We start from the raw sequence: 56,154 nt of genomic DNA, 5'->3' as shown, positions 1-56,154 counted from the left end.
CCTGTTCGCCGGCCCGTCCCGGACCGGCCTGCTGCACGCGGACCCGCACCCGGGCAACTTCCGGCTGCTGAAGGACGACGGCCCGGTGTCCGGCTGGCGGCTGGGCGTGCTGGACTTCGGCACGGTGGACCGGCTGCCGGGCGGCCTGCCCGCGCCGATCGGGGCCTCGCTGCGGATGGCGCTGGACGGGGACGCGGCGGGCGTCCTGAAGATGCTGCGCGAGGAGGGCTTCGTGAAGCCCTCGATCCGGCTGGACGCGGACGCGGTGCTGGACTACCTGCTGCCGATCATCGAGCCGGCCGCGGTGGAGAACTTCCACTTCACCCGGGCGTGGATGCGTGCCCAGGCGGCCCGGATCGCCGATCCGCGCTCGCCCGCCTACAACCTGGGCAAGCAGCTCAACCTGCCGCCCGCCTACCTGCTGATCCACCGGGTGACGCTGAGCACCATCGGTGTGCTTTGCCAGCTGGGCGCCAAGGCGCCGTTCCGCGCGGAGATGCTGGAGTGGCTGCCCGAGTTCGCCGACCGGGCGGTCCGGCCGCGACGGCCGCAGCGACCGGAGAAGACGGAAAAGCCGCTGGTTCCGGAGAAGCCGAAGGCCCGCAAGAGCACCGGCTCCCCCCGCGTCCCGAAGAGCTGACGGAACGCGCCGGCCCCGCCGCCGGCCCCAACGGCCGCAGGCCGCTCCCCACCTTCGGGGAGCGGCCTGCGGCACGACGGGGGTCAAGCGAAAGGGCCCGAGGGCCCGCTGGCACTACATCAGCGCCACGGCGAGGGCCTTGCGGGCCCGCAGCGAGGCCCGCTCGGCCCGCTGCCTGAGCTTGTGGGCCCGGACGACCCGGCTGACGAGCCGTTGGTTCTCGGCCTCGTGGAGCCTGTCTTGCATATGGGCTCGGGCCAGGGATTCGTGGAGGAGTTGCATTTCGAGGATCCTGTTCTGGGTCTGACGTTCGGTGGCCTGCTCGGCGCGGGCGGTGGGATCGACGGCGGCGGGGTTCATGTCGTGGTCCTGCTCGGGGTGCGTGCTCGGGAACGGGGTACGGGCTGCGGCGTCGGCCTTGGCGGCGGCGATCCGCACGGATCGGCGGAGGGCGCTGTCCAGCGGGGGCTGCTCTCCCCGGCGGACGACCCTGGCCTGGTCGGCGGGGTTCACGCCATGACCTCGGTCTTGCGCGGGCGGCCACGCGGCCGCTTGCGGGCCACGACGACACCCTGGACGAACAGCTCGCCGCCCCAGACGCCCCACGGCTCACGCCGCTCGAGGGCGCCGGTCAGGCAGGAGTCCTTCACCGGGCAGGTCCCACAGAGGGACTTCGCGTACTCGACGTCGGCGGGCGTCTCGGCGAAGAAGACCTCGGGGTCGAAGGCGCGGCAGGGGATGGGGAGACCGAGCGCTTCGGCCTGCTCGATCGAGGTGATCTGCATGGAAAGAACCTCCGGGGGGTCGGCCTGGTCGGCCTTGGTGATCTGGCTTGTCGGCGGTACGGACGGGGTGGGCGGTGTGATGACCGTGGACACTGTGGCGTCTTCCTCGTCTTCTCAGTGGTTCCGGCCCAGTCGACTGGTGGTGCTGGGCCGGAGGCCCCGGAGGGCCTGGGTGGTCTTGCGTACCGGACAAAACAGAAGGGCCGCGGATCCCGGTGGTGACGGGTTCCGCGGCCCTGGAGGTGCCGACCTGAGGCTGACTCAGGTTCGTTCTCTCCAGGGTTCAGGCCCGCGGAAGGCCCGCATCCGGATGGCCTTGGCGCCGTTGAAGGCGGCCATGGCCTGGTTGATCTGCTGCTCGTTCTGCTTCTGGGGGTTTCCGGCACCGATGACCTGCGCATAGCCGCCATGCAGGGCGGCGGCTACGGCTGCCTTCGGTGCCTGGGTCGGTCGCTCATCGCGCGGGGAGCGCGACGTGCCGACCGGCGCCCAGTCACGGGACAGACCGGTCTCGACGACGGCGCCTTCGATGCTCCTGCTGCCCGTGAGGCACAGATCAGTGTGTCCGAGACCACTGACAGCGGAGATGACGGAGACACCGGTGGTGTCGAGACCCAGACCGGTTCCACCGAGCTCGGCGAGCGCCCGCAGACGGGCGGCACGCAGGGAGGCAGCGACAACGGTCTGGCCAGTCATTTTGGTGATCATGATGTTTCCCACTGTGCTCGCCTCCTCTCGGCGTCTCGCGGAGCCAGGTTTCCCCGGCTCCGAATGTTCGGATGTCTGTCTCGGTAAAGCAGTGAAGCAGTGAAGCTGTGGGTGCAGGGGAACCGGCACAGGTGTCACCCCGTGCGATCGCGTCCCCTTGACCGCCCCGGCAGGCTATTGCGCTCCCGGTACGCCGCGCAAACTATTTTTCGCGGTGAGTTCCACGGCGCGCTCCGCAGCCGGTTTCGAAGTCCCCCGAGCAGTCCCCTGGACTGCGCCCGTGCCGGCTCACGCCGGATCGACCGAACCGTCGTCCTCGACGCCGTCCGGATCCTCCTCGGGCTCCTCCCCCGCACACAACGAGAGCACGGCGGCCCCGTACTTGTCCAGCTTCATCGCGCCGACCCCCGAGATCGAGGCCAGTTCCCCGCGGCTGGCGGGCACGTCCTCGGCGATCGCCATCAGCGTCGCGTCGGTGAACACCACGTAGGCCGGGGCGCCCTGCTCCTTGGCCTGCCGGGCCCGCCACTCGCGCAGCCGCTCGTAGAGCCCCTCGTCCATCGTGGACGGGCAGCTCTCGCAGCGGCGCAGCTTGCGTTCGACGGCCTCGGTGAGCACCCGGTCGCAGACCCGGCACGTGACCGGTCCGCGGACCCGCCGGGCGGCGGAGCGCTCGCCGGGCTCGACGCCCCCGCGACCGCCACGCGCGCCGGTCCGCGCGCCGGGTGCGGAGGAGCCCGGCCGCAACCCGTCGAGGAAGCGGCTGGGCTTGCGGCTGGCCCGGCCGCCCGGGGAGCGGGAGAGGGCCCAGGAGAGGCTGAGGTGCTTGCGGGCGCGGGTGACGCCGACGTAGAGCAGACGGCGTTCCTCCTCGACCTGCTCGTCGGTCTTGGCATAGATGATCGGCAGGGTGCCCTCGGTGAGGCCGACGAGGAAGACGGCGTCCCACTCGAGGCCCTTGGCGGCGTGCAGGGAGGCGAGGGTGACGCCCTCGACGGCGGGGGCGTGCTGGGCGGCGGCGCGGGCGTCGAGTTCGGTGACGTAGGCGGCGAGGTCGGTGCCCTGGCCGGCGGCGGTGCGGGTGCGCTCGAACTCCTCGGCGAGGCGGACGAGGGCGGCGAGGGACTCCCAGCGGTCGCGGACGGCGCCGGAGCCGGCCGGGGGCTCGGGGGTGAAGCCGCGGGTCGCGAGGACGGCGCGGACCTGTCCGGCGAGGTCGGGGGCGCCGTCGGTGAGCGGGTCGGAGGCGGCGCGGGCGGCGCCGCGCAGCAGGACTCCGGCGTCGCGGACCTCGGGGCGCTCGAAGAACCGTTCGGCGCCCTTGAGCTGGTAGGGGACGCCGAGGTCGGCGAGGGCCTGCTCGTAGACCTCGGACTGGCCGTTGGTGCGGAAGAGGACGGCGATCTCGCTGGCGCGCACGCCGGTGGCCAGGAGGTCCTTGATCCGGCGGGCGGTGGTCTCGGCCTCGGTGGGTTCGTCCTCGTACTCGGTGTAGACGGGTTCGGGGCCGGCTTCGCGCTGGGAGACGAGTTCGAGGCGGTGGCGGGCGGCTTCGCCGCGGGCCTGGGCGAGCAGTCCGTTGGCGAGGTGGACCACCTGCGGGGTGGAGCGGTAGTCGCGGACGAGTTTGACGACCGTGGCCTCGGGGTGGCGGCCGCGGAAGTTCAGCAGGTAGTCGGGGGTGGCGCCGGTGAAGGAGTAGATGGTCTGGCTGGCGTCGCCGACGACGCAGAGGCTGGCGCCGCCGTCGGGGCCGGTCCACTGGTCGAGCAGGCGCTGCTGGAGCGGGGAGACGTCCTGGTACTCGTCGACGGTGAAGTGCCGGTACTGGGAGCGGACCTGGTCGGCGATGTCCGGGCGGTCCTCCAGGATGGCGGCGGTGAGGAGCAGGACGTCCTCGAAGTCGATGTTGCCGCGGCGGCTCTTGGTCTCCTCGTAGACGCGGTAGACCTGGGCGGTCTCGGCCGGGTCGCGGGGGGCTTCGCGGCCGGACTTGGCGACGGCGACGGGGTAGTCCTCGGGGCTGATCTGGGTGACCTTGGCCCATTCGATCTCGGCGGTGAGGTCGCGCAGTTCGGTGCGCTGGACGCGCAGGCCGCAGCGGCCGGCGGCCTCGGCGACGAGCTGGACCTTGCGCTCGAGGAGCTGGGGGACCGGGCCGCCGACGGCGCGGGGCCAGAAGTACTGGAGCTGGCGCAGGGCGGCGGCGTGGAAGGTGCGGGCCTGGACGCCCTCGGCGCCGAGCTGGCGCAGGCGGCCGCGCATCTCGCCGGCGGCGCGGGCGGTGAAGGTGACGGCGAGGACCTGCTGGGGGTGGTAGACGCCGCTGCGCACGCCGTACGCGATGCGGTGCGTGATGGCGCGGGTCTTGCCCGTGCCGGCGCCGGCGAGGACGCAGACCGGGCCCTGCAGGGCGGTGGCGACGGCGCGCTGCTCGGGGTCGAGCCCGGCGAGCACGGCGTCGGGGCCCGTCGCGGCGCCGGGGTCGGCCCAGGGGGAGCCGTGGGGGGCGTCGTACGGGCTGCCGCTCAAGAGGTCTTCCTGCATGCGTTCCATCTTCTCAGCCCGGTGGGACAACGGGGGCGGGGTTGTCCACAGGCCAGGTGTGATCGCAGGATGATCACTCCGCAGTGCGGTCGATGGCGGTCCGGAATGCCCGTCGTCCGGTGAACGTTCCCTCCGGAGACCGTACGCACCTCTCTTTCGAAGGAGCCCCCTCGATGTCCGGCACCGTGACGATGTACAGCACGACCTGGTGTGGGTACTGCAACCGACTCAAGAGCCAGCTGGACCGTGAAGGCATCGGCTACACCGAGATCAACATCGAGGAGGACCCGGCCTCGGCGTCCTTCGTCGAGTCCGTGAACAACGGCAACCAGACGGTGCCGACGGTGCTGGTGACGCCGGTGGGCGGCGGCGAGCGGGTCGTGATGACCAACCCGAGCCTGTTGCAGGTCAAGAAGGCCCTGGCGGCCTGATCCGGCCGGGTCGCCCGGGCCGGCGCGCGTCACGTCGCGTCGGCCCGGGCGGGGTCGACGGGCGCGGCGGGCGCGGGCAGGGTGGTGCGCGCGCCGAGGTCGCCGACGCCGTAGACGAGCCGGCTGCGGTCGGCCGAGTAGCGGGTCTCGATGACCCGGACGGGCCCGCGCCGGTCGTAGGTGACGCGGGTCTGCACCACGAGCGGCACGCCGGGGCCGCCCTGGAACCACTGGGCCTCCTCGGGGCCGGGCATCCGGGCGACGAGGTGGTCGACGGCACCGATCTCGGTGCGTCCGAGGGTGGCGAGCACAGCCTCGTCGCCGCCCTCGACGGGGTCGGGTTCCATCAGCGGGGTGCCGGCGGCCAGGCCGGCCCGGTAGTGGCTCTCCTCGATGGAGTACGGCTCGCGGTCGAGCAGCCGCAGCTGGCGGCGGACCACGATGGCCTCGCCGGGGCGCAGTCCGAGCCGTTCGGCGATGTCGACCCGGGCCCGGACGATCATCATCTCGAAGTCGGTGCTGAGTTCGCGCCCGGCTTCGGCGGCCTCGCCGAGGTAGACGTCGGAGGGCCCGGCCAGGCAGTCGCGCGGCGCGGGGGCCGGCGTGGGTCCGTAGGCGTGGTGGTCCAGGACCGGGTGTTCGCGCAGGTAGGTGCCCTTGCCCTGGAGCCGGACCAGCCGGCCCTCGTTGACCAGGACGTCGACGGCGAGGCGGACGGTGTTGCGGGCGACGCCGTACTGGCGCTCCAGTTCGCTCTCGACCGGCAGGGCGGCCTCGGCGGTGAACTCGCCCTCGGCGATCCGACGGCGCAGGTCGGCGGCGAGGCGCTGGTATTTGGGGGATTGGGCGGTGCCCCGGGGGATTGTCACCCGAGTGAATGTAGCGAGCGCGGTGACACGGTTTCAGCCGTTTCCGGCAATGTCGTCCGTGCGGGTTGACGACGGGGATCCGCAGGCGCCTTCCGGTAGCAGACCTGGCCCGTCCGGATACGAACATCCGGTTGTGAGGAATCCGGAAAGGGATCGGAAAGAAAAAAGGGGGCGCGCGGCATTGGCCGCACGCCCCCTTTTCGTACGGAATTACCAGCGCGCCGCCGACGGCAGCGGCTCGCCGTACCAGAGCTCGACCAGGTGCCGCGCGATCGAGATTCCGGACGGTGGCAGGATCTCGCCCGCCTCCATCCCGGCCCGCAGCTCCTCGCGGGAGAACCAGCGCGCCTCGGCCAGCTCCTCGCCGTCCACGGTGATCTCGGTGCCGCCCGGCAGCGCCTTGCCCGTGAAGCCGAGCATCAGGCTGGACGGGAACGGCCACGGCTGGCTGGCGACGTAGTGCACCTCGCCGACCTGCACACCCGCCTCCTCGTGCACCTCGCGGGCCACCGCCTGCTCGATGGACTCCCCCGGCTCGACGAAGCCGGCCAGGGTCGACCAGCGGCCCTCCGGCCACAGCGCCTGACGGCCGAGCAGGCAGCGGTCCTCCTCGTCGGTGATCACCATGATCACCGCCGGGTCGGTGCGCGGGTAGTGCTCGGCCGCGCAGGAGGTGCAGCGCCGCACGTGCCCGGCGCCGGCCTTCTCGGTCGGGTGCCCGCAGCGCGAGCAGAAGCTGTGCAGCCGGTGCCAGTGCTCCAGCGCGACGGCGTGCACCAGCAGCCCGGCGTCGCGGTCGGACAGCAGCCCGCCGACCTCGCGCAGCCCGGCCGGACGGGCGTCGCCGTCCAGGCGCCCGGGCAGGCTCTCGCCGGCCAGCGCGAAGTACGAGACGCCGTCCCGGTCGGTGCCGAGGAAGTACCGGTCGCCGCCCTGCGGCGCCTCGAAGGAGGGCAGCAGCACCAGTTCGGTGCCCTGCGCGGTGTCGACGACGAACGCCTCGCCGCCGGCGATCGGCAGCACCCGGGTGTTCGGGTGGCTCCAGGCCGCCGCCAGCCAGGGCTCGTCGAACCGGTGCTCGGCCGCCCGGTCCACCCCGGCCCGGGCCAGTACCAGGTGCAGCGGGCGCTCGGTCTCAGGCACGGTGCTCACGTCGTTCCATCCCCACGTGGTGAATCATCCGAATGAGTGATCTGACAGCCTCGGTACGCGGCCCCTCGCTCACGCGCCGGGCCGGAAGCTCTCGGCCAGGTCGCCCCACAGGTACGCGGCCGTCTCCACACCCTTGGCCAGCAGGTCGAGTTCGACCTTCTCGTTGACCGAGTGCCAGCCGTCCGAGGGCACCGAGATGCCGAGGAACAGCACCGGCGCGCCCAGCACGTCCTGCAGGTCGGCGGCGGGGCCGGAACCGCCCTCGCGGGTGAAGAGGATCTTCTGCCCGAAGGCCCGCCCCATCGCGCGGACGGTGGACTGCAGCGCCGGGTGGTCCAGCGGGGTCAGGCAGGGCCGGGTCGCGCCCGGGAAGACCAGCTCGTACCGGACGCCCTCGGGCACCCGCTCGGCCACCCAGGCCCGCACCGCCTCGCGGACCTTCTCCACCTCCTGCCCGGCGACCAGCCGGAAGGACAGCTTGAGGTGCGCCGACGCGGGGACGATGGTCTTGCCGCCGGGGCCGGTGTAGCCGCCCCAGATCCCGTTGACCTCGGCGGTCGGGCGGGCCCAGATCCGCTCCAGGGTGGAGTAGCCGGCCTCGCCGCGGGTGCCGGACGACTTGGCGACCTCCAGCCACTGCTCCTCGTCGAACGGCAGCTCGGCGAACAGCTCGCGCTCGCGGTCGGTCAGCTCGATCACGCCGTCGTAGAAGCCCGGGACCGCCACCTTGCGGTCGGCGTCGTGCAGGGCGGCGGCCAGCTCGGCCGCGACCTGGGCGGGGTTGGGGACGGCGCCGCCGAAGGAACCGGAGTGGATGTCGGTGTCCGGCCCGTACAGGTCGATCTGGGCGTCGGCGAGGCCGCGCATGCCGGTGCAGACGGTCGGCGTGGACGCGGACCACATGCCGGTGTCGGAGATGACGACCACGTCGGCGGCCAGCCGGTCGGCCTCGCGGCGGACCAGGTCGGCGAAGTTCGGCGAACCGGACTCCTCTTCACCCTCGATCAGCAGCTTGAGGTTGACGGCCGGCGCGGTGCGGCCGGTCGCGGCCAGGTGGGCCCGCACGCCCAGGGTGTGGAAGAACACCTGGCCCTTGTCGTCGGCGGCGCCGCGCGCGTACAGCCGGTCGCCGACCACGGTCGGGGTGAACGGCTCGGTGTCCCAGCCGTCCTCCTGGGCGGCGGGCTGCACGTCGTGGTGCCCGTAGACCAGGACGGTCGGCGCGGACGCGTCCCCGGAGGGCCACTCGGCGAACACCGCCGGCAGGCCGTCGGTCTCCCACACCTCGGCGACCGGGAAGCCGGTGTCGCGCAGCTTGCCGACCAGCCACTCGGCGGAGCGCCGCACGTCGCCGGCCCGGGCCGGGTCGGCGGAGACCGACGGGATGGCCAGCCACGCGGAGAGGTCTTCGAGGAAGGCGGCCTGGTGCCGGTCGATGTAGGAGCGGACGACGCTGTCCGGGGTACTCGTCATACCGACGACTGTAGTTCGCCCGTGCGGGTGCCCGCCCCGGCCCTCCGGCTCAGGGGCGTTCCCGGGGCTGTAACCTCCGTCACCCCCGCCGCGCACGGGCGCGGACGGGGGTGACGGAGGGGGTGCGGGCCTCAGCCCGAGCGGCGCAGCATCGTGATCCGCGAGCGGGTGAGCACCGCCGCCAGGCCGGCCGCGAGCAGCGGGAGCACCACGACGGTGGCTCCGATGGTCAGCCAGGGGAAGACCACGGTCGCGCCGTTGGCGATCTCCTCCGGGCTCATGCCGGGGTAGCTGCGCGCCGCTCCCTCGACCTTGCGCAGTGCCACGCCCGGCACGATGCCGCAGACCACGCCGAGCAGGGCGCCCATGGCGGCGATCACGCCGCACTGGAAGCCGGACAGCGAGCGGCGGATGCGCGGCTCGGCGCCGACCGCCGCGAGGGTGGTCAGGTCGCGCTGGGAGTCGGCGGCGGCCAGTCCCGTGGCGATGCCGGCGGCGCCCAGGGCGACCAGGCCGGCGAAGACGCTCAGGCCGAGAGTGACGAGATCGGCCTGGGACTGGTAGCCGCGCTCGACGGTGAGGACGTCGCGGTCGCTGATCTTGGCGAGCGCGCCGTCGGCCTTCTGCTGGGCGCCGTCGGAGGGCACGGTGCCGGGCAGCCAGACCGAGCCGGCCACCGAGGTGGTGAACCCGAGCGCGGCCGCGGTGTCCGGGCTGATCACGGCCTGCCCGGGGGCGGGCAGCGTGGCGTCCGCGAGGACCGCGTCGACGGCGATCTCGTGCCGGACGGGCTTCTTGTCGGCGCTGCCGCCCGCGGTGTACGAGCTGAAGGAGACCGGTTCGGTGTACTGCAGCGCGACCTTGCCGTCCTTGAGGTACCGGGCGTCGAAGACCACGGCCTTGCCGGCCGCGAGGGCCTGGCCGGCGGCCGGGTCGGTGACGCCGTAGAGGTTGTGCAGCAGGGTGGCGTCGCCGGCCGACAGCGGGCTGTAGGGGCTGCCGCGGCGGTTGTTGGTCTGGCAGCGCTTGTCGGTCTGCAGGATCCGCTCGACCTCGCCGGGACCGAACGCGCGGTCCGTGTCGGTGACGGGGCAGCGCATCTCCTTGGGCACCTCGACGCTGATGTAGCCGCACCCCCCGTCGTCGGAGCAGCTCTCCTTGTAGTGCACGCTCTGGACGTCGGCGCGCGGGCCGAGGTCGGGGATGCCGCGTTCGACGGCCTCGCGCATCTGCGGCAGCAGCTTGGTGTCGGCAGCGGACAGCCAGCCGGTGCCGAGCAGGACGGCACCGGCGGGACCGTGGGCGACGTACTCGCGCCGGTACTGCTCCTCGAAGCTGGCGGTGTAGACGCTGACGGCGACGGAGCCGGCTACGGCGGCCATGACGGCGGCGACGGCGGGCGCGGTGCGGCCGCGGTGGCGCACCGAGTCGCGCAGGGCGAGCCGGGGGCCGAGCGAGAGCCAGCGGCCGAGCCGGCCGAAGAGGCCGACCAGGTAGGGCGTGAGCGCGACCATGCCGAGTTCGGCGATGGCCGAGCCGCCGAGGACGGCGAGGCTGCGGTTGCCGCTGGTGGCACCGAACAGGGCGAGGGCGGCACCGCCGCCGAGCATCACCAGGCCGAGCACGGCGAGCTTGCGGCTCGGCGGCTTGAGCGAGTCCCGGCCGGTGAGCGCGGATACGACGTCCTGGCGGGAGGCCTGGACGGCGGGCACGACGGCCGCGAGCAGACCGGTGACCAGGCCGACCAGGAGCACGCCGAACAGGTCGAGCGGCTGGACGGCGAAGTGGCCGAAGCGCCGACCGGAGGACTCCTCGGCCTGGGTGCGCAGCAGCGCGGCCAGGCCGACGCCGAGACCGAGGCCGACCACAGCGCCGGTGACGCCGAGGACGATGCCCCCGCCGAGGACGACGGCGCGGACGTTGGCGCGCTCACCACCGGCGGCGGCGAGCAGGCCCAGCTGCCGCCGGGAGCGCCGGGCCCCGACGGCGAAGGCGGGGCCCGCGAGGAGGACGATCTCCAGCAGGGCCATGCCGACGACGGTGGCGAGGATGACGACGCCGGTCTGGTTGAAGTACGCGGTGTCGCCGACCTGGTGCCGGTCCTGTTCGACGTAGTACGGGACGTCGGCGCGGGCCGGCGGGTCGATCAGGACGGCGCGGGAGGTGAGGTTGAAGCCGTACTCGTTGAGTTCGGTGACCTTGTGCCAGTCGAGGCCGGCGCCGCCGGGGAGCTTGACCAGCCAGCGGGTGGGCTCACCGGTGCCGCCGGCCGGGCCGCGGGTGGCGCCGGGGGTCTTGGCGAGCTGGTCGATGACGGCGCCGGGGCGGGCGATGAGTTCGGTGCCGTTCAGTTCGCCGGGGTACTCGTAGACGCCGGTGATCGTGAAGGGGGTGCCCTCCAGCCCGCGGACGGCGGTCCGGTCGCCGAGCTTGAGTCCGGAGCGCCTGAGGAAGTCCGGGGTGACGGCGGCCTCGCGGTCGCCCGTGGGGGCGCGGCCCTTGACGCGGTTCATCCGGCCGTTCCAGACCGGGTCGGTCAGGTCGGCCTCGCTGACGCGGGTGCTGAGCAGGCCCTCGGTGCTGCTCGCCGCGGTGTACGGGCCCTGCCGTTCGGGCACGAGGGTGGCGCCGGCCGGGAGCAGTTGCCGGGCCAGGTCGGCGGGTGCGGTGTCCAGGGCGCGCTGCTGCGCGGGGGTGACCTGGGGAGCGCCGCCGTCCTTGGCGGTGTCCTTGGGGTTCTGGATGGTGAACCCCGTGTCCGGGTCGGGCGCCTGCTGGACGGAGGAGCCGCGTTCGACCATCTCCAGTGCGCCGGCGGCCTGGCCCATGACCCGTACCGCGTGTTCGACGGGCGTGAGATCGGCGCTGCGGAAGACCACGTCGGCGCCGGTGACACCGAGGACGGGCAGGGCGACCATGGCGATGACCAGGGCGCTGCGGCCCTTGGCGCGCAGGGCGTCACGGCGGGCGATGCGCAGGGCGACCCGCCAGGCGCTGAGCTTCACTCGTCCACCTTCATGCTGTTGGTGGCGGCGCTGACCAGGAGGCTGGCGGCGTCCTGGCTGACGGACTCGTCGACCATCCGGCCGTCGCGCAGGAAGACGACGCGGTCGGCCCAAGCGGCGTGCCGGGCCTCGTGGGTGACCATCATGGCGGCGGCGCCGGCGTCGCAGCGGGCGCGCAGGACGGCGAGGACGGCCTCGCCGGTGGTGGAGTCGAGCGCGCCGGTGGGTTCGTCGGCGAGGACCAGGCGGCGGTCGCCGATCAGGGCGCGGGCGATGGCCACCCGCTGCTGCTGGCCGCCGGACATGTCGTCGGGGAAGCGGTCGGCGAGTTCGGGGATGCCGAGTTCCTCCAGGGCGGCGAGGGCCTCGCGGCGGGCCGCACGGGCCGACAGGCCGTCGAGTTCGCGCGGCAGCGAGATGTTCTCGGCGGCGGTGAGGGCCGGTATCAGGTTGTAGTCCTGGAACACGTAGCCGACGGAGCGGCGGCGGACCTGGGCGAGCCGCTTGCGGTTGAGGTCGCCGAGGGCGACGCCCTCGACCAGGACCCGGCCGGTGCTCGGGCTGTCGAGGCCGCCGGCCAGCGTCAGCAGGGTCGACTTGCCGGAGCCGGAGGGGCCCATGACGGCGACGAACTCGCCGGGGTGGACCTTGAGGTCGACGCCGCGCAGGGCCTGGACCTCGGCCGCGCCGTGGCCGTGGACGCGGGTGACGTCCTCCAGGTGCAGCACCGGCGCCTGCCGGGACTCTTGGGTGTGGGACACGATTCCCCCCTAGTACTGGGTGTGGGCTCGGGGTCGGGGCCCGGGCCGGTGGTTCGGTGCCGGGGCGCTCAGGTGCGCAGGCGGCGGCCGCGTTTGGCGGGTGCGGCACCGCCGTCGCGGGCGGCCTCGGCGGTACGGGTCTGCAGGAGTTCGGCCTGCTGGGCGAGCCGGGTCTCGCAGTGGTCGAGCCAGCGGATCTCGGCTTCGGTCTGGAAGATCAGCTGGTCCAGGACGAGCAGCCAGGCGAGGTCGTTGCTCGCCGAGGGCACCGCGCCCGGCCGGCCCCCCTCACCGGGCCGAGGGGCGCCGGCGAGGGCGCGGCCCTTGAGCCGGGTGTAGTCCTGCAGCGCCTTGATGCTGTGCCGGCGCTGCCCCTGGACGACGGCGGAGACGTCCACCCCCGGGACGGTGACGGCCATGGCGAGCTTGATCGCCAGTTCGTCGCGCGGCGGGTTGGTCCGGGGTACCGGGGTGTCGAACCAGGCGCGCAGCTCGGTGCGGCCGGCCTCGGTGACGGCGTAGAACTGGTGGCCCTCCCCGTCCTCCCCGGCGGGCTCGACCAGGCCGTCGCGTTCCAGCCGGGACAGCGTGGTGTAGACCTGCCCGACGTTGAGTGGCCAGGTGGCGCCGGTGCGCGCCTCGAACTCGGTGCGCAGTTGGTAGCCGTAGCGAGGGCCCTGGTCGAGCAGGGCGAGCAGACCGTGACGGATGGACATACTCAGTATGTATACCCGGTATGCCCTGCCGTCTCAACCCGCACCCCCTCCCCCGGCGACCGGGTACCGTCGTGCGGTGTGAGCCAGTTGCGCATCGCCACCTTCAACCTGTTGCACGGTCAGCCGCTCGCCCCGGACGGCGCGCCGCGGCCCTATCCGGCCGACGCCGGCGAGCCGTTGGCCGCGGCGGTGGCCGCGCTGGACGCCGACGTCCTGGCGCTCCAGGAGGTGGACCGGTGCCAGGCGCGCTCCGGCGGCACCGACCAGGCGGCGGTGGCGGCCGCGGCGATGGGCACGAAGGACTGGCGCTTCGCCGCCGCGCTGCACGGCCGCCCGGCACCGGTGGCGGGCTGGCTGCCGGATCCGTCCGGGCCCGACGGCCTGCGGGTGTACGGGCCGGGCGAGGTCGGCGACGACGCCCCGCCCTCGTACGGGACGGCCCTGCTGACCCGGCTCCCGGTGCGGCACTGGCGGGCCCGGCGCTTCGCCCCGGCGCCGTTCGGGCTGCCGCTGCGGGTGGCCGGGCGGCGCGGACTGACCCCGGTGCCGGACGAGCCGCGGGCCGCGCTGGCGGCGGTGCTGGAGGGCGATCGCGGGCCGTTCACCGTGGTCGCGGCGCACCTGTCCTTCGTGCCGGGCTGGAACATGGCGCAGCTGGCGGGCATCCGGCGGTGGATCGCCGACCTGCCGCAGCCGTACCTGGTGCTGGGCGACTTCAACCTGGTGGGCGCGGTGCCGCGCACGGTGCTCGGCGGGGCGACGGCGCTGGAGCGCACCGCGCCCAGGGCGCGGGTGCGGGAGCTGCGGGCGAGCCGGCGGGCCCGGCCGCTCCTGGCCGAGCCGCGCCGGCGGCGGGTGCGCGAGCCGCGGCCCCGCCTGCAGGGCTGGTACGACCTGGCGCGCACGCCGACGTACCCCTCGCACCGGCCGGCGGTGCAGTTCGACCACGTGCTGGCGATCGGCGTGCCGCGCACGGCGGTGGGCCCGGCCGCGGCGCCGCGCGCGGCGGTGTCGGACCACCGGCCACTGCTGGTCGAGGTGTCGCTCTAGGGCGTGTCAGACAAGCCCTGGGGTTCTCGCTCCAGCGTTCTCTGGGGCAGCTGCCGGGTCAGGACCCCGGCCTGCTGCGGGACGTGGATGCCGGCCGCCGGGGCCGGGTCGTACTGCAGGAGCAGCATGGCCGCGTCGTCACCGAGCTGGCGTCCGACGTGCCGCACCACGTCCTCGTGCAGGCGCTGCAGGACGTCGGCGGGACGGCCGTCGGCGCAGCGCGGGAACCGTTCGGCGAGCGGGTAGAAGGCGCCCGCACGGTCGCGGGCCTCGATCACCCCGTCGGTGAACAGCAGCACCCGGTCGTCGCCCTGCAGCGACACCCGGTGGACCGGTGGGCGGACGTCGGCCGGGTCGAGGACGCCCAGCGGCGGCACGGTCTCGGCGAGTTCGAGCGGGCGGACCTCGCCGCCGCGCAGCAGCAGCGGCGCGGGGTGCCCGCAGTTGACGATCTCGGCGGCACCGTCGGGCCCGACGCCGATCAGCACCAGGGTGACGAACTCCTCCTCCACCCCCGGGTGGTCGTTCTCGTGCAGGGCGCGGTCGAGGCTGACGGCCAGCCAGCCGGCCACCCGGTCCAGCGCGGGCTCCTGGTGGGCGGCCTCGCGGAAGGCGCCGAGCACGGCGGCGGCCGTCTCGACCGCACCGAGGCCCTTGCCGCGCACGTCGCCGACCACGGCCCGTACGCCGTGCCGGGTGTTGACCACCTCGTAGAGGTCGCCGCCGATGCGGGCGTGCGCGGCGGCGGCCTCGTAGTGGACGGCGGCCCGGACGGTGCCGACCCGCTCGGGGACGGGCCGCAGCAGGACCCGGCGGGCGATCGAGGCGACCAGCTGGGCGTCGGCCAGCGCCCGTTCCTGGCGCAGCCTCAGGGTGGCGCTGACCCAGCCGATCATGGCGACGAGCAGGATGGCGATGACGCTGGCGGCGTGCACGGACGAGCCGAGCGTGTCGCTGCGGAAGGCCATCAGGAAGGCCGCCGCCTCGGCGCACAGGCCGATGACGAACGGGTACCAGGTGCGGCGGCTGACCACGGCGGCCAGCGCGGGCACGGCGGTGAGGGCGGGTTCGACCGTCACCCCGGTGCCGCTGAGGTAGTCGAGGACGACGATCAGCGCCATGCCGATGAACGGCAGCGCCAGCGCCGTCCTCGGCCAGGTGCCGGTCGTGTTCGGAGCGGGACCCGGGGTCGGCCCGGTGAACCGCTCTCTGATCCATCCGGTCGCGCTCAACTTCGGTTCTCCAGCAGAAGGCGCCGATGCCGGGGGCACCTGCGGTAATGACTGAGGGTTAGGGAATACGGGCCTCGCTGGCGGCCGGAGCACGGGGGTTGACCGGTTACCGACCCCACAATAGGCACGAAACGTGCACGACGCACAGGTTTCGGGCACTGGCGTGATGACTTGGATGCTCTGCGTGACTCATTAGTCACTGTTCCCGATCAGAAGCCGTTCCAACTCTTTTCGGTCGGGAAGTCCTGCCGGACGGACGATCCGCCCGCTGCGGACGTACAGGAACGAAGCCGTGACCTGCTCGGGATCGACGCCCATCTGCTCGGCCCAGGCCAGCCGGTAGACCGCGAGCTGCAGCGGGTCCGCGGTCTCCTCGCGATGGGTCTTCCAGTCCACCACTTCGTAGCGTGACACACCACCTGATTCTGACACCACGTCACCGTCACGGTAGACCGCGTCGATCCGGCCGCGCACCACCCGCCCCGCCAGCACCAGTTGGAACGGCGCCTCGACCCGGTAGGGCTTGCGCTGCGCGTACGGGGTGCGCAGGAACGCCTCCTTGAGCCGCTCCAGGTCCTGCTCGTCCTCGATGCCGTCGTCGTCCGCGCCGGGCAGCGCGCCGGGCTCGATCAGCAGCAGCGGCTCGATCCGGCCCTGCACCCAGGCGTGGAAGCGGGTGCCGCGCCGGGCGGCGGGCTGCGGGGGGCGCGGCATCGGGCGGGCCAGGTCGCGCGCGAAGCCGTCCGGGTCGGCGGCCAAGCGAAGCAGTTGGGTGGCGGACAGCGCGGCGGGCAGCGGCACCTCGCGCGCGGTGCGCCGGGAGCGCTCCAACTCGCCCAGCAGCGCGGTCAGATCGCGGTCCCAGGAGGCCAGCTGGCGCTGGTCCTCGGCGGCCATCGGCTCCGGTTCGGGGGCGGGCGCACCGGCCAGGCGGGCTCGCACCACCCCGGCGACCCGGCGGCGGGCGTGCTGCGCGGCCGGGTCCAGCGGCAGGGGCCAGGGCCGGTCGACGGAGGTGGTCAGCGCCGGGTTCTCGGCGCCCTTCTCCGGCTGCTCGGCCCAGTGCTCGACCTCGCCCGCGCCGGGCTGCTCGCAGTGCTCGCGCAGCTCCTCCAGGAAGGCGGACGGACCGCGGACGGTCTTCTGGCTCGGCCCCCACCAGTGACCGGAGGCCAGCAGCAGCGAGCGGGGGCGGGTAAACGCGACGTAGCCGAGGCGCAGTTCCTCGGTGGCGGAGTGCTCGGCCAGCTCCTTCCTGAAGGCGGTCATCGTCCTGCTGTTCCACCCGCCGCGCACGTCGGGCAGGGTGGCCGCGTCGCCGCGCAGGGCGTGCGGGAGCACACGCTTGGCGCTGGTCCAGCGTTCGCGCGGGGTCGAGGAGGGGAACGCGCCCCGTACCAGGCCGGGGACGGCGACCACGTCCCACTCCAGGCCCTTGGACTTGTGCGCGGTGAGCACCTTCACGGTGTCCTCGCCGCCGGGCAGGCTGCTGTCCAGGCCGCGCTCGTACTCCTGAGCGGCGCGCAGGAAGCCGAGGAAGGCGGCGAGGCCCGGGTCGCCGTCGAGGTCGGCGAAGGAGGCGGCGACGTCCAGGAAGGCGTGCAGGGTCTCCCGCCGCCGGGCGGCCAGGGCCTGCGGGGAGGCGGCGAGCTCGACCTCCAGGCCGGTGACCGCCAGCACCCGGTGCAGCACGTCCATCAGCGGGTCGGCCAGCGAGCGGCGCAGCTCGCGCAACTCCTGGGCGAGACGGGCGAAGCGCACCCGCGCCTCGGCGGAGAACGGCAGGTCGTCGGGCTTCCCCTCCTCGCCGAACGGGGAGTCCAGGAAGCTCTCCACCGCGTCGGCCAGCGACACCACCTCGGTCGGATCGGCCTCGGCGACGGCGGCGGCCAGCGCCTCGACGTCCTCGGGCCGGTCGGTGCGGACCAGCTCGGCGGCCCGGCGGCCGAGCAGCGCGAGGTCGCGCGGGCCGATCCGCCAGCGCGGGCCGACCAGGAGGCGCACCAGCGCGGCGTTCGCGGTCGGGTCCTGCAGCACCTCGCAGACCGCCACCAGGTCGGCCACCTCGGGCAGTTGCAGCAGCCCGCCGAGGCCGACCACCTCGACCGGCACCTCGCGGGCGACCAGCGCCGCGTGGATGTCCGGGAAGGCGGCGCCGCCCCGGCACAGCACGGCGATCCGGCCGGGCGCGGTGCCGGTGCGCACCAGGTGGGCGATCGAGTCGGCGAGCCAGTCGACCTCCTCGGCGTGGGTGGGCAGCAGCGCCGTCCGCACGAAGCCGTCCCGCTCGGCGCCGGGCGCCGGGCGCAGCGCCTCGACGCCCTCGTGCATCCCCCGCAGCGGCGCGGCGAGGGTGTTGGCGAAGGCGAGCAGGCGCCCGCCGCTGCGGCGGTTCTCGCTGAGCGCGTAGCGCTCGGCGGGGCGGCCGTCGGCCTTGGGGAAGTGCCGGGGGAACTCGTCGAGGTTGGCGACGGAGGCGCCGCGCCAGCCGTAGATCGCCTGGCAGGGGTCGCCGACGGCGGTCACCGGGTGGCCGCTGCCCGCACCCTCGGGGCCGGCCCCGAAGAGCCCGGCGAGCATCAGGCGCTGGGCGACCGAGGTGTCCTGGTACTCGTCCAGCAGCACGACCCGGAACTGGCCGCGCAGCAGCTCGCCGACCTCGGGGCGCTGCTGGGCGAGACGGGCGGCGGCGGCTATCTGGTCGCCGAAGTCCATCAGCCCGGCGGAGCGCTTGCGGCGCCGGTAGTCCTCGACCAGGCGCAGCAGCTCCAGCCGGGCCCGGGCGGTGGCCGGGACGGCCCGCAGGTCGTCGTTGGTCAGCTTGACGGTGGCGAGGGTGTCCAGCAGCTCCTCGTCGAAGTCGCGCAGGGCCTGTGGCTCGACGAGGTGCTCGGCGAGTTCGCCGTCCAGCGCGGTGAGGTCGGCGACCAGGTTGGCGAAGGTGCCGGTGAGCGCGGGGAACGGGCCGCGGGCGGTGCGCAGCACCTTGGCGGCGAGCTGGAAGCGGGTGGCGTCGGCGAGCAGCCGGACGTCCGGCTCGATGCCGATCCGCAGGCCGTGCTCCTTGAGGAGGCGGCCGGCGAAGGCGTGGTAGGTGGAGATCTCCGGGTCGCCGAGCGGTTCGCCGCCGTCCCGGTCCGCGACGCCGGCCCTCAGCAGGGCGGCGCGGACCCGTTCGGAGAGCTCGCCGGCGGCCTTGTTGGTGAAGGTGAGGCCGAGCACCTCCTCGGGCCGTACGGCGCCGGAGCCGACCAGCCAGACGACCCGGGCGGCCATCACCGTGGTCTTGCCGGAGCCGGCGCCGGCCACGATCACGGCCGGCTCCAGGGGCGCGCCGATGGCCGCCATCTGCTCCCGGTTGAACGGGATCCCCAGCAGCTCCTTGAGCTGGTCGGGATGGCTGAGCACGGCGGTCACCCCGCAACCGTAACCGGAGCGACGGACAAGCCTCGCCTCACCGGGTCCGCAGGGTCCGCAGGCCGCGCGGGCCCGCTACTCGACCAGCTGCGCCCCGTCCCGCTGGGCCGAGCAGCTGCGGCGGAAGGCGCAGCGGTCGCAGCCGCCGCCCGTCTGCGGGACGAAGCGCTCGGCGAGGACCTTCCCGGCGGCCTCGGCGAGCAGGCCCTCGATCCACGGCTCGCCCTCCGGAGGCTCCTGCCGCTGCACCTTGGGGGCGTCCCGGGAGGCCTTGGCGGCGGGCTCGCGCAGGTGGACCAGTTCGGCGCCGCCGGTGGCCGGGGGGTGTTCGGCGAAGCCGGGCAGCTCGTTGAGGGCGCCGGCCCGGACGGCGAGCTGGTAGACGGCGAGCTGCTTGTGCTCGGGCAGGGACTTGTCGGTGGGGATCTGCTTGCCGGTCTTGAAGTCGACCACGTAGGCGCGCCCGGCCGCGTCCTTCTCGACCCGGTCCATCGAGCCGCGGATGCGCACCGAGACGCCGCCGACGTCGAGGGTGACATCGAAGCCGTGCTCGGTGGCGACCACGTCCCGGCCGCGTTCCAGGACGTGCCAGTTGAGGAAGCGCTCCAGGGCGGCCCGGGCCTCGCTCTTCTCCTGGTGGGACTTCCAGGGCGCGTCGAAGGCCAGCGCGTCCCAGACGGTGTCCAGGCGCTCCATGAGGACGGCGAGGTCGGCGGGGGTGCGGCCGGAGCCGACCTCGTCGGCGAGCGCGTGCACCACGTTGCCGAAGCCCTGGGCGGCCGAGCCGGCGGCACGCGCCTTGACCTCCTTGTCCAGGAACCACTGCAGCGAGCAGCTCTCCAGCTGCTCCAGGCCGCTGCCGGACAGCCGCACCGGCAGGTCGGCGCTGCGCAGCGGCTCGGGGGCGGCGGTCGGGTCGTCCAGGCCCCACCAGCGCTCGGGGTGGGCGGCGGGCACCAGCGGCAGCCCGTCCTCGTCGGTGGCGGCGGCGAGGGTGGCGAGCCGTTCGGCGGCGGCGCGGCGCAGCTCGGGCGTGCGGGCGGGGTCGACGGTGACCGCGCGCAGCTCGGCGACCAGGGCGGCGACGGACAGCGGGCGGCGCGGGCGGTGGGTGACGTCCTCGACGGTGACCGGCGGGGTGCGGCGCACCACCTTGCCGGTCCGCGGGTCGACGTCCTCCCGGTAGAGCTCGCGCAGGAAGCGGGAGGGTTCGTCGCCGTCGTCGGCGGGGGCCTTGACGGCGGTGACGATCAGCCGCTCCTTGGCGCGGGTCGCCGCGACGTAGAAGAGGCGGCGCTCCTCGCCGAGCAGGGCGGCCGGGGAGAGCGGTTCGGCGAGGCCGTCGCGGCCGATCCGGTCGGCCTCCAGCAGGGAGCCGCGGCGGCGCAGGTCGGGCCAGAGGCCGTCCTGGACGCCGGCGACGACGACCAGGCGCCACTCCAGGCCCTTGGAGCGGTGGGCGGTCATCAGCCGGACGGCTTCGGGGCGCACGGCCCGGACGGTGAGGGTGTCGGCGGCGATGTCCTGGGCGTCGAGTTCGGCGAGCAGGTCGAGGGCGCTTCGGTGGCCGGTGACCTGTTCCTCGGCGCGGGCGGCGGTCTCGAACAGGGCGCACAGCGCGTCCAGGTCGCGGTCGGCGTTGCGGCCGCCGGCGCCGCCGCGCAGGGCGGCCCGTTCCAGGCGCTCGCGCCAGCGGCGGCTGCCGTCCCACAGCTCCCAGAGCGCCTCCTCGGCGGTGCAGCCGCCGGCCAGCAGCTCGCGGACCTTGCGCAGCAGGGTGCCGAGGTCGCGGGCGCGGCGGGCGTACGCGGGGTCGAGGGCGACCAGCCGCTCGGGTTCGGCGAGGGCCTCGCGGATCAGTTCGCCGGCCGGGCGCAGGGCGGCGGTGGGGCGGCCGTCGGCGCGCAGCGCGGCGCGTTCCTCCTCGCGCAGGGCGCGGCCCAGGCGGCGCAGGTCGGAGCCGTCGAGGCCGCCGAGCGGGCCGGTGAGCAGGGCGTGCGCCAGGTCGGTGGTGAGCGGGTCGGGAGTGTCGGCGGCCTCGCCCCCGGACTCGGCGTCGGCATCGGCGTCGCTGTCGGTGTCGGCATGGGTGTCGGCGTGCCGGTCGCGGGCCGCCTGCCACGCCGCCTGCTGGGCGCAGACCCGCAGGGCGAGCAGCAGCTGGGCGACGGCGGGCTCCTCGCGCAGCGGCAGGTCGTCGCCGTCGATCTCCAGCGGGACGCCGGCCGCGCCGAGCGCCCGCCGCACGCCCGGTATGGAGCGGGCACCGGCCCGGACCAGCACGGCCATCTCGCCCCAGGGCACGCCGTCCTCCAGGTGGGCGCGACGCAGCAGGTCGGCGATCGAGTCGAGCTCGGCGCCGGGGGTCGGGTAGGTGTAGACCTCGGCCCGGCCGCCCTCGCGGGAGGGCAGCAGGGCGCGGTGCTGGGCGAGCTTGTCGGCGGGCAGCCGGCCCATCGGCATCCGCCGGGCGATCTCCCGGGAGGCGGCGAGCAGGAGGGCCCCGGAGCGGCGGGAGACCCTCAGCACCCTGACCTCGGCGGGTTCGCCGTCGGCGCGGCGGAAGGTCTGCGGGAAGTCGAGGATGCCGTTGATGTCGGCGCCGCGGAAGGCGTAGATCGACTGGTCGGGGTCGCCGACCGCGACCAGGTCGCGGCCGCCGCCGGCGAGCCGGCGCAGCAGCCGGACCTGGGAGGGGTCGGTGTCCTGGTACTCGTCGACGAAGACGACGTCGTAGCGCCGGCGCAGCTCCTCCTCGACCTCGGGGCGCTCGGCGAGCAGGACGGCGCGGTGGACGAGTTCGGCGTAGTCCAGGACGCCGCGCAGGTCGAGCACGTCGAGGTAGTCGGCGAGGAAGTGCGCGGCGGCGGCCCAGTCGGGGCGCTGGACGCCCTGGGCGAAGCGCTCCAGCTCGGCCTCGCCGAGGCCGAGCTCGCGGCTGCGGGCGAGGACGGCGCGGACCTCGTCGGCGAAGCCGCGGGTGGTCAGGCAGGCCCGCAGGTCCAGCGGCCAGGCGATCCGGGAGCCCGCGGCCGAGCCGCCGGTCGACTCCGTGCGGCGGGCGTCCTCGGCGCCGCCGGCCAGCAGTTCGCGGACCATGACGTCCTGCTCGGGGCCGGAGAGCAGCCGCAGCGGCTCGGCGTAGTCCTGCGGGTCCTGGTGGGCGCGCAGCAGGGCGTAGCAGAAGGAGTGGAAGGTGGTGGCCTGCGGGGCGGCGGCGGAGCTGCCGAGCCGGCCGGACATCCGGTCGCGCAGCTCCATCGCGGCCTTGCGGCTGAAGGTGAGGACGAGGATCCGCTCGGGGTCGGTGCCGTCCGCGATCCGCCGGGCGACCGCCTCGACCAGGGTGGTGGTCTTGCCGGTGCCGGGCCCGGCCAGCACCAGCAGCGGCCCGTCGGCGTGCTCGACCACGGCGCGCTGGTAGGCGTCCAGCACGGGCGGGTCGGGCTGGACGAGCGGGCTGCGCACGAGCCGGTAGGGGGAAGTCACGGAGTGGTCCTGGGGTCGAGCAGGGCATGGCAGGGCGGGCCCGCCGGGGCCCGCCCGCATCGAGCCTACGATCCTCCCCCGTCAATCCCGTCCGTGCGGGGAGTTCGGGGAAATCTCCCGGCCGTCCCAGCGGGCCCGCCGGAGGTCGACCCGGGGCGGGTCGGCGAGCTCGCGCAGCGGGGTGCCCTCCTCGCCGTAGTGGGTGAGGGCGCGCTGCTCGTGCCCGGGCAGGAAGCGGCCGTCCGCGCGGATCACCCGCCACCAGGGCACCGAGCCGCCGTACAGGGCCATCACCCGGCCGACCTGCCTCGGCCCGCCCTGGCCGAGGTACTCGGCGACGTCGCCGTAGGTCATCACCCTGCCGGGTGGAATCCGCTCGGTCAGGTCGAGCACCAGTTCGGCGAAGGGCGGTAGGGCGTCCGGAAGGCCGTCGTCTGTTACGTCCGTCACCTGCGGCATTCTTCCTTACAGGGGCGCACCCCCGGTCCCGGGCGAACGGGACGCCGCGCCCGATCCGCCCCCTGTCCAGCACGGGGGGTCGGGGCATGCCACCATCTTCGGGGCGGTGAGTGGTGATACGAGGACAAGACCAGATGACCGGGACGGCTGACGTGGGCGTGGACAAGGACTCCGACGAGTCCGCTGCCGCCGTGCCCCCGGCGCCCGGCGGCGGGACCGAAGGCCGGCCCGAACCGGGGCCGACGCCGGAAGTCTCCCTGATCAAGGACCCGACGATCAAGACCCCCGCGCCCGCGAAGGCCCCCGAGCAGCGCGAACCGCCCGAGCAGCGCCAACCCGAAGAGCACGAACAGCCCGAGCAGCCCTGGCAGCCCGAGCAGCCCTGGCAGCCCGAGCAGCCGGCGCAGCCCGACGACCAGGACCCGCCGGAGGACGCCCCCCACCTGGACGTCGACGAGCCGCTGCTCGCCGCCCGCGCGCACCGCCCGTCCGACCTGATCCGCTTCCTGGTCGGCGTCTTCGGGATAGTCGCCGTCTTCGTGCTGGCCGGCATCGCCACCTCGACCACCACCGGCATCGAGCAGGACATCGCCACCAACGCGCCGCACTTCTCCGCGGTGCTCTCCACCATCACCGGCCTGATCTCCAGCGTCGCGGTGCTCGCCGTGCCGCTGGCCTTCGCCGTCGAGCGGCTGATCAAACGCGACGGCCTGCGGGTCGCCGACGGCGTGCTGGCCTCGGTGCTCGCGTACGGCGTCTCGCTCGGCATCGACTGGTGGGTGGCCGAGGGCGCCTCCGAGCACATCCGCGACGCGCTGACCCGGCTGCCGATGGACAGCAACGGCACCCTCACCGACCCGGTGCACGGCTACCTCGCCCCGGTGATCGCCTACATGACCGCCGTCGGCATGTCGAGCAGACCACGCTGGCGGGTCGCCCTCTGGGTGGTGGTCGTCTTCAGCGGCGTCACCGAGCTCCTCGGCGGCTACACCACCCCGCTGTCGCTGATGCTCACCGTGCTGATCGGCTGGTCCGTCGCCTACGGCACGCTGTACGCGATCGGCTCCCCGAACATCCGGCCCACCGGTCAGCACATGATGATCGGCCTGCGCAAGGTCGGCTTCACCCCGGACGGCGCCCTCCGCGCCCCCGACGCCCCCGGCGGCACCCGCCGCTACTACGTCACCCAGCAGGGCGGCCCGCCCCTGGACGTCCACATCATCGACCGCGAGCAGCAGGCCTCCGGCTTCTTCTACCGGGCCTGGCGGCGGCTGCGGCTGCGCTCGGTCGCGGTGCGCCGCAGCCCGCAGTCGCTGCGCCAGGCGCTGGAGCAGGAGGCCCTGATCGCGTACGCGGCGGCCGCCTCGGGCGCCCGCGCGCCGCAGCTGGTCGCCACCTCCGAGCTCGGCCCGGACGCCGCGATCCTGGTGTACGAGAACATCGAGGGCCGCATCCTCGACGAGCTGGCCGACGACGAGGTCACCGACCCGGTGATGGCCTCGATCTGGCAGTCGGTGGCCGCCCTGCACGAGCGCCGGATCGCCCACCGCCGGCTGACCGGCGAGTCCCTGCTGGTGGTGGACGAGCGGACCGCCTGCCTGGTCAACCTCTCCGGCGGCGACATCGCCGCCACCGACCTGACCCTGCGCATCGACGTCGCCCAGCTGCTCACCACCTTCGCGCTGCGGATCGGCCCGGAGCGGGCCGTCGCCACCGCCAACGCGGTGCTCGGCGCCGAGCGGGTCGCCCAGGCGCTTCCGCTGCTCCAACCGGTCGGGATGAGCCGCTCCACCAGGGTCGACCTCGCGAAGCTCAGCAAGGAGCGCAAAGCCACCGCCCGGGCCAAGGCGCTGGAGCAGGTCGCGGCCGGCGAGCGCACCCAGGAGCAGGCCGAGGAGGACATCGCGGTCGCCGGCGAGGACCTGCTGAGCCGCATCCGCGGCCAGATCCTGCAGATCGCCCCCGAGGCGCCGATGGAGCCGGCCAAGCTGGAACGGCTGAAGCCGAAGAGCCTGATCATGGTGATCGCGCTCACCTTCGCCGCCTACCTGGCCCTGACCACCATCAAGCCGGCCCAGCTCAAGCTCTCCCAGATGAACTGGGCCTGGGCCGCGGCCGCCCTGGTCGCGGCCGCCTTCAGCTACGTCGCCGCCGCGATGAGCCTGACCGGCTTCGTCCCCGAGCGGCTGCCGTTCCGGCGCACCGTCGCCGCCCAGCTGGCCGGCTCCTTCGTCAAGCTGGTCGCCCCCGCCGCGATCGGCGGCATCGCGCTCAACACCCGTTACCTGCAGAAGGCCGGCATCCGCCCCGGCCAGGCGGTGGCCTCGGTCGGCGCCTCCCAGCTGGCGGGCCTGGCCGGGCACCTGCTGCTGCTGTTCAGCTTCGGCCTGATCACCGGCAGCCAGACCAACGGCGACCTCTCCGCCTCCCGCGCGGTGATCATCGGCGTGCTGACCGCCGCCGTGCTCGCCCTGGTGGTGGCCGCCGTCGCGCCGCTGCGCCGGTTCGTGCTGGGCCGGCTGCGCTCGCTGTTCTTCGGTGTGGTGCCGCGGATGCTCGACCTGATGCAGACGCCGAGCAAGCTGGTCACCGGCTTCGGCGGCATCCTGCTGCTGACCCTCTCCTTCACCGCCTGCCTGGACTTCTCGGTGCAGGCCTTCGGCGGCGACATCAGCTTCTCGGCGGTCGCGGTGGTCTTCCTGACCGCCAACGCGGCCGGCTCGGCGATCCCCACCCCGGGCGGCATCGGCCCGGTCGAGGTCGCCCTGATCGGCGCCCTGACCGTCGCGGACGTATCCCCCTCGGTCGCCACCCCGGCGGTCTTCCTCTACCGGGCGCTCACGTTCTGGCTGCCGGTCCTGCCGGGCTGGATCGCCTACAACGTGCTGCAGCGCAGGAGCGCGCTCTGAGCCGTCCCCGGCATACGACGGAGGGCCTCGCCGATCGGCGAGGCCCTCCGTCGTCAGCGCGCGCCGGTCGACACGCGCCGGTCGACACGCTCTAGTAGACCGGCTTGTGCGGCTCGATCTGGTTCACCCAGCCGAGCACGCCGCCGCCCAGGTGGACGGCGTTGGCGAAGCCCGCGGCCTTCACCACGGCCAGCACCTCGGCCGAGCGCACGCCCGACTTGCAGTGCAGCACGATCTTCCGGTCCTGCGGCAGCTTCTCCAGCGCGTCGCCCATCAGGAACTCGTTCTTCGGGATCAGCACCGCACCGGGGATGTTGACGATCTCGTACTCACCGGGCTCACGGACGTCGATGAGGTAGATGTCCTCCTTGTCGTCCTGCCACTGCTTCAGCTGGTGCGAGGTGACGGTCGAACCGGCGGCGGCGGCCTGCGCCTCCTCCGACACGACGCCGCAGAAGGCCTCGTAGTCGATCAGCTCGGTGACCGTCGGGTTCTCACCGCAGACCGCGCAGTTCGGGTCCTTGCGGACCTTCACCTGGCGGTAGTTCATCTCGAGGGCGTCGTAGATCATCAGCCGGCCGAGCAGCGGCTCGCCGATGCCGGCCAGCAGCTTGATCGCCTCGTTGACCTGGATCGAGCCGATGGACGCGCACAGCACGCCCAGCACGCCGCCCTCGGCGCAGGAGGGGACCATGCCCGGCGGCGGGGCCTCCGGGTACAGGCAGCGGTAGCAGGGGCCGTGCTCGGCCCAGAAGACGCTGGCCTGGCCGTCGAAGCGGTAGATCGAGCCCCACACGTACGGCTTGCCGAGCAGCACCGCGGCGTCGTTCACCAGGTAGCGGGTGGCGAAGTTGTCGGTGCCGTCCACGATCAGGTCGTAGCCGGAGAAGATCTCCATGACGTTGGAGTTGTCGAGGCGCTCCTCGTGCAGCACCACGTCGACGTAGGGGTTGATCTCCTTGACCGAGTCGCGCGCCGACTCCGCCTTGGAGCGCCCGACGTCCGACTGGCCGTGGATGACCTGCCGCTGCAGGTTCGACTCGTCCACCACGTCGAACTCGACGATCCCCAGCGTGCCGACACCGGCCGCGGCCAGGTACAGCAGCGCGGGCGAGCCGAGGCCGCCGGCGCCGACGCACAGCACCTTGGCGTTCTTCAGCCGCTTCTGCCCGGCCATGCCCACGTCGGGGATGATCAGGTGGCGGGAGTACCGGCGGACCTCATCGACGGTGAGCTCGTCGGCCGGCTCGACCAGGGGTGGCAACGACACGGGGACTCCGATGGATGTCTGTTCGGGTGGCCAGGGCCAGCCGCGGTGTGGGGTTGTTGCTCCGCCACTCGGGTGGCTCCTAGGCCAACAGTGTCATGCCCGACCGGTATTCCGAGACAGCCCGTCCGATGGGCGAGACGGGCGGCGCCGGATCGTGGGACCGGCCGCCCGGGCCCCCGCAGGCGCCCCGAGCCCGCGTTTCACGGGCCCGGGACACCTGCGGAGCACGCTCAGACCCGACAGGCCGTCTCCAGCCAGACGTCCCCCAGCGACTCCTCCAGCGGCACCTGAGTCCGCCATCCGAGACGGTCCCTGGCGGTGCGCACGTCCGCCTGCCGCCACGGCACCGGCTCGCCCGACACCGCCCGGCCCTCCGGCCGCTGGCCCTCCACCCGGTGCCCCGGGAGATGGTGCCCGGCCGGGTGGTGCTGGCCGGGCAGGTGGTCGCCGCCCGACCCGACGGCCTGCGCGGGCAGCAGGACCTGCCGGTTCTCCTCGACGATCGCCCCCTCGAAGCCCGAGGCCCGGACCAGCAGCTGGGCCGCGTCCCGGGCCCGGACCGCGTGCCCGCTGCCGATGTTGATCACCCCGGTGGCGGCCGACACCGCGGCCGACCGGATGGCCCGCGCGACGTCCCGGACGTCCACGAAATCCCGGTATCCGGACAGGTCCGGCATCCGCACCTGGTTCTCGTCCCGCTCCAGCGCCCGCCGCAGGCCCTCGGCCAGCCGCCCGAACAGCGAGGCGGTCGGCGCCCCCGGCCCCACCACGTCGAACACCCGCAGCACCGCCGCGTCCAGCCCGGAGGCCAGCACCAGCTCCGTCCCGGCCAGCTTGGACACCCCGTACGGGCCGACCGGCCGCGGCTCGGCCTGCTCGGCGACCGGCACTCCGCCGGGCACCGGCCCGTACTCGGCGGCCGAGCCGACGTGCACCAGCCGGGCCGGCTCCCGGCTGCGCCGGATCGCCTCGCAGACCGTCGCGACGGCCAGCGTGTTCGACCGGATCAGGGTGCGCGAACTGCCGTAGGTGGCGCCCGCGCAGTTGATCACCACTTGCGGCGCGACCGCGTCCAGGAAGCGGGCCAGCGCACCCGGGCTCCCGGTGGTCAGGTCGAAGCGGATGTCGGCCGAGTCGCGCCGGCCGAGCACCGTCACCTGCAACTCCTGGTCCATCAGCAGACGGTCGGTGACCCGGCGGCCGATGAAGCCGTCGGCGCCCAGCAGCAGCACCCTCATCGGGGGTGTCCTTCCACGAAGCGAGGTCGAGGACGACCTGGCGGACTGAAATCAACGAACGGACGAAACACGGATCGGCGATCGGCGAACGAGATCGGGGATCGGCGATCCCCGGGCGGATCAGCGGTGCGAGCCGGCCCGGCCGAGCACCACCCCGGCGTACGCCAGCAGCGCCGCCGCGACGGCACCGCCGCCGAGCAGGAGGGCCCACGGCAGGGAGCGGCCCAGCGCGAGCAGCCCGAGCGTCGCGGCGGCCCCGGCCGAGGTCCCCACCGCGGCGGCCGTCGGCCGGCCGCAACGCGCCAGCAGCGCGGACAGCACCAGCAGCAGGCCCAGCACGCCCTGCGCCGCCCACGGCACCGGGCCGGCCCGCCCGGCCGCCAGGTGCAGCAGCCCGCCACGGCCCGGTCCCGGGTGCGACGCGAGGACGGCCGGCACGGCCAGTGCGACGAAGGTCAGCGCCGAGAGCACCACCAGGTGCAGGGCGACCGCGACCGGCAGCACCGGCCGCATCCGGGACCGGAACTCGGCCAGGGTGCCCGCCACGCCGAGGTGGCCGCGGCCGACCTGCCGGTACCAGCGGGCCGCCCACTCCGCCGACCCGGCCGACACCGCCGCCGCCAGCACCAGCGCGGCGGCCGTCGGCCGGTCCCCGCCCGGTGCGGCCAGCGGGAGCAGCAGCAGCGCGGCCAGCCCCAGCCCGTACCCGAGCGCGGCCGGGCGCCGGCCGGAGCCGGTGGGCCGCCGCGGCAGCGGAGCCGGCCCGAGGGCGTCGGCCGGGCACAGCGGCAGGGCGAGCGGCGGGCCGGGCTCGTCCCGCGGCGGCGCGGTCAGCATGGGCAGCAGTACCAGCGGTACGGCGGCGGGCAGCAGCACCGGCCAGCGGGCGCCGAACGCGGCCACCCCCGCGCAGGGCAGCGCGGCCAGCGCGGCGGCGGTCAGCGCCGCCCGGGCGTCGGCGCCGCGCCGCCGTCGCGGCCGGGCCGGGCCGGGATCCGGCGGGCGGCGGGGCACCCGGGCGTACAGCTCCTCGGCGAGCGAGAACAGGTCGGCGTGCCGACAGCGGGCGGCGGCGTCCGGACCGAGCCCGGCCTCCTCCAGCCCGGCGGCGATCTCCAGCGGGTCGACGGCGCGCTCGCACAGCTCCCGGTGCTCCGCCATCACCTCGCGCACCGGGTCCGCGCTGCCGCCGAGCGCCGCGCGGCCGGACATCAGACGGCCTCCGCGAGCACGGCCGACTCCGGGGCGGCTTCCCGGGCGGTGGCCTGCCGGGCGCCGGGCTCCCGGGCGCCGGAGTCCTCGTCCCCGGGAGCGCCTCCCCGGCCGTCCGCGAGCCAGTACTCGGCGGGGCGGGCGAACGGGCGCGGCGCCGGGCCGCCCTCGCCGCCGCCCCCGCCGCCGGGGAAGGCCGGGTACTGCGAGACCAGCTCCAGGTAGATCTCCCGGAACGCGCCGGTCACCGGCTCGACGGCGAAGCGTTCCTGCGCCCGCAGCCGCCCGGCCAGCCCCAGCCGGGCCCGCCGCTCCTCGTCGCGCAGCAGCGCCAGGCAGGCGCCGGCCAGGGCGCGCGGGTCGCGGGCGGGCACCAGCAGCCCGGTCGGCCCGACCACCTCACGGGCCACCCCGACATCGGTGGACACCACCGCCCGGCCGCTGAGCATGGCGTCCACGAGCAGCCGGGGGCCGCGCTGGGACAGCGCCGAGAAGACGAGCACCGTGCCGGCCGCCCAGGCGTCGGCGAGCGTCCCGGGCCGCCCCGCGAAGTCCACCGCCGGGGCCACCCCCAGCCGCTCGGCCAGCGCCGCGCAGTGCGCCCGGTAGCCGGGCGCCGCCTCCTCGCCGTACAGCACCAGCCGGGCGCCGGACAGCTCGGCGCGGACCCGGGCGAAGGCGTGCAGCGCCAGTTCCGGGTCCCGGCCGGGATCCAGCGTGCCCGCCCACACCAGGGTCGGCGCGGTCGGCTCCGGCCCGGCGGCCGGGCGGTCCACGGCCGGCGTCCCCTCGTACACCACCCGGGTGCGCGTCGGGTCGGCCCCGCAGTGGTGCTGCCAGTGCTGGTCGTGGGCGCTGCCGGGGGTCAGCACGGCCGCCTGCCGGTAGGTCTCCTCGGCGAGCGCGCGGGAGAAGGACAGCAGCAGTGCCCGCACCGGCCGGAGGTACGGCGCCTCGTAGCCGAGGTACTGCTCGCGCAGGTGCAGGCCGTGCTCGGTGACCACGAACGGCACCCCGTGCAGGTGCCGGGCCACCAGGGCGGGCAGCGCGGCGAGCCCACCGCCGACCACGTGGCACAGGTCGGCCGCGCCGAGGCCGCCGGGGCCGGGGCCGTACCAGGGCGCGGACAGCGGCCGCAGGCACTGCTCCAGCAGGTCGGCCGCGACCAGCACGTCGCGCACCAGCGGCTGCCCGGCCGAGGTGTCCGCGCCGGGCAGCCGCCAGGTCCGCTCCAGGATCCGGCGGGCGTGCCCGGAGGCCAGGAAGGCGGGCAGCGCGCCGTCCTCCCGGGCCAGTGCCGCCAGCCGGTACAGCCCGGACCCGAAGCCGGGCCGCTCCCCCGGCAGGACCAGCGCCCGCAGCAGCTCCTCGTACGCCCCGGCGTACCGGCGTCTGCGCAGCGCGCCCGGCGCCCGCCCGCCCGGCCCGCGCCCCCACAGCGCCAGGTCGCGGACGCCGCGCCAGGCGGGCGACAGCCGCCCGAGGGTGCCCGGCTCCTCCGGCCCGGTCAGCAGGTACAGCTCGAACTCGTGCTCCGGCAGGCCCTCGGCCAGCCGGTCGCACCAGCCTCCGGCGCCACGCTGGGGATTCTGACGGGCACCCTCGGTGAGCAGGGCAACGCGCACGGGAGACCTCCAGGACAGTGCGGATTCGAGGGCGGATCACGGACGGATCGACGGACGGCCGAGCGGCCCGAACGGTGGCCGGGGGCGCCCCCGCGCGGCAGCGGGGACGGCCGGGGACGGGAGTCGGCCGGCCGGACCGGCGCCGCGGCGCCCCGTGCGGCGGTCCGAGGGCCCGGTCGCGGCCGTGCCGCGTTCCGTTCCCCCGGGCCCCGCCCGCTCCGACGGTCGGGCCCGACCCGCCGGGCCCCCCGGCCTAGGCCGCCCTCCGGTTTCTCCGGCGGCCGCGACTCCCCCACACCTGTTCGGTCCGACAGCAGAAAGGTAGGACCGGCCCCGGGCAATCCATCGGTCACATGCCTGGCTGCCACCTGAACGAGTGAAACGCCGTGACCTCGGCCCGAACCGGGCCGTTACCGGGCGGTATGCGCGCCCGCCCGTGATATCCGCGCCCGGCGGGCTCGGCCCGCTCAGCGCGCGGCGTGCGCGATCAGCTCCCGTACGGCGCGGGCGACCTCGTCGGGGTGCTCCATCATCGCCACGTGACCCGACTCCGGCAGTACCAGCAGCCGGGCGTCCGCGAAGGCCGCGCAGGCGCGGCGGGCCGAACGGTAGGCGACCAGCTTGTCGCGCAGCCCGTACACCAGCAGCACCGGCGCCGCGACCTGCTCGACCTGCCGCCACAGCGCCTGGTCGCCGCGCTCGGTGTACGCCGAGACGATGCCGCGGGCCGAGCCGATCAGCGCCCGCATCGCGTGCGGCACCTCCAGCCGTCGGCGGTACTCGGCGACCGCCTCGGCCCAGGCGGCCGGGCTCAGGCTGCCGGGGTCGCCGTAGACCAGTCGCAGCAGGTCCTCGGTGGCGGCCTCGGCGTCGCGCCCGTTCGCGGCCAACCGGCTCAGCAGCGCGGGCACCCCGGGGACCGCGAGCAGGCCGGTCGGCCACGCGGAGCGCTGCGGGGGCAGCTCGGGCAGGGCGGGCGAGACCAGGGTGAGGCTGCGCACCAGGTCGGGGCGGAGCGCGGCGAGGCGGACGGCGACCGCACCGCCGAGGGAGTTGCCGAACAGGTGGACCGGGCCGCGGTCGGCGGCCTCCAGGTAGCCGATCACCGCGCGGACGTGGCCGGAGACGGTGAGGTTGCCGTCGGTGGGCGGGTGGGAGCGGCCGAAGCCGGGCAGGTCCACGGCCTCGCCGTCGACCAGGCCGGCGAGCCGGTCCATCAGGGCCGTCCAGTTGGCGGCCGAGCCGCCGAGCCCGTGCACGAAGAGGCCGGGCTCGCGCCCGTCGGCGGCGCCGTCGGCGGCGGCGCGGTGCACCGCGAGCACCGCACCGGGGACCTCGACCGTACGTACCTGCTGCTCAGCGCTGCTCATGCTGGACGATGGTAGTGAGACCGGGCCGAGGATCCCGGGGTGGTCCGGCCGTTCCATTCCCTCGTCACACCACTGCCGAGGCCGAGGTCAGCGCCGTATTGTGGGCTCCTGACAACCAGACCGACCAGCTTTTCTCGCCTTCGCCGAACGCGGGCGCGGTTACCGAAAAGTAGAATCGGCCATCTTGCCAGCCCCGAACAGACCGAAGTGAGGAGCGCCGTGACGGCCATCCAGGAGGCGCAGGAGCGCCCGCGCGGTGCCCGCCTGCCGCGAAGCGCCCGCCGTGAACAACTGCTCGGTGCCGCCCAGGAGGTGTTCGTCGCGCACGGCTACCACTCGGCCGCCATGGACGACATCGCCGACCGCGCCGGGGTGAGCAAGCCGGTGCTCTACCAGCACTTCCCCGGGAAGCTCGAGCTCTACCTGGCACTGCTGGACAAGCACTGCGACGCCCTGGTCGAGTCCACCCGCGAGGCACTGTCGACGACCAACGACAACAAGCAGCGCGTCGCCAACACCATGGAGGCGTACTTCAACTACGTCTCCAGCGAGTCGGGTGCCTTCCGGCTGGTCTTCGAGTCGGACCTGACCAACGAACCGGCCGTGCGCGAGCGGGTCGAGCGGGCCTCCGAGGCGAGCGCGACGCTGGTCAGCAAGGTGATCCAGGAGGACACCGATCTGCCCGAGGCGGAGTCCAAGCTGCTCGCCGCCGGGGTCTGCGGCCTGGCCCAGATCACCGCCCGGTACTGGCTCTCGCAGGGCCTGGAGATCCCGCGCGACGAGGCGGTGCGGCTGGTCGCCAGCCTGTCCTGGCGCGGCCTGAAGGGCTTCCCGATGCACCCGGGCGAGCAGCCCGGCGAAGGTGCCCACCAGGGGTGATCCGCCGACCTTCGCCTGGGCGGTGATCGCGTGCTCTATGGTGAAGCCGTACGGCGCGGCCGCCGCGAACGCCTGTTCCAGGCGGTCAGGTGCCCGCGCGTGGAGGCTGCAACCCCGGAGGGACGGAAGCCGTGGAGGTCAAGATCGGCGTGCAGAACGCGCCTCGTGAGATCGTGATCGAGAGCTCGCAGACTGCCGATGAGGTCCAGAGCGCGGTCGCGAAGGCGCTGGAGGGCCCGGAGAAGCTCCTGGCGCTGACCGACGAGCACGGCCGCCGCGTCATCGTCCCGGCCGAGCGCCTGGCGTACGTGGAGATCGGCGAGCAGGCCGTCCGCAAGGTCGGCTTCGGCACCCTCTGAGGCGCCCGCCCGAGCAGTTGTTCCGGTGCCCCGTTCCCACCAGGGAACGGGGCACCGCTGCGTGTACGGCCGGGTGGGGCGGGGTACGGCGACAGGAGCGGCGCCGGTGCCGCACGCCCGTCCCCCGGGAGGCAGTCTTGCTGGTCGAGTCGATCGCCTTCGCCCTCGTCGGCCTGGTCACGGGCGGCGCCGCGCTGCTGGCCCTGCCCTCGTACTTCCGGGCCTCCCGCGCGCTGACGCTCGGCACCGCACTGGCGGCGGCGCTGGTCGGCGGCGTGGTGGCGCACTTCTGCCTGGACGGGCGCTACCCGGCGGTGTCGGTGGCGGCCTCGGCCCTGGCCTCCGGCGTGCTCACCTCGCTGCTGGCCCGGCCGGACCTGGCGGCCGGGCGGGCCCCGGCGCACCGGCACCACCCGCACCGGGCCGGCACCCACCGCGCGCCGCGGCGGCACCGGCCGGCGTAGGGCGTGACGGCGGTCGGTCAGCTGGCCAGGCCCAGGGCGGCCATCCGCTTGGTGTGCGCCTCGGTGATCCGGTTGAACATCTTGCCGACCTCGACCAGGTCGAAGCCCTGCACCCGGACGCCGCCGACCAGCAGGTTCGACAGCGCGTCACGCTCGGCGACCACCCGCTGGGCCTGGCTGAGCGCCTCGCCCATCAGCCGCCGGCCCCACAGCGCGAGCCGGCCGCCGGCCCGCGGGTCGGCCTCGATCGCCTCGCGCACCTTGTCGACGGCGAACTGGGCGTGGCCGGTGTCGGACATGACGCCGAGCACCAGGTCACGGGTGTCGTCGTCCAGCCGGACGGCCACCTCGCGGTAGAAGTCGGTCGCGATGGCGTCGCCGACGTAGGCCTTGACCAGGCCCTCCAGCCAGTCCGAGGGCGCCGTCATCCGGTGGAACAGCTCCAGCGGCTCGACGAACGGCCGCATCGCCTCCTGCGGGTCGGCGCCGATCTCGGCGAGCCGGTCGTGCAGGCGCTGGTAGTGCTGGAACTCGGCGGAAGCCATCCGGGCCAGGGCCGCCTTGTCGGCGAGGTCCGGCGCCAGCTTGGCGTCCTCGGCGAGCCGCTCGAAGGCGCTCAGCTCGCCGTACGCGAGCGCGCCGAGCAGATCCAGCACCGCCGCCCGGTAGCCGGGGTCGGCCGAGCACGCGGCCCAGTCGCCGATCGAGCCGGCCGTGGTGTCCTGCGTCTCACCATGGGTCTCCATGACCTGCCACCTTAGTCCCGTGCGCGAGTCCCGCGCGCGCGGCTGCCCACCGCCCTCCGCACCCGGGTGACCGGCCGGATCGCCTGCTCACGCGCCGGTCGCCGGGGGCAATGTCACCCGCGTCACGTGTTCGAGTCGTCGCCTGACTGTATGGTGGTACGGAGCCCCGTCGTGTTCGCACGGTGTCACCGCCGTCTCGGTACCCGCGCAAGCCCGCTTCGAAGCGGCACCGTCCAGCCGGACGTGTCCGCACCGGAAGTACGGGGACTCACGTACGCGGATGCCCGGTCGGAGAGCCGATCGGCTCCGACCATGGCTTGGACTTCAAGCCTTGGCACCGCATCAGTGGCCGAGCGAGGGCCGCCGAGACCACGCCCCCTGGCGAAGGTCCCGCGCAGGTCCCTCACGGGAATCCTCCCCGACGCCGCCGGCGACGCGCCCCGTATCAGGGCAGCGCGCACCGGCCGGCCGCAGGGACCGGCGCGGTTGTGCGTCCGCTCAGCTGTACTCGGGGCCGCTCAGGCCCGTACACAGCCGCGCGGCTGCCCGCCCGCCGCTCGCTCTCGGCCCCTCCACACGGAAGAGGCAGCACCCTGTCCACCACCGCTGAACCCATCAAGACGACCTTCCGCGACCTGGGAATCCTCCCGGAGACCGCTGAGGCACTCGAGGCCGTCGGCATCGTCCACCCGTTCCCGATCCAGGAGATGACCCTCCCGGTCGCGATGACCGGCCACGATGTCATCGGCCAGGCCAAGACCGGCACCGGCAAGACCCTCGGCTTCGGCCTCCCGCTCATCGAGCGGGTCGTCGTGCGCGCCGACGTGGACGCCGGCCGGGCCACCGAGGAGCAGCTCACCGACTTCCCGCAGGCGCTGATCGTCGTCCCGACCCGCGAGCTCTGCACCCAGGTCACCAACGACCTGCAGACCGCCGGCAAGGTGCGCAACGTGCGCGTGCTCGCCGTCTACGGCGGCCGGGCCTACGAGCCGCAGGTCGAGGCGCTCACCAAGGGCGTCGACATCGTGGTCGGCACCCCGGGCCGACTGCTCGACCTGGCCGGGCAGAAGAAGATGAACCTGTCCAAGGTCCGCTCGCTGGTCCTGGACGAGGCCGACGAGATGCTCGACCTCGGCTTCCTGCCGGACGTCGAGAAGATCATCAACATGCTGCCGGCCAAGCGGCAGACCCTGCTGTTCTCGGCCACCATGCCGGGCCAGGTCATCAGCCTCGCCCGCCGGTACATGAGCCAGCCGACCCACATCCGGGCCACCGCCCCGGACGACACCGGCACCACCGTCGCCAACACCGAGCAGCACATCTTCCGTGCGCACTCGCTGGACAAGGTCGAGATGGTCTCGCGCATCCTGCAGGCCGACGGCCGCGGGCTGGCGATGATCTTCTGCCGCACCAAGCGCACCGCCGCCGACGTCTCCGACCAGCTGACCCAGCGCGGCTTCGCGGCCGGCGCGGTCCACGGCGACCTCGGCCAGGGCGCCCGCGAGCAGGCCCTGCGGGCCTTCCGCAACGGCAAGGTGGACGTGCTGGTCTGCACCGACGTCGCCGCCCGCGGCATCGACGTCGAGGGCGTCACGCACGTCATCAACTACCAGTGCCCCGAGGACGAGAAGACCTACCTGCACCGGATCGGCCGCACCGGCCGGGCCGGCGCCTCCGGCACCGCCGTCACCCTGGTCGACTGGGACGACATCCCGCGCTGGCAGCTGATCAACAAGGCGCTGGACCTGTCGTTCAACGACCCGGAGGAGACCTACTCCACCTCGCCGCACCTGTTCGAGCTGCTGAAGATCGCGCCGGGCACCAAGGGTGTCCTGCCGCGCTCGGAGCGGACCCGGGCGGGGCTCAACGCGGAGGAGGTCGAGGACCTCGGCGAGACCGGTGGACGCGGCAGCCGTTCCGGCCGTTCCGGCCGCGGTCGCGACGGGCAGGGCGGCTCGGGCCGTCCGGCCGCCGCCCCGGCCGAGACCGAGGAGCAGAAGCCGCGCCGCACCCGTGAGCGCCGCCGCACCCGCGGGGGCTCGACGGTCGGCTCCGAGGGCAACGCCACCGCCGCCGTGACCGAGGCCGCCACGGCGGCTCCGGCCCCGGCCGTCGAGGGCGCCGAGGGCGAGGCCGCGCCGCGCCGTCGCCGCCGCCGCTCGCGCGGTGCCGGCGCCGGCGAGGCCGTGGTCGCGGTCGAGGCGGCTCCGGTCGTCGAGGCCCCCGCGGTCGAGGCCCCGGTGGCCGCGGCTCCGGTGGTCGAGGCCGCTCCGGCCGTCGAGGCTCCGGCGGAGGAGAAGCCCGCCGCCCGGACCCGCACCCGGACGCGCAAGCCGAAGGCGGAGGCCGTCGAGGCCGTCGTCGAGGCGGCCGTCACCGAGGCCCCGGCCGAGGCGCCGGTGGCGGAGAAGCCCGCCACCCGCACGCGCACCCGCAAGCCGAAGGCCGAGGCCGTCGAGGCGGCCGCCGCCGAGGCGCCGGTGGCGGAGAAGCCCGCCACCCGGACCCGGACGCGCAAGCCGAAGGCGGAGGCCGTCGAGGTCGCCGTCGAGGCGGTCGCCACCGAGGCCCCGGCCGAGGAGAAGCCGGCCCCCCGTACGCGGACCCGCGCCCGCAAGGCCGCGGCCACCGCCGAGACCGCCCCGGAGGCCCCGGCCGCCGAGGCCGCCGCCGAGGTCCCGGCCCCGCGCAAGCGCACCCGCGCCCGCAAGGCCGCCGCGACCGTCGAGGCGACCCCGGAGAGCTGACCCGCAGCGCATCCCCCGAGGGGGCGAGCCAGGCCACCCGGCCCGGCCCGCCCCCTCGGGCGTTCCCGGCGCCTGCCCCGCCCGGCCGCACCCGGATCCCCCCAGGGGCACCCCCACCGCCCGACATCCGCCCCCGGTCCCCCGCGCCGTGTCGGCGCAGCGGTGGGCGACGGGCGGCTGCGTGTACGGCCTAAGCTCGGGGTCGTCCGGGGAGTCGCCGCCAGGAGAGCAGGGAGACCACGCCATGAGCACGCCGCCGTTTCTGAGGTTGCCCGGATGTGCGCGGGCCGAGCGGGTGGTGACCGGGCGTGGGGAGTTCGCGGCGTTGCGGGCGGAGCCGGACGGGGCGGTGCGGGGTTCGGCACTGCTGGTGCCGGGGTTCACGGGCAGCAAGGAGGACTTCATCGGGCTGCTCGAGCCGCTGGCGGCGGCCGGGTACCGGGTGACCGCCGTGGACCAGCGCGGGCAGTACGAGACCGGCGGCCCGGACGACCCGGAGGCGTACGCCGTCGGCGAGTTGGGCGCGGACGTACGGGCGCTCACCGAGGTGCTGGCGGCGGACGGCGGGCCGCTGCACCTGCTGGGGCATTCCTTCGGCGGCCAGGTGGTGCGCGAGGCGGTGCTCGCCGCCGCCGCGCACGGCGCGCTGCCGTGGCGGTCGCTGACCCTGATGTCCACCGGGCCGGGCGCGATCGACCCGGCCGAGGCGGCCCGCACCAAGCTGCTGCTGGACGCGCTGCAGGTGATGGGCCTGGAGGAGATCTGGCAGGTCATGCGGCAGATGGAGGCGGACAGCGGTCAGCCGCTGCCGAGCCGGGATCCGGCTGTCGCGGAGTTCCTGCACCGCCGCTGGGTGGCCAATGTGCCGCGGGCGCTGTCCGTCACCGGCGGCCATCTGGTCGCCGCGCCGGACCGGGTGGACGAGCTGGCCGCCGCCACCGCCGGGCTACCGGTGCTGGTGCTGTCCGGGGTGCAGGACTACGCCTGGCCGGTTCCGGAGCAGAGCCGGATGGCCGAGCGCCTGGGTGCCCGACGGGTGGTGGTCGCGGACGCGGGCCACTCCCCCAACGCCGAGCAGCCGGCCGCGACCGCCGAGGCACTGACCGCGTTCTGGGCCTGACCGGCGCCCGTTCCCGACCTGACCGGCGCCCGTTCCGGGCCTGACCGCCCTCGTCAAGCCGCACCCTTCCGGAAGTGGTCTCTACCACTTCCGGAGCTTCGACCGGCTTCAATGCAGGACAAAATTCGTTAGTTACGGTAATCTTTGATTCTGTCCGGGAATCATCGTCGGCCTCGACGCCGAAGCACATCACCCGAAACCTGGACTTTACGGACGGGCAACGGCCCGGTAGCACGGCCACGACACCGTGGTTCACGAGGCTCTGGACGCACCAGGCAAGCAGGGGGAGCCCTTGCCGCAGCAGACCGCCGCACGTACGACGCGCCCGGTCCGGCCGCTTCGCCGGACCCACCGAATCCCGAAAGGGCTGATACCCACTCAGCCGCGAGCGCCCCGCCCGACGGGGCAAGGAAAGGAGACGCCCATGACGAAGACCATGCGCTTCGAGATCGTCCGACTGGACGACGCCAACGGCTCCGCCACCGACCGTCTGATCGCCGACGCCGCCACCGTGCGCGAGCATGTGGAGGCCGCCGCCCTTACCGGCGAACGCCTGCTCATCCGGCCGTGCCCGACCGTCTGACCCCGCGCGGCGACTCCCACCGGGAGCCCTCACCCGCCGCAGACGAGCCGGGAGCGTCCGATCCGGACGTTCCGATACCCGACTGACGCCCCGTCACCGCGATCGCCGATGACGGGGCGTCAGTGCGTCCGGGTCCGGACGCCGGACGTTTGCCGCCGCCCGTGACGGGACATGCCCCAACGGGAACCGTCCGCGCCGCGCCCACCCAACGGCGGCCGGGCGTCTGCTACCGACAGGTGCCGCCGAGCCCTCCGTACGGGTGATCGTCCTTGACGCGGCGGTCCGGAGGGAGGAGCGTTGACGGCTATGAGGGGCGAGCCTAGCTGCCCGAGGTGCGCCGGTCGGGTCCGCGCCCCCGGCCTGTTCTCAGACACCTGGCAGTGCGACCGGCACGGAGCGGTGCACCCGATGCAGCCGGTGCTGCCCCCGAGTGTCGAGGCCCTCGGCGTCGCCGTCGCCCGTTCGCAGGTCCCCGTCTGGCTGCCCTGGCCGCTCCCGGTCGGCTGGCTCTACACCGGCATCGCCCACGTCGGCGACGACGTCTCGGGTGCCCGTGCCACCGCCGTCGCCTGCTCCGGCCCGGCGCCGCTCGGCGGCTTCGGCGAGCTGGTGCTGGTCGCCGAGGAGCCGGGCGTCGGGGTCGGCGCCCGGTACGCCGGGCTCCCGGGGCCGGACCCGGGCGATTCCGTCGGCCTCTACAAGCCCGCCGACGCCAAGCTGATGGCCGCCGGGCGCCCCACTCCGATGTTCCACGTCCCGGACGCCCCGGCCGACCGCGCGGTGTTCGTCGGCGAGGCCCGCGGGCTCTGGCTCTGGGCGATCGCCTGGCCCGAGCAGTCCGCGCTGGTGATGTACGACGAGCTGGTGCTCACCGACCTGCGCGAGGCCGGCGCCGAGCTCGACCTGCTGCCCTGCGGCGCCCTCTCCCCCCACCTGCTCGGCTGACCCACGCCCGGGCTCGCCCGAACGACGGCCTGCCCCTCGTCCGGACGCCTGCCCCTCGCCCGACCGACGGGCCTATCCTGGGCGGCACCCACGAGCCTCCAGGAGCCCGACCCGTGCGCATCGACCTGCACGCCCACAGCAACGCCTCCGACGGCACCGACAGCCCGGCCGAGCTGGTCGCGGCGGCCGTCGCCGCGGGCCTCGACGTCGTGGCGCTCACCGACCACGACACCGTGGCCGGCCACGCCGAGGCCGCCGAGGCGGTGCACGCGCTGCCCGACGGCGCCCGGCTGACCGTCGTCCCGGGCGCGGAGCTGTCCTGCGTCGTGGACGGCATCAGCATGCACCTGCTGGCGTACCTGTTCGACCCCGAGGAGCCGGAGTTCGCGCGCGAGCGGGAGCTGGTGCGCACCGACCGGTTCCGGCGCGGGCGGGCGATCGTCGAGCGGTGCCGGGAGCTCGGCGCGGACATCAGCTGGGAGCAGGTGCAGCGGATCGCGGGAGCCGGCTCGGTCGGGCGGCCGCACATCGCCAGCGCGCTGGTCGAGGCGGGCGTGGTGGCCACCGTCTCGGACGCCTTCACCCCCGAGTGGCTGGCCAACGGCGGCCGGGCGGACGTCCGCAAGCACGAGACCGACCCGGTCGAGGCGGTCCGGCTGGTCCGGGCGGCCGGCGGGGTGCCGGTCTTCGCCCACCCGGGCGCGGTCAAGCGCGGCCGGACCGTCTCGGACGGGGTGATCGCCGGCCTCGCGGCGGCCGGGCTGGCCGCCCTGGAGGTCGACCACACGGACCACGACGAGGAGACCAAGGCCCGGCTGCGCGGCCTGGCCGGCGAGCTCGGCCTGCTGGTCACCGGCTCCAGCGACTACCACGGCACCCGCAAGACCGTCCGGCTCGGCGAGCACACCACCGACCCGGCGGTGTACGAGGCGCTGCTGGCGCAGGCCACCGGCGCGAAGCCGATCGAGCGCTGAGGGTACGCGGCGCCGCGCTCCGGCACGCCGGGCGCGGCGAGGGCGTACGGGCGCGACCCGCGCCCCCTGCTCAAGGGCCTCCTGAACGGCCGTCAGCAGCCGTCGGCCGGGCCGTCAGTCCAGCCGGACGCCTCGGCGGTCCGGGTCGCGCAGGTCGGTGCCCTGGTTCAGCCAGCGCTCCTGGAGCGCGGCCGCGCCGTGCACCCGCTTCCAGCCCGCCTCGTTGGGCGTCATCGGCAGCAGCGGCAGGAAGCGGACCGGCTCGGCCGGTTCGGCCAGTTCCAGGTCCTCGACCAGGCCGCCCGGCTCGGCGGCCAGCACCGAGGTGAAGGGCGCGCCGTCCCAGAGCGGGTTGCCGAGGTCCAGCGAGCCACCCGGGGCCACCACCAGGCCCTCGACCTGCGGCGTCGCGGCGAAGGTGGCGAGGCTGCGCAGCACGCTGTCGTGCCCGCCACGGACGGTCAGCACCAGTTCGACGCGCGGGCCGCGCACCTGGTCGGCGACCGGCGAGGTGGGGTCGGCCATCGGCGCGGCGGCCATCCCGAGCGTGGCGTACCGCACCAGGCCCTCGGCGTCGGGGCCGAAGCGCAGCACCTCGATCCGGTCGGTGCCGAGGAAGGTGACCGCGGCGCGGCCGCTCGGCTCGCCGAAGGTGGCGATCAGCCGGGCCTCGACGGCGGCCAGCACCGCCTCCCGGGAGAGCTCCGGGGAGCTGCCGCCGTGGGGATCGCCGAAGAGCGGGAAGTCGTGGGCCATGCCGGTGAGCGTAACCCGCTGGGGCGCGCGGTCCGCGTGCGGGCGGCTCGGAGGGCGGCTCGTCAAGGACCCGTAAAGCCTTGGGAACCCCTCGTCGCCGATGGCCGGTCAGATGTTAGGGTGAGCGACTGGCCACCGGGATTCTTCCGTCCCGGGGCGGCGGCGCGAGGAGGTGGTTGCGGTGGATACCGGCCGACCATGCAGTACCGGCAGCTCTGCCCGGCCCCGACTTCCCCGTACCCCGCGCCCCGCAGGCCCAACCGGCTGATTCAGCCGCGGTAGCCCCGGGCGCAGGCCCCACGGCGGACGGACCGGCCGGGAGAGCACCCTCATCCCCCTTTCACCGGTGTTCTTCGCCGTCGTACCGCGGCCGAACGTTTTTCCTTCCGCGCCGCCTTGCGACGGCTCCCTGCCCCTGGGAGCCTGCCATGTCGATGATCAACAGCCTGCGTGCTGCCGTCCGCACCAACCGCCGCCGTGGCGCGGCCGGGGTGTACGACGTCCTGCCCGAGGACGCCGCCTCGGCGGTCGTGGACTGCGCGGTCTACCAGCAGGGCCGGCGCAAGGGCGAGACCTGCAGCCCGCGCGAGGCCGCCCGCCGGGTCAAGGCCGAGCAGCAACTCCCGGACGGCACGGGCTCGTTCAGCTGGATCGGGCTGCACGAGCCGACCGAGGCCGAGTTCGAGGGGATCGCCCAGCGCTTCGGCCTGCACCCGCTCGCGGTCGAGGACGCGGTGCACGCGCACCAGCGGCCCAAGGTCGAGCGCTACGACGACGTGCTGTTCGCCGTCTTCAAGACCATCCGCTACGTCGAGCACGACCAGCTCACGCCCACCAGCGAGGTGGTGGAGACCGGCGAGCTGATGGTCTTCGCCGGACGGGACTTCGTGATCACCGTCCGGCACGGCGGCCACGGCTCGCTGCAGGAGCTGCGCCACCGCCTGGAGGCCGACGCGGACGAGGCCGGGCTGCTCGCCAAGGGCCCGTCGGCGGTGCTGCACGCGATCGCCGACCACGTCGTGGACAACTACCTGCTGGTCGCCGAGCGGCTGCAGAACGACGTGGACGAGATCGAGTACGGCGTCTTCTCGGCCAAGGGCGGCCGCAGCTCCGACGTCGGACGGGTCTACCAACTCAAGCGTGAGGTCCTGGAGTTCAAGCGCGCCGTGGTGCCGCTGCTGCGCCCGATGCAGCAGCTGTCCGAGCCGCTGCAGCGGCTGGTGGACCCGGACATCCAGAAGTACTTCCGGGACGTCGCCGACCACCTGGCCCGGGTCGCCGAGCAGGTGCACGGCTTCGACGAGCTGCTGAACTCGCTGCTGCAGGCCAACCTGGCGCAGGTCTCGGTGGCGCAGAACGAGGACATGCGCAAGATCACCGCCTGGGCGGCGATCTTCGCGGTGCCCACCATGATCACCGGCGTCTACGGCATGAACTTCGAGTACATGCCCGAGCTGCACCACAAGTACGGCTACCCGACGGTGCTCGGCGCGATCGTGCTGATCTGCGTCGGGATGTACCGGGGCTTCCGCCGCAACGGCTGGCTCTGACCGCTACCTGCGCCCGCCGCGGGCGACCAGGACCAGCCCGAGCAGGATCAGCACCACCGCCGGGTAGGCGGCCGCCGGGGGCCACTGCCCCAGCCAGAGGGCGGCGATCAGCGCCGCCCCCGGGGTCTCCAGCAGGATCGCGGTGGAGGTGATCGACGGGCCGAGGTTGCGCACCACGCGGTTGCTCAGCGAGTGGCCGAGCAGCTGGGCGGCGACCATCAGCAGCACGATCTGCCACCAGACCCCGGCCGGCCACCCGGTCATCGGCGTCCCCGCGACCAGGCAGATCCCGAGCAGCACCACCGCCGTGGTGGTGTAGCAGACCAGGGTGTACGCGGTGGTGCTGACGGTCTTGCGGACCTCGGCGCCCAGCAGCACGTACCCGGCCGCGGCCAGGCCGGCGGCGAGGGCGAGCGCGTCGCCGAGCAGCGCGCGCGGGGAGAGCGAGAGGTCGACCCCGGTCAGCACCAGCACCCCGGCGAAGGCCACGATCGTGCCGAGCCAGACCGTCCGGGACGCCCGGACGCCCATCAGGCGCATCAGCAGGATGGTCCACAGCGGGGTGGTGGTGACCAGGGCGGTGGCGGAGGCCACCGAGGTCATCCGCAGGCTGGGCATCCACAGCGCGAAGTGGACGGCGAGCAGCGCCCCGGCCGCGATCGCCAGCAGCAGCGCCCGGCGGCCGATCCCGCGCAGCTCGGCGCGGTGGCGCAGCAGCGCGTACGGGCCGAGGACGCCGACCGACATGACGTTGCGCCAGAGGGCGATCGCCAGCGCGGGCGCGGCGGTGGCGCTGATCAGCGGGCCGGACAGCGAGATGCCGCCGATCGAGACGGCGAGCAGCAGCAGGTCGAGGGTGGGGAGCGGATGCGTCGGCCGCGGGTCGGCCGCGGTGGCGGACGCGGGGGCGGTGGCGGACGCGGGGGCGGTGGCGGACGCGGGGGCGGTGGCGGACGCGGGGGCGGCCGCGGGCCGGGCGACGGGCACGGCGCTCCTCTGCTGGTGGCGATGGGTGGGGCGCTCATACGGTAAGGCCCGTGGCACGGCAATGGAACTGTCGCCCGGAGGCTGAGACATCCGCGGACGGGAACGGACGAGAAACCCGTACGCTGTCGGCCATGGACCGTACGCCCGCCGCCGCGACCGCCGACGACTTCCTCGACCAGGCCCTGCTGGAGGAGGCCGCGAAGAAGTCCGGTCTGCTCTGGGTGTGCGCGGACGGGCAGGAGCAGGCCCGGCCGCTGTGGCACGCCTGGCACGACGGCGCGGTCGTGGTGGTCGGCGAGGACGGCGAGCAGCCGCTGCACGGCCTGGCCGCCGGCGCCGGGGCCGCGATCACCGTCCGCAGCAAGGACAAGGGCGGCCGGCTGACCGGCTGGAGCGCCCGGGTGGTCGAACTCGCACCGGGCAGCGAGGCCTGGCTGGGCGCCGTCGAGGAGCTCAAGGGCAAGCGGCTGAACGCGCCCGACACCGACACCATCGCCGAGCGCTGGGCCCGCGAGTGTCGGGTGCTGCGGCTGGAGCCCGCCGGCCCGCTCACCGAGCGCCCGGGCGCGATGCCGGACGGCTCGCAGGCCGCCCAGCCGATGCCCACCCCGGCCACCACCCGCCGCCCGATCCCGGCCGGCTTGCCCAAACTGCTGTTCAAGCGCCGTTAAAGGTTCACGCCGAGGTCTCCTCGGACCGCTACCGTGCCCTCATCGGGCCGGGCCCCGCACTCGCGGGTAGATTGGCCGCGGGTGCGTCCACGTACCGCGCACGGCGTCGAGCGAGTCGAGGGAGTCCATGGCAGGGCCAGGCACCCGGGTCTTCATCTCCCATCTGTCCGCCATCGCGGTCTTCGACCCGAACGGCGACCAGGTCGGCCGGGTCCGGGACGTCGTCGTCACACTGCGGCTCGGCGGGCGCCCACCGCGCGTGCTCGGCCTGGTGGTCGAGGTGGTCGGCCGGCGCCGGATCTTCCTGCCGATGACCCGGGTGACCAGCCTGGAGTCCGGCCAGGTGCTCACCACCGGCGTGATCAACCTGCGCCGCTTCGAGCAGCGCCCGTCCGAGACCCTGGTGCTCGCCGAGCTGCTGGACCGCACCGTCACCTGGTCCAAGACCGGCGAGGACGTCATCGTGCTGGACGTCGGCATGGTGCAGACCCGGCTGCGCGAGTGGGAGATCAGCAAGGTCTTCGTCCAGGTCGGCCGGGCCGGCCGGCTGCGCAAGGCCAAGGGCGAGCGGCTCACCCTGGACTGGCAGGACGTCACCGGCTTCGCACTGCCCGAGCAGGACCAGGGCGCCGCCAACCTGCTCGCCACCTTCGAGCAGCTGCGCCCCGCCGACCTCGCCAGCGTGATGCACCACCTGTCCGCCAAGCGCCGCGCCGAGGTGGCCGCCGCGCTGGACGACGAGCGACTGGCCGACGTCCTGGAGGAGCTGCCCGAGGACGACCAGGTCGAGATCATCGGCAAGCTCCAGGAGGAGCGCGCCGCCGACGTCCTGGAGGCGATGGACCCGGACGACGCCGCCGACCTGCTCTCCGAGCTGCCCGGCGACGAGGCCGAACGGCTGCTCCAGCTGATGGAGCCGGACGAGGCCGCGCCGGTGCGCCGCCTGCTCACGTACGAGGAGGACACCGCCGGCGGTCTGATGACCACCGAGCCGATCGTCCTGGAGCCGGACGCGACGGTCGCCGAGGCGCTGGCCCGGGTCCGGGTCAGCGACCACAAGCCCGCCCTCGCCGCGCAGGTCTTCGTCTGCCGCCCGCCGAACGAGACCCCGACCGGCCGCTACCTCGGCACCGTGCACTTCCAGCGGCTGCTGCGCGAGCCCCCGTACGTCCTGGTCGGCTCGCTGGTGGACGACGACCTGGACCCGCTGCCGCCGGACACCCCGCTGTCGCTGATCACCAGCTACCTGGCGACCTACAACCTGGTCGCCGCGCCGGTCGTGGACGAGATGGACCACCTGCTCGGCGCGGTGACCGTCGACGACGTGCTCGACCACCTGCTTCCGGACGACTGGCGCGACGCCGCGCTGCACGCCGACGACGCCCGGCACGACGAGAGGGAAGGGGTGACCGGTGGACGGTGACCGCAACGGCCGGCCGGACGACTCCGCGCGTCGGCGCCTGCAGGGCGAACTTCGGCAGCTGCGCCAGCTGCGCGAACTGCGCACCCGCGAGGGCAGCCGGGAACGGCGGGTGGAGACCACCCCGATCACCGGCACCGGCCGCGCCCGGCTCGACCAGCCGCGCACCGCGCGGCCCGGCCTGCTCTCGCTGCCCACCTACGACCCGGAGGCCTTCGGCGTCCTGTCCGAGCGGATCGCCCGCTTCCTCGGCACCGGGCGGTTCATCGTCTGGATGACGGTGGTGGTCGTCGTCTGGATAGCGTGGAACACGCTGCTGCCGGCCACCGTGCGCTTCGACGAGTACCCGTTCATCTTCCTGACCCTGGCACTGTCGCTCCAGGCCTCGTACGCGGCCCCGCTGATCCTGCTGGCGCAGAACCGCCAGGACAACCGGGACCGGGTCAACATGGAGCAGGACCGCGCCCGCAGCGACCGCAACATCGCGGACACCGAGTTCCTGACCCGCGAGGTCGCGTCCCTGCGGCACGGCCTCGGCGAGGTCGCCACCAGAGACTTCATCCGCTCGGAACTGCAGTCCCTGCTCAGGGAGATCGAGGAGCGCCGGGACGCCCCCGAGCCGCTGTGACCCTCGGCACGCTACCGACGGGTTAACGGGTTCGCCGGGCGCCGTACCATCAAGGCATGGCCAACGAGACAGAGGTCGCGGCCGGCGTCACGGAGGAGTCCGTACGCCAGGCGCTGGCGACCGTCAACGACCCGGAGATCAACCGCCCGATCACCGAAATCGGCATGGTGAAATCGGTCGAGATCGCCGAGGGCGGCGCGGTGCGCGTCGCGGTCTACCTGACGGTCTCCGGCTGCCCGATGCGCGACACCATCGTCACCCGGGTCCGCGAGGCGGTCGGCAAGGTCGCCGGCGTGACCGGCGTCGAGGTCGAGCTCGACGTGATGAGCGACGAGCAGCGCAAGGAGCTCTCCCAGCTGCTGCGCGGCGGCGCCCCCGAGCGGGAGATCCCGTTCGCCAAGCCGGGCACGCTGACCCGCGTCTACGCCGTCGCCTCCGGCAAGGGCGGCGTCGGCAAGTCCTCGGTGACGGTCAACCTGGCGGCCGCGATGGCCGCGGACGGCCTGAAGGTCGCCGTCGTGGACGCCGACATCTACGGCCACAGCGTGCCGCGCATGCTGGGCGTCGAGGGCCGGCCGACCCAGGTCCAGGACATGATCATGCCGCCGCAGGCGAACGGCGTGAAGGTCATCTCGATCGGCATGTTCACCCCGGGCAACGCCCCGGTGGTCTGGCGCGGCCCGATGCTGCACCGCGCGCTCCAGCAGTTCCTCGCCGACGTGTACTGGGGCGACCTGGACGTGCTGCTGCTGGACCTGCCGCCCGGCACCGGCGACATCGCGATCTCGGTGGCCCAGCTGGTCCCCAACGCGGAGATCCTGATCGTCACCACCCCGCAGATGGCTGCCGCCGAGGTGGCCGAGCGGGCGGGCACCATCGCGGTGCAGACCCACCAGAAGATCGTCGGCGTGATCGAGAACATGTCGGGCATGCCGTGCCCGCACTGCGACGAGATGATCGACGTCTTCGGCACCGGCGGCGGCCAGACCGTCGCGGACGCGCTCACCCGCACGGTCGGCGCGACCGTCCCGGTGCTCGGCTCGATCCCGATCGACGTGCGCCTGCGCGAGGGCGGCGACGACGGCCGCCCGGTCGTGCTCGCCGCGCCCGACTCCCCGGCCGGCGCCGCCCTGCGCGCGGTGGCCGGCAAGCTCGGCGGCCGTCAGCGCGGCCTGTCCGGGATGTCGCTCGGGCTGACGCCCAAGAACAAGTTCTGAGCCGGTAGCCGGCCGAGCCGACGAAGGGGCCGGGTGGTGCCAACGGCACCGCCCGGCCCCTTCGTCGTTCATGGCCGCAGGCCCTACGGGCGGGCGTAGGCGGCCAGGTCCGCAACCGTGCAGAAGCCGACGCCGTAGGCGCTGACGCCGCGGCCGTAGGCGCCGAGCAGGATGCCGGGGGCCTCCCCGGCCAGCACCCAGCCGTACTCGGACTCGCGGTAGCGGAAGGGCTGCGGCAGGCCGTTGACCGGCAGGCTGAGGGTGGACCAGCCGGGGCCGGCCAGGTCGTCGGCGAGGTCCCAGGCGAGGCTGCTCTGCTGGTCCAGCCAGTTCTGGCGCAGCGCGCGGTCCAGCTGGCCGGGCCAGGTCGCGGCGAGCAGGCCGGAGCCGGCCAGCCAGGCGGCGGAGGAGGCGGAGGTCGCCTCCAGGGTGCCGGTGTTGTCGGCGCTGCGGCGGCTGTCGCGGCGGGCGACGGTGACCACGGCCGCGAACTTCCGCATGTCGCGCGGCTCGTACTGCTTGGCCGGCTCGTCGCCGTGGCCGAGCGAGCCGTAGTCGACGCTGCCCGTGGCGCGGGCGCCGGCGCCCGCCTGCACCAGGTAGCGCCGGCCGGTCCAGCCGTCGTCCAGGCCGTACCAGGGGAAGTCGGCGGACAGGTAGGGCACCAGCGGGTCCACCGGGCCGGCCTGTCCGCCGACCACCGGGCCGCCGGCCGTGACCGTCGCCCCTCCCGCCTGACTCGTCGCGTCCATCCCCGGGCCTCCTCAAACGCACGTGTGCCTGCCGTGGCGCGCTCCCATGGTGGCGTACCGCGGCGTTCCCGGGGGCCGTTCCTGGTCCGCGACCACGCGGAATGTGACGGACGGCTCAGCGGGAACAATCAGCACAATAGCGGCGCACACGCCGCCGCCCCGCTCAGCCGGGCGGCCGGGCGGGGCGGTGGCGTGCTGCCGGGGCGTCGGACCGGAGCGCGGGTCAGGTCGCGTCGGGGTCGAACGGGGGCCGCTCGCCGGGCGTCAGCGGGGCACCGGCGGAGGCGGGCGCCGGGGCGGACTTCTCGAAGCTGACGCTGCCGCTGCGGCCGTTCACCGGCGCCGCGGGCTTGTCGTCCAGGACGGAGCGGATGTCCAGCGAGTCCTTCATGTCCTTGAGGCCCAGCGGGTCCTCCTGGCCACCCATGAGCTGCTTGCGGACGAAGTTCTTGGGGTTGAGGTCCTCGAACTCGAAGTCCTGGAACTCGGGGCCGAGCTCGCTGCGGATGTCCTCCTTCGCGTTGTCGGCGAAGGAACGGATCTTCCGGATGAAGCCCACGGTGTCCTGGATCAGCTTCGGCAGCTTGTCCGGGCCGAAGATGATGATCGCCATCACGATCAGGGTCAGGATCTCCAGCCCGCCTACATCGCTGAACACCTTTGCTCCCTAGCTCGCCGGACGACGGTTCCTACAGGGTAATGGCCACCGGCGAGTCCCTGGCCCACGCTGCGATGAAGCCGTGGTAAAGACCTGCCGGTGGCCGAACGCGTCGGGACCCGGACGCCAGGGGCCGTCCAGGAGCGCCCTAGCGGGTCTGCTGGCGCAGCGCGGCGACGCCGCCGGGGTAGCGCTCCGGGGCGGACGGCGGGGACGCCTCACGGGTCGCGGCGACCGGGCGGCCCGGGAAGTCCACCTGAACCTGTGCGTTCATCGGGACGAGGCCGCCGCCGCGACCGGTGCCGGCGTTGCCGCCGGCCGGGCTGACGGTCGTGCCGTGGCGGTCCTCGCCCTGCGGGGAGAGCCCGCCGACGCCACCGAGCGTGACCGCCGCGACGGAGAAGGCGCCCGCGGCCGCGAAGACCAGCCGGCGCCCGCGCGCGGCGGACCGGACGGCGGCCGCGGTCGACTGCGGACGGACCGCGCGGTCCGGTCCGGCGGCGGGCTCGGGGCGGGCGGAGCGCCGGCCCATCAGCGGCCCCAGCACCGTGCCGCGCCCGAAGGCCCGCGGGTCGACGCCGGGCACCGGGGTGTCGGCGCCGAGCGCGCCCGCGCCGAAGGAGGCCCCGGCGCCGCGGCCGAAGGAACCGCCGGTGAGCCGGCTGCCGCCGAGCGTGCCGGTGGCGGCGACCCCGCCGCCGGGCAGGTCGTCGTCGTGGCGCCCGCGCCCGGGCGGCCAGTCGCCGTCCGCCGGGCCGTCTTCGGGGAGGTTGCCGACGGCCATCAGCCGGGCCATCAGCGCGGAGGACGGGCCGGGCGTGCCGGTGCGGGTCAGCAGGTGCTTGACGGAGCGGCCCTCGTCGGCCTCGGCGAGGCACTGCGGGCAGGTCGCCAGGTGCGCCTGGACGCGCTCGCGCGAGTCGTGGCCGAGTTCGCCGTCCAGGAAGGCGGAGAGGCGGTCCCCGAGGTGGTGCTCCTCGGCGGCGGGTTCGGCGGGCCGTACGGGCAGCGCGTGCAGTGCCGTGTCGGCGGGCAGCGCCAGCGCGGGCAGCACGGGCTCACCGGGTTCGTCGGTACCGCGACGGCCCGGCAGGGCCCAGCCGCGCCGGGACAGGGACCGGCCGGACGGGTCCGAGCGGTCCGAGCCTGACCGGCCGGTTCCGCTCACGATCGCCTCCGTCCGCGCCCACCGGGCGCGACCGCGGCCTCGACCGCGCCGACGCCGACGCCGACCGGCACCGGCTCCTCCGAGCCACCGCGGCGCTCACGGCCGGGGGCCTGGCCGGGGGCGCGGTGCTTGAGCGCGGCGCGCAGGTGCGAGCGGCCGCGGTGGATGCGGCTGCGGACGGTGCCGAGCTTGACGCCCAGCGTGGCGGCGATCTCCTCGTACGACAGGCCCTCGATGTCGCAGAGCACCACGGCCGCGCGGAACTCCGGGGCGAGGGTGTCCAGGGCCTGCTGCACGTCGGCGTCGAAGTGCGTGTCGCTGAAGTGCTGGGCCGGGCTGGGCTCCCGGGAGGGGAGCCGCTCGGCCGCGTCCTCGCCGAGCGCGTCGAAGCGGATGCGCTGGCGGCGGCGGACCATGTCCAGGAACAGGTTGGTGGTGATCCGGTGCAGCCAGCCCTCGAACGTGCCGGGGGTGTAGGTCGACAGCGAACGGAACACCCGGACGAAGACCTCCTGGGTCAGGTCCTCGGCGTCGTGCTGATTGCCCGTCAAGCGGTAGGCGAGCCGGTAGACGCGGGCGCTGTGCGCCTCGACGATCTCCTCCCAGCTGGGCGGAGTCCAGGTCTGCGCGTCGGGGCCCTCGGTGAAGGTCGCGAGGGCGGGAGCCTCGGTGGTACCGGCGGCCGGCGTCACGGCGGCGGGCTGGTCCAGATCGGAGTGCGCAGGCTGGTTCATCACGGGCTTCGGCGTACGGGCTGACGCGGTGCCGCGGGAGTGCCGCCGCACGGGGACGTCGCCCTCGGCCACACCTCCTCGGTCGGCTCTTCTGCCCAGCAGGGCCACCACCATATCCACCTCACCCGTCAAGCCCGGATAAAAGTGCCCGGGAGGTCTCTCGTACCCGGTCCGACATGACAACGGCCCGCCGCCGTACGCGGTTCCCGGTCGGCCAGTAATCTGTGGCAGGAAATATCGACATCCCCCGGCACCGGGCCGCCACCCGGGGCTCCGAAAGAGGCAGCCATCAGCGAGTTCGGGCCCGCGCACGCGGCCCTCGCCGACACCTACGTGGGCGAGGACCCGGTGCTGACCTACGCCCGGGCGCAGTCCGCGCGAACCGGCATCCGCGCGATCGGGCCGAGCGGCGGGGCGTGCCTGCGGCTGCTGGCCGCCGCGCTGGACGCCAAGGCGGTGGCCGAGATCGGCACTGGCACCGGGGTCTCCGGGGTCTACCTGCTGCGCGGGATGCGACCGGACGGCGTGCTCACCACCGTCGACTCGGAACCGGTGCGCCAGCAGCTGGCCCGTGAGGCCTACCAGGCGGCCGGCTTCGCGGCCAACCGCTCCCGGTTCATACCGGGCCGGGCCCTGGATGTCCTGCCCAGGCTCGCCGACGGCCAGTACGACCTGGTGTTCTGCGACGGCGATCCGGCCGAGTCCCGCGAGTACCTGCTGGAGTCGCTGCGGCTGCTGCGGCCGGGCGGGATGGTCTGCTTCGAAGGGGTGTTCCAGGAGGGCCGGCTGGCAGAGCCGGAGCAACAGGACCCGCAGACCGGCGCCGTACGGGACCTGGTCCGGGACGTCCGGGAGAGCGAGGCCCTGCTGCCCGCGCTGCTGCCGGTCTCGGACGGGCTGCTCTGCGCCGTCAAACGCTAGGGCCGTGCGCCGGGGCCGACGCCGGGCCCGGCCGGAAAACGCGCGGACCCGGGCCGACATGACGTCGTACCCGGGCCCGGCAGTGCATCTCCAGGAGATGGCGAGCACCCGCTGCGGTCAGCCGCAGGCCTTCTTCAGGGCCTCGCCGAGGGCGTCGGCCTCGTCAGGCGTGAGCTCCACCACAAGGCGTCCGCCGCCTTCGAGCGGAACGCGCATGATGATGCCCCGCCCCTCTTTGGTGACTTCGAGCGGGCCGTCACCCGTCCGCGGCTTCATGGCCGCCATGCTCGTTCCCCTTCCTGCAACCGCTCAGCTACGCACCGGCAGTCCGTCCACCGCCGGTATCGAACGCATTGATCGGAAGCCATTATCCCGCATGCCACGGGCTGATGACCAACATCACTCTCGGTGCAACCTCGGCCGGACCGCCCCCAACCGCCGCAATTCACGTCATAAGCCCCGGCGTGGCGGCAGTGCGGGCGCCACCGGAAGGTGCGATACCTCACACTCCCCAGGCGGCCGCGTGCTCCGGCATCCTGGCACACGACACCGACACCACGACGATCATCCAGGGAGCCCTCCCCCATGTCCGATTCCGTGCTGTACGAGCTGGACGGCGGCCTGGCCGTCATCACCATCAACCGCCCCGAGGCGATGAACGCCCTCGACGTCGCCACCAAGGTCGCGCTGCGCGACACCGTGGTCGCCGCGGCCGAGGACCCGGCGGTGCGGGCCGTACTGCTGACCGGAGCGGGCGAGCGCGCGTTCTGCGTCGGGCAGGACCTCAACGAGCACCTGACGCTGCTGAAGCGGGCCGAGGAGACCGGTGAGGGCGCGCTGCGCACCGTCGCCGAGCACTACAACCCGCTGACCCGGGCGCTGGCCGGGATGCGCAAGCCGACCGTCGCCGCGGTCGGCGGGGTGGCCGCCGGCGCGGGCGCCTCGCTCGCCTTCGCCTGCGACTTCCGGATCATGTCCGACCGGGCCGGCTTCAACACCGCCTTCGCCGGGATCGGCCTGACCGCCGACTCGGGCGCGTCCTGGACGCTGCCCCGCCTGGTCGGGCACGCCAAGGCCACCGAGCTGCTGATGCTGCCCCGGACGGTGAAGGCCGCCGAGGCGATGGAGCTGGGCCTGGCCACCAAGGTGGTGCCGGCCGAGGAACTCGCCGCCACCGCACGGGTCTTCGCCCGCGAGCTGGCCGAGGGCCCGACGGTCGCGTACGGCGCCATCAAGGAGTCGCTGGCGTACGGCGCTTCGCACTCGCTGTCCGAACTCCTCGACAAGGAGGACGAGCTGCAGACGCTGGCCGGCGAGAGCGAGGACCACCGGATCGCGGTGCGCGCCTTCATCTCCAAGGAGAAGCCGAAGTACGTGGGCCGCTAGGGCCTCGGCTCAGCCCTTCGCCCCGGTGCGGACGTGGCAGTCCGCCAGGTGGTCGTCCACCAGGCCGCAGGCCTGCATCAGGGCGTAGGCGGTGGTCGGGCCGACGAAGCGGAAGCCCGCCTTCTTCAGCGCCTTCGCCAGCGCCGTCGACTCGGGCGTGACGGCCGGCACCTCGCCCATCCGGCGGGGGGCCGGCCGGGCCGGGTCCGGGGCGAACCCCCAGATCAACGAGTCGAGACCGCCCTCCAGGTCGCGGGCGACCCGCGCGTTGGCGATCGCCGCGTCGATCTTGGCCCCGTTGCGGATGATGCCCGTGTCGGCGAGCAGCCGCTCCCGGTCGGCCTCACCGAACTCGGCGACCCTGGCGATCTCGAAGCCGGCGAAGGCGGCCCGGAAGCCCTCGCGGCGGCGCAGGATGGTCAGCCAGGACAGGCCGGATTGGAAGGCCTCCAGGCAGACCCGCTCGAACAGGGCGTCGTCGCCGTGCACCGGACGGCCCCACTCGGTGTCGTGGTAGACCCGGTAGTCGTCGGTGGAGTCCCCCCAGGCGCAGCGGCGCAGCCCGTCCGCGCCGAGCACCGCGCCGTCGACCGGCTCGGTCACTGGTCCTGCACCGGCTTCGCGCCCTCGGGGGCGTGGGCCGGCTCCGCGGCCGACGGCTTGGTGAGGGCGACGGCCGGCTCGACGACCGTGGCGAACTGCTCCAGGCCGGGCAGCGGTTCGGCCGCCGGGTCGGGGCCGTGGGTCGCCTCGACCGCGCCCCGCAGATGGGCGGCGGCCTCCAGCTCGGCGATCCGCGCGTCGCGGTAGGCGAGTTCGGCGCCGAGTCGGTCCAGGACGTCGTCCACCTCGTCCATCCGGTAGCCGCGCAGCGCCATCGGCAGGCGCAGCTCGTCCACGTCCGCCTTGCCCAGCGGCCGGTCCTGCGGGAGCCGTGCGGAGATGCGGTCAGGTACCGCCTCCGGCATCGAGCCGCCCCCGCCGAGCGCCACCAGGGCGGCGCCGCCGACCACCACGGCCATGGCGACCACGATCACCCAGAACACGAGCTGTCCTCCCGAACTCCCGGTCGGCCTTCGTCGAGGTGCCAGGGAACCAGACTGATCATGACAGCATGGTCCCTTAGTGAGGCCGGGGGCCATCATCGCACCCGCAGGAGCTCAGGAGGAGACATCGGTGGCACTGCGCCTGGGACCGCGGGAATTCGGTGACGACGAACTGGTGATCATGGCGATCGTCAACCGGACGCCGGACTCGTTCTTCGACAAGGGTGCGACCTTCGCCGACGAGGCCGCGTTCGCCGCCGCAGACCGCGCGATGGCCGAGGGCGCGGCGATCCTGGACATCGGCGGGGTCAAGGCCGGGCCGGGCGACGAGGTCACGGTCGAGGAGGAGCTGCGGCGCACCGTGCCCTTCGTGGCCGAGCTGCGCAAGCGCCACCCCGACGCGGTGATCAGCGTGGACACCTGGCGGCACGAGGTCGGCGAGGCGGTCTGCGAGGTGGGCGCGGACCTGCTGAACGACGCCTGGGGCGGAGTGGACCCGAAGCTCGCCGAGGTGGCCGCCCGCCACGACGTCGGGCTGGTCTGCACCCACGCGGGCGGCGCCGAGCCGCGCACCCGTCCGCACCGGACCGGGTACGAGGACGTGATGGCGGACATCCTGCGGGTGACCGTGGGGCTGGCCGAGCGCGCGGTGGAGCTGGGCGTGCGGCGGGACGCGGTGATCATCGACCCGGGCCACGACTTCGGCAAGAACACCCGGCACTCGCTGGAGGCCACCCGGCGGCTGCCCGAGATGACCGCGACCGGCTTCCCGGTGCTGGTCTCGCTCTCCAACAAGGACTTCGTCGGCGAGACCCTGGACCGGCCGGTGAACGAGCGGCTGCTGGGCACCCTGGCGACCACGGCGGTCTCGGCCTGGCTGGGCGCGCGGATCTACCGCGTGCACCAGGTCGCGGAGACCCGCCAGGTGCTGGACATGGTCGCCTCGATCCGGGGCACCCGCCCCCCGGCGGTCGCCCGCCGGGGGCTGGCCTAGGCCCAATGCCGGTGATTTAAGGTCCTGCCCGGTCCGGCGATCGTGACGATGGCCGGAGCGGGTGGTGGCCAGTCGCGGTGTTCGGCCCGTT

50 protein-coding genes (1 of these 50 only partly in view) are annotated in these 56,154 nt (G+C 74.3%); 21 read left to right on the top strand and 29 right to left on the bottom strand.

The features are described from left to right. A protein-coding gene (locus ACZ52R_RS35075) for an ABC1 kinase family protein (protein WP_465754816.1) crosses the window boundary here: on the top strand, window positions 1-640 show its 3' portion. 800 nt of this gene lie to the left of the window's left edge; the window shows 640 of its 1,440 coding nt (coding positions 801-1,440); its start codon lies beyond the left edge, outside the window; its stop codon occupies window positions 638-640. 114 nt (window positions 641-754) lie between these two features. Here ACZ52R_RS35075 and ACZ52R_RS35070 read toward each other — a convergent pair whose 3' ends face one another. The 4 genes from ACZ52R_RS35070 to ACZ52R_RS35055 all read right to left on the bottom strand — a co-directional run bounded on the left by ACZ52R_RS35070 (window position 755) and on the right by ACZ52R_RS35055 (window position 4,689). Then, on the bottom strand, window positions 755-1,153 hold the full coding sequence (locus ACZ52R_RS35070) for a hypothetical protein (protein WP_465617495.1): 399 nt from the start codon (window positions 1,151-1,153) through the stop codon (window positions 755-757). Next, window positions 1,150-1,518, bottom strand: coding sequence for a WhiB family transcriptional regulator (locus tag ACZ52R_RS35065; RefSeq protein WP_396287762.1), 369 nt, complete (start codon window positions 1,516-1,518; stop codon window positions 1,150-1,152). Before ACZ52R_RS35065 ends, ACZ52R_RS35070 begins: the two co-directional genes overlap by 4 nt. A gap of 168 nt (window positions 1,519-1,686) precedes the next feature. Next, window positions 1,687-2,133: a hypothetical protein gene (locus tag ACZ52R_RS35060; protein ID WP_360500058.1), complete on the bottom strand. Its 447-nt coding sequence runs from the start codon at window positions 2,131-2,133 to the stop codon at window positions 1,687-1,689. 288 nt (window positions 2,134-2,421) lie between these two features. Continuing rightward, window positions 2,422-4,689 carry an ATP-dependent DNA helicase UvrD2 gene (locus tag ACZ52R_RS35055; RefSeq protein WP_465617492.1) on the bottom strand — a complete coding sequence of 756 codons (2,268 nt, stop codon included), beginning with the start codon at window positions 4,687-4,689 and terminating at the stop codon, window positions 2,422-2,424. Between the two features lie 164 nt (window positions 4,690-4,853). On the opposite strand from ACZ52R_RS35055, the gene ACZ52R_RS35050 reads away from it, so the two are divergent. Next, window positions 4,854-5,111, top strand: coding sequence for a mycoredoxin (locus tag ACZ52R_RS35050; protein WP_030236313.1), 258 nt, complete (start codon window positions 4,854-4,856; stop codon window positions 5,109-5,111). Between the two features lie 29 nt (window positions 5,112-5,140). Here ACZ52R_RS35050 and ACZ52R_RS35045 read toward each other — a convergent pair whose 3' ends face one another. The 6 genes from ACZ52R_RS35045 to ACZ52R_RS35020 form a co-directional block, all read right to left on the bottom strand. Continuing rightward, a complete protein-coding gene (locus ACZ52R_RS35045) occupies window positions 5,141-5,980 on the bottom strand; it encodes a GntR family transcriptional regulator (protein WP_465754815.1) in 840 nt (279 codons plus the stop codon). 210 nt (window positions 5,981-6,190) lie between these two features. Continuing rightward, a complete protein-coding gene (gene nudC / locus ACZ52R_RS35040) occupies window positions 6,191-7,132 on the bottom strand; it encodes an NAD(+) diphosphatase (RefSeq protein ID WP_465617487.1) in 942 nt (313 codons plus the stop codon). 69 nt (window positions 7,133-7,201) lie between these two features. After that, on the bottom strand, window positions 7,202-8,605 hold the full coding sequence (locus ACZ52R_RS35035) for a dipeptidase (RefSeq protein ID WP_465754814.1): 1,404 nt from the start codon (window positions 8,603-8,605) through the stop codon (window positions 7,202-7,204). A 131-nt stretch (window positions 8,606-8,736) separates the two neighbouring features. Continuing rightward, window positions 8,737-11,610: an FtsX-like permease family protein gene (locus tag ACZ52R_RS35030; protein WP_465754813.1), complete on the bottom strand. Its 2,874-nt coding sequence runs from the start codon at window positions 11,608-11,610 to the stop codon at window positions 8,737-8,739. Beyond that, window positions 11,607-12,371 (bottom strand): ABC transporter ATP-binding protein, encoded by a 765-nt coding sequence (locus ACZ52R_RS35025; protein ID WP_360500044.1) that lies wholly within the window; start codon window positions 12,369-12,371, stop codon window positions 11,607-11,609. The genes ACZ52R_RS35030 and ACZ52R_RS35025 overlap by 4 nt, the downstream gene beginning before the upstream one ends. A gap of 68 nt (window positions 12,372-12,439) precedes the next feature. Continuing rightward, complete coding sequence (locus ACZ52R_RS35020; protein WP_360500041.1) at window positions 12,440-13,087, bottom strand: PadR family transcriptional regulator; 648 nt, start codon at window positions 13,085-13,087, stop codon at window positions 12,440-12,442. 78 nt (window positions 13,088-13,165) lie between these two features. Between ACZ52R_RS35020 and ACZ52R_RS35015 the strand changes: the two genes are divergently transcribed. Then, a complete protein-coding gene (locus ACZ52R_RS35015; RefSeq protein WP_465754812.1) occupies window positions 13,166-14,137 on the top strand; it encodes an endonuclease/exonuclease/phosphatase family protein in 972 nt (323 codons plus the stop codon). Here ACZ52R_RS35015 and ACZ52R_RS35010 read toward each other — a convergent pair. Continuing rightward, on the bottom strand, window positions 14,134-15,258 hold the full coding sequence (locus ACZ52R_RS35010; RefSeq protein WP_465754811.1) for a PP2C family protein-serine/threonine phosphatase: 1,125 nt from the start codon (window positions 15,256-15,258) through the stop codon (window positions 14,134-14,136). The genes ACZ52R_RS35015 and ACZ52R_RS35010 overlap by 4 nt on opposite strands. Between ACZ52R_RS35010 and ACZ52R_RS35005 the strand changes: the two genes are divergently transcribed. Beyond that, window positions 15,257-15,424, top strand: a complete 168-nt coding sequence (locus tag ACZ52R_RS35005; protein ID WP_465617476.1) for a hypothetical protein — start codon at window positions 15,257-15,259, stop codon at window positions 15,422-15,424. The two genes, ACZ52R_RS35010 and ACZ52R_RS35005, sit on opposite strands and share 2 nt — an antisense overlap. 137 nt (window positions 15,425-15,561) lie before the next feature. Here the strand turns inward: ACZ52R_RS35005 and ACZ52R_RS35000 are convergent, their stop codons facing one another. From ACZ52R_RS35000 to ACZ52R_RS34990, 3 genes are all read right to left on the bottom strand, one after another. Next, window positions 15,562-18,786 (bottom strand): UvrD-helicase domain-containing protein, encoded by a 3,225-nt coding sequence (locus ACZ52R_RS35000; RefSeq protein WP_465754810.1) that lies wholly within the window; start codon window positions 18,784-18,786, stop codon window positions 15,562-15,564. Window positions 18,787-18,861: 75 nt separating this feature from the next. Further along, a complete protein-coding gene (locus ACZ52R_RS34995) occupies window positions 18,862-22,335 on the bottom strand; it encodes an ATP-dependent helicase (protein WP_465617472.1) in 3,474 nt (1,157 codons plus the stop codon). Window positions 22,336-22,356: 21 nt separating this feature from the next. Then, entirely contained in the window at window positions 22,357-22,734 is a 378-nt protein-coding gene (locus tag ACZ52R_RS34990; protein ID WP_396287766.1) for an MGMT family protein, read from the bottom strand. A gap of 134 nt (window positions 22,735-22,868) precedes the next feature. Between ACZ52R_RS34990 and ACZ52R_RS34985 the strand changes: the two genes are divergently transcribed. After that, the gene (locus ACZ52R_RS34985; RefSeq protein WP_465661254.1) at window positions 22,869-25,643 is read left to right on the top strand and encodes a flippase-like domain-containing protein; all 2,775 of its coding nucleotides are present in this window, start codon (window positions 22,869-22,871) and stop codon (window positions 25,641-25,643) included. A 91-nt stretch (window positions 25,644-25,734) separates the two neighbouring features. On the opposite strand, the gene moeZ is transcribed toward ACZ52R_RS34985, so the two are convergent. The 5 genes from moeZ to ACZ52R_RS34960 all read right to left on the bottom strand — a co-directional run bounded on the left by moeZ (window position 25,735) and on the right by ACZ52R_RS34960 (window position 32,358). Beyond that, window positions 25,735-26,913 carry an adenylyltransferase/sulfurtransferase MoeZ gene (moeZ, locus tag ACZ52R_RS34980; RefSeq protein ID WP_360500020.1) on the bottom strand — a complete coding sequence of 393 codons (1,179 nt, stop codon included), beginning with the start codon at window positions 26,911-26,913 and terminating at the stop codon, window positions 25,735-25,737. A gap of 230 nt (window positions 26,914-27,143) precedes the next feature. After that, the gene (locus ACZ52R_RS34975; protein ID WP_465617468.1) at window positions 27,144-28,151 is read right to left on the bottom strand and encodes an NAD-dependent epimerase/dehydratase family protein; all 1,008 of its coding nucleotides are present in this window, start codon (window positions 28,149-28,151) and stop codon (window positions 27,144-27,146) included. Between the two features lie 120 nt (window positions 28,152-28,271). Next, window positions 28,272-29,363, bottom strand: a complete 1,092-nt coding sequence (locus ACZ52R_RS34970) for a hypothetical protein (RefSeq protein WP_465754809.1) — start codon at window positions 29,361-29,363, stop codon at window positions 28,272-28,274. Beyond that, window positions 29,363-30,988, bottom strand: a complete 1,626-nt coding sequence (locus tag ACZ52R_RS34965; RefSeq protein WP_465754808.1) for a DUF3492 domain-containing protein — start codon at window positions 30,986-30,988, stop codon at window positions 29,363-29,365. Before ACZ52R_RS34965 ends, ACZ52R_RS34970 begins: the two co-directional genes overlap by 1 nt. Before the next feature lie 467 nt (window positions 30,989-31,455). Then, window positions 31,456-32,358 carry an alpha/beta fold hydrolase gene (locus tag ACZ52R_RS34960; RefSeq protein WP_465754807.1) on the bottom strand — a complete coding sequence of 301 codons (903 nt, stop codon included), beginning with the start codon at window positions 32,356-32,358 and terminating at the stop codon, window positions 31,456-31,458. 219 nt (window positions 32,359-32,577) lie between these two features. On the opposite strand from ACZ52R_RS34960, the gene ACZ52R_RS34955 reads away from it, so the two are divergent. The 3 genes from ACZ52R_RS34955 to ACZ52R_RS34945 all read left to right on the top strand — a co-directional run bounded on the left by ACZ52R_RS34955 (window position 32,578) and on the right by ACZ52R_RS34945 (window position 34,060). Then, the gene (locus ACZ52R_RS34955) at window positions 32,578-33,237 is read left to right on the top strand and encodes a TetR/AcrR family transcriptional regulator (protein ID WP_360500006.1); all 660 of its coding nucleotides are present in this window, start codon (window positions 32,578-32,580) and stop codon (window positions 33,235-33,237) included. A gap of 131 nt (window positions 33,238-33,368) precedes the next feature. Next, complete coding sequence (locus ACZ52R_RS34950; RefSeq protein WP_360500003.1) at window positions 33,369-33,596, top strand: DUF3107 domain-containing protein; 228 nt, start codon at window positions 33,369-33,371, stop codon at window positions 33,594-33,596. Between the two features lie 137 nt (window positions 33,597-33,733). After that, window positions 33,734-34,060 carry a hypothetical protein gene (locus ACZ52R_RS34945; RefSeq protein ID WP_465617459.1) on the top strand — a complete coding sequence of 109 codons (327 nt, stop codon included), beginning with the start codon at window positions 33,734-33,736 and terminating at the stop codon, window positions 34,058-34,060. Between the two features lie 17 nt (window positions 34,061-34,077). On the opposite strand, the gene ACZ52R_RS34940 is transcribed toward ACZ52R_RS34945, so the two are convergent. Continuing rightward, on the bottom strand, window positions 34,078-34,806 hold the full coding sequence (locus ACZ52R_RS34940) for a ferritin-like fold-containing protein (protein WP_360499997.1): 729 nt from the start codon (window positions 34,804-34,806) through the stop codon (window positions 34,078-34,080). A gap of 707 nt (window positions 34,807-35,513) precedes the next feature. On the opposite strand from ACZ52R_RS34940, the gene ACZ52R_RS34935 reads away from it, so the two are divergent. The 5 genes from ACZ52R_RS34935 (at window position 35,514) to ACZ52R_RS34915 (ending at window position 41,175) form a co-directional block, all read left to right on the top strand. Continuing rightward, window positions 35,514-37,553, top strand: coding sequence for a DEAD/DEAH box helicase (locus ACZ52R_RS34935; RefSeq protein WP_465617457.1), 2,040 nt, complete (start codon window positions 35,514-35,516; stop codon window positions 37,551-37,553). Between the two features lie 244 nt (window positions 37,554-37,797). Then, on the top strand, window positions 37,798-38,673 hold the full coding sequence (locus tag ACZ52R_RS34930; protein WP_465617455.1) for an alpha/beta fold hydrolase: 876 nt from the start codon (window positions 37,798-37,800) through the stop codon (window positions 38,671-38,673). A 424-nt stretch (window positions 38,674-39,097) separates the two neighbouring features. Then, window positions 39,098-39,256, top strand: a complete 159-nt coding sequence (locus ACZ52R_RS34925; RefSeq protein ID WP_360500108.1) for a hypothetical protein — start codon at window positions 39,098-39,100, stop codon at window positions 39,254-39,256. A 306-nt stretch (window positions 39,257-39,562) separates the two neighbouring features. Beyond that, a complete protein-coding gene (locus ACZ52R_RS34920) occupies window positions 39,563-40,201 on the top strand; it encodes a DUF6758 family protein (RefSeq protein WP_360499991.1) in 639 nt (212 codons plus the stop codon). A 113-nt stretch (window positions 40,202-40,314) separates the two neighbouring features. Continuing rightward, the gene (locus ACZ52R_RS34915) at window positions 40,315-41,175 is read left to right on the top strand and encodes a PHP domain-containing protein (protein ID WP_465754806.1); all 861 of its coding nucleotides are present in this window, start codon (window positions 40,315-40,317) and stop codon (window positions 41,173-41,175) included. Window positions 41,176-41,289: 114 nt separating this feature from the next. On the opposite strand, the gene ACZ52R_RS34910 is transcribed toward ACZ52R_RS34915, so the two are convergent. After that, complete coding sequence (locus ACZ52R_RS34910) at window positions 41,290-41,931, bottom strand: suppressor of fused domain protein (protein ID WP_360499988.1); 642 nt, start codon at window positions 41,929-41,931, stop codon at window positions 41,290-41,292. Between the two features lie 428 nt (window positions 41,932-42,359). On the opposite strand from ACZ52R_RS34910, the gene corA reads away from it, so the two are divergent. After that, on the top strand, window positions 42,360-43,481 hold the full coding sequence (gene corA, locus ACZ52R_RS34905) for a magnesium/cobalt transporter CorA (RefSeq protein ID WP_465617452.1): 1,122 nt from the start codon (window positions 42,360-42,362) through the stop codon (window positions 43,479-43,481). A gap of 3 nt (window positions 43,482-43,484) precedes the next feature. Here corA and ACZ52R_RS34900 read toward each other — a convergent pair whose 3' ends face one another. Then, the gene (locus tag ACZ52R_RS34900) at window positions 43,485-44,468 is read right to left on the bottom strand and encodes a DMT family transporter (protein WP_465754805.1); all 984 of its coding nucleotides are present in this window, start codon (window positions 44,466-44,468) and stop codon (window positions 43,485-43,487) included. Window positions 44,469-44,599: 131 nt separating this feature from the next. Here ACZ52R_RS34900 and ACZ52R_RS34895 point away from each other — a divergent pair, with 131 nt between their 5' ends. The 4 genes from ACZ52R_RS34895 to ACZ52R_RS34880 all read left to right on the top strand — a co-directional run bounded on the left by ACZ52R_RS34895 (window position 44,600) and on the right by ACZ52R_RS34880 (window position 48,404). Further along, window positions 44,600-45,139 carry a hypothetical protein gene (locus ACZ52R_RS34895; protein WP_465617448.1) on the top strand — a complete coding sequence of 180 codons (540 nt, stop codon included), beginning with the start codon at window positions 44,600-44,602 and terminating at the stop codon, window positions 45,137-45,139. A gap of 127 nt (window positions 45,140-45,266) precedes the next feature. Next, window positions 45,267-46,562, top strand: coding sequence for a magnesium transporter MgtE N-terminal domain-containing protein (locus ACZ52R_RS34890; RefSeq protein WP_360499980.1), 1,296 nt, complete (start codon window positions 45,267-45,269; stop codon window positions 46,560-46,562). Between the two features lie 37 nt (window positions 46,563-46,599). Then, on the top strand, window positions 46,600-47,187 hold the full coding sequence (locus ACZ52R_RS34885) for a DUF1003 domain-containing protein (RefSeq protein ID WP_396287773.1): 588 nt from the start codon (window positions 46,600-46,602) through the stop codon (window positions 47,185-47,187). A gap of 56 nt (window positions 47,188-47,243) precedes the next feature. Further along, window positions 47,244-48,404: an Mrp/NBP35 family ATP-binding protein gene (locus ACZ52R_RS34880; RefSeq protein WP_360499978.1), complete on the top strand. Its 1,161-nt coding sequence runs from the start codon at window positions 47,244-47,246 to the stop codon at window positions 48,402-48,404. A gap of 83 nt (window positions 48,405-48,487) precedes the next feature. Here ACZ52R_RS34880 and ACZ52R_RS34875 read toward each other — a convergent pair whose 3' ends face one another. From ACZ52R_RS34875 to sigE, 4 genes are all read right to left on the bottom strand, one after another. Then, window positions 48,488-49,156, bottom strand: a complete 669-nt coding sequence (locus tag ACZ52R_RS34875) for a hypothetical protein (protein WP_465617443.1) — start codon at window positions 49,154-49,156, stop codon at window positions 48,488-48,490. Window positions 49,157-49,379: 223 nt separating this feature from the next. Continuing rightward, window positions 49,380-49,814, bottom strand: a complete 435-nt coding sequence (locus ACZ52R_RS34870; RefSeq protein ID WP_360499974.1) for a sec-independent translocase — start codon at window positions 49,812-49,814, stop codon at window positions 49,380-49,382. Between the two features lie 148 nt (window positions 49,815-49,962). Continuing rightward, complete coding sequence (locus ACZ52R_RS34865; RefSeq protein ID WP_465754804.1) at window positions 49,963-50,982, bottom strand: zf-HC2 domain-containing protein; 1,020 nt, start codon at window positions 50,980-50,982, stop codon at window positions 49,963-49,965. Continuing rightward, entirely contained in the window at window positions 50,979-51,830 is an 852-nt protein-coding gene (gene sigE, locus ACZ52R_RS34860; RefSeq protein ID WP_465617768.1) for an RNA polymerase sigma factor SigE, read from the bottom strand. Before sigE ends, ACZ52R_RS34865 begins: the two co-directional genes overlap by 4 nt. 174 nt (window positions 51,831-52,004) lie before the next feature. Between sigE and ACZ52R_RS34855 the strand changes: the two genes are divergently transcribed. After that, a complete protein-coding gene (locus tag ACZ52R_RS34855) occupies window positions 52,005-52,637 on the top strand; it encodes an O-methyltransferase (protein WP_360500090.1) in 633 nt (210 codons plus the stop codon). Window positions 52,638-52,754: 117 nt separating this feature from the next. Here ACZ52R_RS34855 and ACZ52R_RS34850 read toward each other — a convergent pair whose 3' ends face one another. After that, window positions 52,755-52,922, bottom strand: coding sequence for a DUF3117 domain-containing protein (locus tag ACZ52R_RS34850; protein ID WP_014137929.1), 168 nt, complete (start codon window positions 52,920-52,922; stop codon window positions 52,755-52,757). A 300-nt stretch (window positions 52,923-53,222) separates the two neighbouring features. On the opposite strand from ACZ52R_RS34850, the gene ACZ52R_RS34845 reads away from it, so the two are divergent. Then, window positions 53,223-54,023 carry an enoyl-CoA hydratase-related protein gene (locus ACZ52R_RS34845; protein WP_465617439.1) on the top strand — a complete coding sequence of 267 codons (801 nt, stop codon included), beginning with the start codon at window positions 53,223-53,225 and terminating at the stop codon, window positions 54,021-54,023. Between the two features lie 9 nt (window positions 54,024-54,032). On the opposite strand, the gene ACZ52R_RS34840 is transcribed toward ACZ52R_RS34845, so the two are convergent. Continuing rightward, on the bottom strand, window positions 54,033-54,626 hold the full coding sequence (locus ACZ52R_RS34840) for a DNA-3-methyladenine glycosylase I (protein ID WP_360499968.1): 594 nt from the start codon (window positions 54,624-54,626) through the stop codon (window positions 54,033-54,035). Further along, window positions 54,623-55,069, bottom strand: a complete 447-nt coding sequence (locus tag ACZ52R_RS34835; protein ID WP_465617436.1) for a DivIVA domain-containing protein — start codon at window positions 55,067-55,069, stop codon at window positions 54,623-54,625. The genes ACZ52R_RS34840 and ACZ52R_RS34835 overlap by 4 nt, the downstream gene beginning before the upstream one ends. A 181-nt stretch (window positions 55,070-55,250) precedes the next feature. On the opposite strand from ACZ52R_RS34835, the gene folP reads away from it, so the two are divergent. Beyond that, entirely contained in the window at window positions 55,251-56,063 is an 813-nt protein-coding gene (gene folP, locus ACZ52R_RS34830; protein WP_360500087.1) for a dihydropteroate synthase, read from the top strand. Window positions 56,064-56,154: the final 91 nt, after the last annotated feature.

The sequence above is a fragment of the Kitasatospora sp. NPDC034023 genome (assembly GCF_055575795.1).
The sequence above is the reverse complement of the archived record's forward strand: the minus strand, read 5'-3'. Positions and strand labels throughout refer to the sequence as shown.

Bases quoted from the DNA above. Each gene is read 5' to 3' on its own strand.
- ACZ52R_RS35060 (WP_360500058.1), bottom strand. From the start codon at position 2,133: ATGATCACCAAAATGACTGGCCAGACCGTTGTCGCTGCCTCCCTGCGT.
- ACZ52R_RS35055 (WP_465617492.1), bottom strand. From the start codon at position 4,689: ATGGAACGCATGCAGGAAGACCTCTTGAGCGGCAGCCCGTACGACGCC.
- ACZ52R_RS35050 (WP_030236313.1), top strand. From the start codon at position 4,854: ATGTCCGGCACCGTGACGATGTACAGCACGACCTGGTGTGGGTACTGC.
- ACZ52R_RS35035 (WP_465754814.1), bottom strand. From the start codon at position 8,605: ATGACGAGTACCCCGGACAGCGTCGTCCGCTCCTACATCGACCGGCAC.
- ACZ52R_RS35020 (WP_360500041.1), bottom strand. From the start codon at position 13,087: ATGTCCATCCGTCACGGTCTGCTCGCCCTGCTCGACCAGGGCCCTCGC.
- ACZ52R_RS35005 (WP_465617476.1), top strand. From the start codon at position 15,257: ATGCCGATGAACGGCAGCGCCAGCGCCGTCCTCGGCCAGGTGCCGGTC.
- ACZ52R_RS35010 (WP_465754811.1), bottom strand. From the start codon at position 15,258: ATGGCGCTGATCGTCGTCCTCGACTACCTCAGCGGCACCGGGGTGACG.
- ACZ52R_RS34995 (WP_465617472.1), bottom strand. From the start codon at position 22,335: ATGCGGGCGGGCCCCGGCGGGCCCGCCCTGCCATGCCCTGCTCGACCC.
- ACZ52R_RS34990 (WP_396287766.1), bottom strand. From the start codon at position 22,734: ATGCCGCAGGTGACGGACGTAACAGACGACGGCCTTCCGGACGCCCTA.
- ACZ52R_RS34985 (WP_465661254.1), top strand. From the start codon at position 22,869: ATGACCGGGACGGCTGACGTGGGCGTGGACAAGGACTCCGACGAGTCC.
- ACZ52R_RS34975 (WP_465617468.1), bottom strand. From the start codon at position 28,151: ATGAGGGTGCTGCTGCTGGGCGCCGACGGCTTCATCGGCCGCCGGGTC.
- ACZ52R_RS34970 (WP_465754809.1), bottom strand. From the start codon at position 29,363: ATGTCCGGCCGCGCGGCGCTCGGCGGCAGCGCGGACCCGGTGCGCGAG.
- ACZ52R_RS34960 (WP_465754807.1), bottom strand. From the start codon at position 32,358: ATGAGCAGCGCTGAGCAGCAGGTACGTACGGTCGAGGTCCCCGGTGCG.
- ACZ52R_RS34940 (WP_360499997.1), bottom strand. From the start codon at position 34,806: ATGGAGACCCATGGTGAGACGCAGGACACCACGGCCGGCTCGATCGGC.
- ACZ52R_RS34935 (WP_465617457.1), top strand. From the start codon at position 35,514: ATGACCCTCCCGGTCGCGATGACCGGCCACGATGTCATCGGCCAGGCC.
- ACZ52R_RS34930 (WP_465617455.1), top strand. From the start codon at position 37,798: ATGAGCACGCCGCCGTTTCTGAGGTTGCCCGGATGTGCGCGGGCCGAG.
- ACZ52R_RS34925 (WP_360500108.1), top strand. From the start codon at position 39,098: ATGACGAAGACCATGCGCTTCGAGATCGTCCGACTGGACGACGCCAAC.
- ACZ52R_RS34920 (WP_360499991.1), top strand. From the start codon at position 39,563: ATGAGGGGCGAGCCTAGCTGCCCGAGGTGCGCCGGTCGGGTCCGCGCC.
- ACZ52R_RS34910 (WP_360499988.1), bottom strand. From the start codon at position 41,931: ATGGCCCACGACTTCCCGCTCTTCGGCGATCCCCACGGCGGCAGCTCC.
- corA (WP_465617452.1), top strand. From the start codon at position 42,360: ATGTCGATGATCAACAGCCTGCGTGCTGCCGTCCGCACCAACCGCCGC.
- ACZ52R_RS34895 (WP_465617448.1), top strand. From the start codon at position 44,600: ATGGACCGTACGCCCGCCGCCGCGACCGCCGACGACTTCCTCGACCAG.
- ACZ52R_RS34890 (WP_360499980.1), top strand. From the start codon at position 45,267: ATGGCAGGGCCAGGCACCCGGGTCTTCATCTCCCATCTGTCCGCCATC.
- ACZ52R_RS34880 (WP_360499978.1), top strand. From the start codon at position 47,244: ATGGCCAACGAGACAGAGGTCGCGGCCGGCGTCACGGAGGAGTCCGTA.
- ACZ52R_RS34875 (WP_465617443.1), bottom strand. From the start codon at position 49,156: ATGGACGCGACGAGTCAGGCGGGAGGGGCGACGGTCACGGCCGGCGGC.
- sigE (WP_465617768.1), bottom strand. From the start codon at position 51,830: ATGGTGGTGGCCCTGCTGGGCAGAAGAGCCGACCGAGGAGGTGTGGCC.
- ACZ52R_RS34850 (WP_014137929.1), bottom strand. From the start codon at position 52,922: ATGGCGGCCATGAAGCCGCGGACGGGTGACGGCCCGCTCGAAGTCACC.
- ACZ52R_RS34845 (WP_465617439.1), top strand. From the start codon at position 53,223: ATGTCCGATTCCGTGCTGTACGAGCTGGACGGCGGCCTGGCCGTCATC.
- folP (WP_360500087.1), top strand. From the start codon at position 55,251: ATGGCGATCGTCAACCGGACGCCGGACTCGTTCTTCGACAAGGGTGCG.